The sequence below is a fragment of the Microbulbifer sp. TB1203 genome (assembly GCF_030997045.1).
Taxonomy (GTDB): Bacteria; Pseudomonadota; Gammaproteobacteria; order Pseudomonadales; family Cellvibrionaceae; genus Microbulbifer.
The window spans coordinates 3,749,552-3,806,084 of the sequence record NZ_CP116899.1 but is presented as its reverse complement, the minus strand read 5'-3'; the positions used below and the strand labels follow the sequence as shown (position 1 = coordinate 3,806,084).

General features: G+C 61.0%; 57 protein-coding genes (2 of these 57 cut by a window edge). 19 read left to right on the top strand and 38 right to left on the bottom strand.

Going from position 1 to position 56,533, the window contains the following annotated elements; translation table 11 throughout:
* The 3 genes from PP263_RS16110 to PP263_RS16100 form a co-directional block, all read right to left on the bottom strand.
* Positions 1-599 carry the 5' portion of a DUF938 domain-containing protein gene (locus tag PP263_RS16110; RefSeq protein ID WP_308364720.1) on the bottom strand. The gene continues 22 nt to the left of window position 1, outside the view, so only the first 599 of its 621 coding nucleotides appear in the window; the start codon lies at positions 597-599; its stop codon lies beyond the left edge, outside the window.
* Positions 596-1,381, bottom strand: a complete 786-nt coding sequence (yaaA, locus tag PP263_RS16105; protein ID WP_308364717.1) for a peroxide stress protein YaaA — start codon at positions 1,379-1,381, stop codon at positions 596-598. Before yaaA ends, PP263_RS16110 begins: the two co-directional genes overlap by 4 nt.
* A 114-nt stretch (positions 1,382-1,495) precedes the next feature.
* Positions 1,496-1,975 (bottom strand): DUF4265 domain-containing protein, encoded by a 480-nt coding sequence (locus tag PP263_RS16100; RefSeq protein WP_183460173.1) that lies wholly within the window; start codon positions 1,973-1,975, stop codon positions 1,496-1,498.
* 71 nt (positions 1,976-2,046) lie between these two features.
* On the opposite strand from PP263_RS16100, the gene PP263_RS16095 reads away from it, so the two are divergent.
* The 4 genes from PP263_RS16095 (at position 2,047) to PP263_RS16080 (ending at position 5,411) form a co-directional block, all read left to right on the top strand.
* Positions 2,047-3,321: a M48 family metalloprotease gene (locus PP263_RS16095; RefSeq protein WP_308364715.1), complete on the top strand. Its 1,275-nt coding sequence runs from the start codon at positions 2,047-2,049 to the stop codon at positions 3,319-3,321.
* An 82-nt stretch (positions 3,322-3,403) separates the two neighbouring features.
* Complete coding sequence (locus PP263_RS16090; protein ID WP_183460169.1) at positions 3,404-3,625, top strand: AbrB/MazE/SpoVT family DNA-binding domain-containing protein; 222 nt, start codon at positions 3,404-3,406, stop codon at positions 3,623-3,625.
* Positions 3,622-4,056 carry a type II toxin-antitoxin system VapC family toxin gene (locus tag PP263_RS16085; RefSeq protein WP_308364713.1) on the top strand — a complete coding sequence of 145 codons (435 nt, stop codon included), beginning with the start codon at positions 3,622-3,624 and terminating at the stop codon, positions 4,054-4,056. The genes PP263_RS16090 and PP263_RS16085 overlap by 4 nt, the downstream gene beginning before the upstream one ends.
* Positions 4,057-4,262: 206 nt before the next feature.
* On the top strand, positions 4,263-5,411 hold the full coding sequence (locus tag PP263_RS16080; RefSeq protein WP_308364712.1) for a DUF2235 domain-containing protein: 1,149 nt from the start codon (positions 4,263-4,265) through the stop codon (positions 5,409-5,411).
* Between the two features lie 87 nt (positions 5,412-5,498).
* Here PP263_RS16080 and PP263_RS16075 read toward each other — a convergent pair whose 3' ends face one another.
* From PP263_RS16075 to PP263_RS16050, 6 genes are all read right to left on the bottom strand, one after another.
* Positions 5,499-5,837 carry an antibiotic biosynthesis monooxygenase gene (locus PP263_RS16075; RefSeq protein ID WP_308364710.1) on the bottom strand — a complete coding sequence of 113 codons (339 nt, stop codon included), beginning with the start codon at positions 5,835-5,837 and terminating at the stop codon, positions 5,499-5,501.
* A 71-nt stretch (positions 5,838-5,908) separates the two neighbouring features.
* Positions 5,909-6,622, bottom strand: coding sequence for a phosphate signaling complex protein PhoU (phoU, locus tag PP263_RS16070; protein ID WP_374693724.1), 714 nt, complete (start codon positions 6,620-6,622; stop codon positions 5,909-5,911).
* Between the two features lie 13 nt (positions 6,623-6,635).
* The gene (gene pstB, locus PP263_RS16065) at positions 6,636-7,376 is read right to left on the bottom strand and encodes a phosphate ABC transporter ATP-binding protein PstB (RefSeq protein WP_308368625.1); all 741 of its coding nucleotides are present in this window, start codon (positions 7,374-7,376) and stop codon (positions 6,636-6,638) included.
* 164 nt (positions 7,377-7,540) lie between these two features.
* Positions 7,541-8,827 (bottom strand): phosphate ABC transporter permease PstA, encoded by a 1,287-nt coding sequence (gene pstA / locus PP263_RS16060; RefSeq protein WP_308364707.1) that lies wholly within the window; start codon positions 8,825-8,827, stop codon positions 7,541-7,543.
* Positions 8,820-10,199, bottom strand: a complete 1,380-nt coding sequence (pstC, locus tag PP263_RS16055; protein WP_308364705.1) for a phosphate ABC transporter permease subunit PstC — start codon at positions 10,197-10,199, stop codon at positions 8,820-8,822. Before pstC ends, pstA begins: the two co-directional genes overlap by 8 nt.
* A gap of 207 nt (positions 10,200-10,406) precedes the next feature.
* Positions 10,407-11,477, bottom strand: a complete 1,071-nt coding sequence (locus PP263_RS16050) for a PstS family phosphate ABC transporter substrate-binding protein (RefSeq protein WP_308364703.1) — start codon at positions 11,475-11,477, stop codon at positions 10,407-10,409.
* 186 nt (positions 11,478-11,663) lie between these two features.
* Between PP263_RS16050 and PP263_RS16045 the strand changes: the two genes are divergently transcribed.
* From PP263_RS16045 to PP263_RS16025, 5 genes are all read left to right on the top strand, one after another.
* Positions 11,664-12,233, top strand: a complete 570-nt coding sequence (locus PP263_RS16045) for a TRAP transporter small permease subunit (RefSeq protein ID WP_308364701.1) — start codon at positions 11,664-11,666, stop codon at positions 12,231-12,233.
* The gene (locus PP263_RS16040; RefSeq protein WP_308364700.1) at positions 12,230-13,585 is read left to right on the top strand and encodes a TRAP transporter large permease subunit; all 1,356 of its coding nucleotides are present in this window, start codon (positions 12,230-12,232) and stop codon (positions 13,583-13,585) included. Before PP263_RS16045 ends, PP263_RS16040 begins: the two co-directional genes overlap by 4 nt.
* 75 nt (positions 13,586-13,660) lie before the next feature.
* Positions 13,661-14,245 (top strand): Uma2 family endonuclease, encoded by a 585-nt coding sequence (locus PP263_RS16035; protein ID WP_308364699.1) that lies wholly within the window; start codon positions 13,661-13,663, stop codon positions 14,243-14,245.
* Positions 14,246-14,363: 118 nt separating this feature from the next.
* Positions 14,364-14,753, top strand: a complete 390-nt coding sequence (locus PP263_RS16030) for an acyl-CoA thioesterase (protein ID WP_183460147.1) — start codon at positions 14,364-14,366, stop codon at positions 14,751-14,753.
* A gap of 28 nt (positions 14,754-14,781) precedes the next feature.
* On the top strand, positions 14,782-15,024 hold the full coding sequence (locus PP263_RS16025) for a hypothetical protein (protein WP_308364698.1): 243 nt from the start codon (positions 14,782-14,784) through the stop codon (positions 15,022-15,024).
* A gap of 183 nt (positions 15,025-15,207) precedes the next feature.
* Here the strand turns inward: PP263_RS16025 and PP263_RS16020 are convergent, their stop codons facing one another.
* The 5 genes from PP263_RS16020 to uvrD form a co-directional block, all read right to left on the bottom strand.
* On the bottom strand, positions 15,208-16,146 hold the full coding sequence (locus tag PP263_RS16020) for a hypothetical protein (protein ID WP_308364697.1): 939 nt from the start codon (positions 16,144-16,146) through the stop codon (positions 15,208-15,210).
* A gap of 52 nt (positions 16,147-16,198) precedes the next feature.
* A complete protein-coding gene (locus PP263_RS16015; protein WP_308364696.1) occupies positions 16,199-16,972 on the bottom strand; it encodes a hypothetical protein in 774 nt (257 codons plus the stop codon).
* A 173-nt stretch (positions 16,973-17,145) separates the two neighbouring features.
* A complete protein-coding gene (locus tag PP263_RS16010) occupies positions 17,146-18,285 on the bottom strand; it encodes a TRAP transporter substrate-binding protein (RefSeq protein ID WP_308368624.1) in 1,140 nt (379 codons plus the stop codon).
* A 128-nt stretch (positions 18,286-18,413) separates the two neighbouring features.
* Complete coding sequence (locus tag PP263_RS16005; protein ID WP_308364695.1) at positions 18,414-18,854, bottom strand: GNAT family N-acetyltransferase; 441 nt, start codon at positions 18,852-18,854, stop codon at positions 18,414-18,416.
* A gap of 82 nt (positions 18,855-18,936) precedes the next feature.
* Positions 18,937-21,132 carry a DNA helicase II gene (uvrD, locus tag PP263_RS16000; RefSeq protein ID WP_308364693.1) on the bottom strand — a complete coding sequence of 732 codons (2,196 nt, stop codon included), beginning with the start codon at positions 21,130-21,132 and terminating at the stop codon, positions 18,937-18,939.
* Positions 21,133-21,430: 298 nt separating this feature from the next.
* On the opposite strand from uvrD, the gene hexR reads away from it, so the two are divergent.
* Positions 21,431-22,285, top strand: a complete 855-nt coding sequence (hexR, locus tag PP263_RS15995; protein WP_183460139.1) for a transcriptional regulator HexR — start codon at positions 21,431-21,433, stop codon at positions 22,283-22,285.
* 113 nt (positions 22,286-22,398) lie between these two features.
* Here hexR and PP263_RS15990 read toward each other — a convergent pair whose 3' ends face one another.
* Complete coding sequence (locus tag PP263_RS15990) at positions 22,399-23,295, bottom strand: LysR family transcriptional regulator (RefSeq protein ID WP_308364690.1); 897 nt, start codon at positions 23,293-23,295, stop codon at positions 22,399-22,401.
* 121 nt (positions 23,296-23,416) lie between these two features.
* On the opposite strand from PP263_RS15990, the gene PP263_RS15985 reads away from it, so the two are divergent.
* Together PP263_RS15985 and PP263_RS15980 are read left to right on the top strand one after the other, a co-directional pair.
* The gene (locus PP263_RS15985; RefSeq protein WP_308364689.1) at positions 23,417-24,055 is read left to right on the top strand and encodes an NAD(P)-dependent oxidoreductase; all 639 of its coding nucleotides are present in this window, start codon (positions 23,417-23,419) and stop codon (positions 24,053-24,055) included.
* 258 nt (positions 24,056-24,313) lie between these two features.
* Positions 24,314-25,546: a multidrug effflux MFS transporter gene (locus PP263_RS15980; protein WP_308364687.1), complete on the top strand. Its 1,233-nt coding sequence runs from the start codon at positions 24,314-24,316 to the stop codon at positions 25,544-25,546.
* A gap of 12 nt (positions 25,547-25,558) precedes the next feature.
* On the opposite strand, the gene gstA is transcribed toward PP263_RS15980, so the two are convergent.
* From gstA to PP263_RS15955, 5 genes are all read right to left on the bottom strand, one after another.
* Positions 25,559-26,167: a glutathione transferase GstA gene (gstA, locus tag PP263_RS15975; protein WP_308364685.1), complete on the bottom strand. Its 609-nt coding sequence runs from the start codon at positions 26,165-26,167 to the stop codon at positions 25,559-25,561.
* Between the two features lie 300 nt (positions 26,168-26,467).
* Complete coding sequence (locus tag PP263_RS15970) at positions 26,468-26,887, bottom strand: secondary thiamine-phosphate synthase enzyme YjbQ (protein ID WP_308364683.1); 420 nt, start codon at positions 26,885-26,887, stop codon at positions 26,468-26,470.
* A 65-nt stretch (positions 26,888-26,952) separates the two neighbouring features.
* Positions 26,953-27,924, bottom strand: a complete 972-nt coding sequence (locus PP263_RS15965) for a glutathione S-transferase family protein (protein WP_308364682.1) — start codon at positions 27,922-27,924, stop codon at positions 26,953-26,955.
* Positions 27,925-27,990: 66 nt separating this feature from the next.
* On the bottom strand, positions 27,991-28,392 hold the full coding sequence (locus PP263_RS15960) for a DoxX family protein (protein ID WP_308364681.1): 402 nt from the start codon (positions 28,390-28,392) through the stop codon (positions 27,991-27,993).
* A 116-nt stretch (positions 28,393-28,508) separates the two neighbouring features.
* The gene (locus tag PP263_RS15955; protein ID WP_308364680.1) at positions 28,509-29,396 is read right to left on the bottom strand and encodes a LysR family transcriptional regulator; all 888 of its coding nucleotides are present in this window, start codon (positions 29,394-29,396) and stop codon (positions 28,509-28,511) included.
* A gap of 112 nt (positions 29,397-29,508) precedes the next feature.
* Here PP263_RS15955 and PP263_RS15950 point away from each other — a divergent pair, with 112 nt between their 5' ends.
* The 3 genes from PP263_RS15950 (at position 29,509) to PP263_RS15940 (ending at position 33,681) form a co-directional block, all read left to right on the top strand.
* Complete coding sequence (locus PP263_RS15950; protein WP_308364679.1) at positions 29,509-30,390, top strand: pirin family protein; 882 nt, start codon at positions 29,509-29,511, stop codon at positions 30,388-30,390.
* A 138-nt stretch (positions 30,391-30,528) separates the two neighbouring features.
* On the top strand, positions 30,529-31,821 hold the full coding sequence (locus PP263_RS15945; protein ID WP_308364678.1) for a sodium:proton antiporter: 1,293 nt from the start codon (positions 30,529-30,531) through the stop codon (positions 31,819-31,821).
* A gap of 18 nt (positions 31,822-31,839) precedes the next feature.
* A complete protein-coding gene (locus PP263_RS15940; protein WP_308364677.1) occupies positions 31,840-33,681 on the top strand; it encodes a monovalent cation:proton antiporter-2 (CPA2) family protein in 1,842 nt (613 codons plus the stop codon).
* 1 nt (position 33,682) lies between these two features.
* Here PP263_RS15940 and PP263_RS15935 read toward each other — a convergent pair whose 3' ends face one another.
* Entirely contained in the window at positions 33,683-34,498 is an 816-nt protein-coding gene (locus PP263_RS15935) for a class II aldolase/adducin family protein (protein ID WP_308364676.1), read from the bottom strand.
* A 149-nt stretch (positions 34,499-34,647) separates the two neighbouring features.
* Here PP263_RS15935 and vapB point away from each other — a divergent pair, with 149 nt between their 5' ends.
* Both vapB and vapC read left to right on the top strand, forming a co-directional pair.
* Entirely contained in the window at positions 34,648-34,881 is a 234-nt protein-coding gene (gene vapB, locus PP263_RS15930) for a type II toxin-antitoxin system VapB family antitoxin (RefSeq protein ID WP_374693668.1), read from the top strand.
* Entirely contained in the window at positions 34,881-35,282 is a 402-nt protein-coding gene (gene vapC / locus PP263_RS15925; protein ID WP_308364674.1) for a tRNA(fMet)-specific endonuclease VapC, read from the top strand. Before vapB ends, vapC begins: the two co-directional genes overlap by 1 nt.
* Before the next feature lie 53 nt (positions 35,283-35,335).
* Here the strand turns inward: vapC and PP263_RS15920 are convergent, their stop codons facing one another.
* Together PP263_RS15920 and PP263_RS15915 are read right to left on the bottom strand one after the other, a co-directional pair.
* Positions 35,336-35,863, bottom strand: a complete 528-nt coding sequence (locus tag PP263_RS15920; protein ID WP_308364672.1) for a hypothetical protein — start codon at positions 35,861-35,863, stop codon at positions 35,336-35,338.
* Between the two features lie 33 nt (positions 35,864-35,896).
* Positions 35,897-37,231, bottom strand: a complete 1,335-nt coding sequence (locus PP263_RS15915) for a hypothetical protein (RefSeq protein WP_308364671.1) — start codon at positions 37,229-37,231, stop codon at positions 35,897-35,899.
* Here PP263_RS15915 and PP263_RS15910 point away from each other — a divergent pair.
* Positions 37,226-37,495 (top strand): hypothetical protein, encoded by a 270-nt coding sequence (locus PP263_RS15910; protein WP_308364669.1) that lies wholly within the window; start codon positions 37,226-37,228, stop codon positions 37,493-37,495. The two genes, PP263_RS15915 and PP263_RS15910, sit on opposite strands and share 6 nt — an antisense overlap.
* 515 nt (positions 37,496-38,010) lie before the next feature.
* Here the strand turns inward: PP263_RS15910 and glmS are convergent.
* From glmS to PP263_RS15870, 8 genes are all read right to left on the bottom strand, one after another.
* Complete coding sequence (gene glmS, locus PP263_RS15905) at positions 38,011-39,840, bottom strand: glutamine--fructose-6-phosphate transaminase (isomerizing) (protein ID WP_308364667.1); 1,830 nt, start codon at positions 39,838-39,840, stop codon at positions 38,011-38,013.
* 20 nt (positions 39,841-39,860) lie between these two features.
* Positions 39,861-40,697, bottom strand: a complete 837-nt coding sequence (locus PP263_RS15900; protein ID WP_374693667.1) for a DeoR/GlpR family DNA-binding transcription regulator — start codon at positions 40,695-40,697, stop codon at positions 39,861-39,863.
* A 143-nt stretch (positions 40,698-40,840) separates the two neighbouring features.
* A complete protein-coding gene (locus tag PP263_RS15895) occupies positions 40,841-42,031 on the bottom strand; it encodes a dihydrolipoamide acetyltransferase family protein (protein WP_308364666.1) in 1,191 nt (396 codons plus the stop codon).
* Positions 42,028-43,023, bottom strand: a complete 996-nt coding sequence (locus tag PP263_RS15890; RefSeq protein ID WP_308364664.1) for an alpha-ketoacid dehydrogenase subunit beta — start codon at positions 43,021-43,023, stop codon at positions 42,028-42,030. The genes PP263_RS15895 and PP263_RS15890 overlap by 4 nt, the downstream gene beginning before the upstream one ends.
* Complete coding sequence (gene pdhA / locus PP263_RS15885; protein ID WP_308364663.1) at positions 43,023-44,114, bottom strand: pyruvate dehydrogenase (acetyl-transferring) E1 component subunit alpha; 1,092 nt, start codon at positions 44,112-44,114, stop codon at positions 43,023-43,025. Before pdhA ends, PP263_RS15890 begins: the two co-directional genes overlap by 1 nt.
* A gap of 234 nt (positions 44,115-44,348) precedes the next feature.
* Positions 44,349-45,710 carry a bifunctional UDP-N-acetylglucosamine diphosphorylase/glucosamine-1-phosphate N-acetyltransferase GlmU gene (gene glmU, locus PP263_RS15880; protein WP_308364662.1) on the bottom strand — a complete coding sequence of 454 codons (1,362 nt, stop codon included), beginning with the start codon at positions 45,708-45,710 and terminating at the stop codon, positions 44,349-44,351.
* Positions 45,711-45,867: 157 nt separating this feature from the next.
* Positions 45,868-46,533, bottom strand: coding sequence for a DUF6515 family protein (locus PP263_RS15875; RefSeq protein WP_308364659.1), 666 nt, complete (start codon positions 46,531-46,533; stop codon positions 45,868-45,870).
* 277 nt (positions 46,534-46,810) lie between these two features.
* Positions 46,811-48,025, bottom strand: coding sequence for a permease (locus PP263_RS15870; RefSeq protein ID WP_308364658.1), 1,215 nt, complete (start codon positions 48,023-48,025; stop codon positions 46,811-46,813).
* A 110-nt stretch (positions 48,026-48,135) separates the two neighbouring features.
* On the opposite strand from PP263_RS15870, the gene PP263_RS15865 reads away from it, so the two are divergent.
* Complete coding sequence (locus PP263_RS15865) at positions 48,136-49,026, top strand: cation diffusion facilitator family transporter (RefSeq protein WP_308364656.1); 891 nt, start codon at positions 48,136-48,138, stop codon at positions 49,024-49,026.
* A 6-nt stretch (positions 49,027-49,032) separates the two neighbouring features.
* Here the strand turns inward: PP263_RS15865 and PP263_RS15860 are convergent, their stop codons facing one another.
* The 7 genes from PP263_RS15860 to atpA form a co-directional block, all read right to left on the bottom strand.
* On the bottom strand, positions 49,033-49,830 hold the full coding sequence (locus PP263_RS15860) for a formate/nitrite transporter family protein (protein WP_308364654.1): 798 nt from the start codon (positions 49,828-49,830) through the stop codon (positions 49,033-49,035).
* Positions 49,831-49,977: 147 nt separating this feature from the next.
* Positions 49,978-51,135 (bottom strand): NPP1 family protein, encoded by a 1,158-nt coding sequence (locus PP263_RS15855; protein WP_308364651.1) that lies wholly within the window; start codon positions 51,133-51,135, stop codon positions 49,978-49,980.
* 107 nt (positions 51,136-51,242) lie between these two features.
* Positions 51,243-52,775, bottom strand: coding sequence for a DUF1570 domain-containing protein (locus PP263_RS15850; protein WP_308364650.1), 1,533 nt, complete (start codon positions 52,773-52,775; stop codon positions 51,243-51,245).
* A gap of 151 nt (positions 52,776-52,926) precedes the next feature.
* Entirely contained in the window at positions 52,927-53,346 is a 420-nt protein-coding gene (locus PP263_RS15845) for a F0F1 ATP synthase subunit epsilon (RefSeq protein WP_308364649.1), read from the bottom strand.
* 131 nt (positions 53,347-53,477) lie between these two features.
* Positions 53,478-54,875, bottom strand: coding sequence for a F0F1 ATP synthase subunit beta (gene atpD, locus PP263_RS15840; RefSeq protein ID WP_308364647.1), 1,398 nt, complete (start codon positions 54,873-54,875; stop codon positions 53,478-53,480).
* A 60-nt stretch (positions 54,876-54,935) separates the two neighbouring features.
* Positions 54,936-55,796, bottom strand: coding sequence for a F0F1 ATP synthase subunit gamma (atpG, locus tag PP263_RS15835; protein ID WP_308364646.1), 861 nt, complete (start codon positions 55,794-55,796; stop codon positions 54,936-54,938).
* A 107-nt stretch (positions 55,797-55,903) separates the two neighbouring features.
* Positions 55,904-56,533, bottom strand: the 3' portion of a protein-coding gene (gene atpA, locus PP263_RS15830) for a F0F1 ATP synthase subunit alpha (protein WP_308364645.1). 915 nt of this gene lie beyond the right edge of the window; only the last 630 of its 1,545 coding nucleotides appear in the window; the start codon falls outside the window, past its right edge; the stop codon is at positions 55,904-55,906.

Here is a 56,533-nt window from a genome sequence, read left to right as displayed (position 1 = left end):
ACCAACTGGTTGTTGGCCGGCAGATAGTGATTCTCTACGCGCTGCAGACCCGCATCTTCCGCCAACCGGTCCAGCCATTCCAGGTCGCGGATGCCGCTGTGCGGATCGCGCTGCTTCAGCCAGCGGTCGAAATCGGCATTGCTGGAGCCGACGCCGCCGGGGCCAATGCCAATATAGTCGCCGGCGATTTTCATCGGGCCATAGACTATCAGCGCGCCGCCCGGCTGCAATACCCGGGGCAACGCGCGAAAGAGGGCCCGCACCGAATCCGCGGACATGATATGCAGGCTGTTGGCGGTGAACACGGCGTCCACAGCCAGATCCGGCCACTCGCCGTTCACGTCCAGCTCCAGCGGCGGCGGCATATTGTTCGCGGGCTGCGCCGCCAGCCAGGCGCGGATGCCGGGCAGGTTCTCCGCGAGATCCGAGGTCTGCCAGGTGAGGTGCGGCAGCCGCGGGGCGAAGTAGACCGCATGCTGGCCGGTGCCGCTGCCGATTTCCAGAACCGAGCGGCGGTGCGCCAGCAGTCGCCGCAGCTCGCGAAGTATCGGCTCGCGGTTGCGCGCGCAGGCGGGCGCGTCCGGCAGCTCCGCGCTCATTGCGCCTCGTCTCGGGTGAAAACCCAGTCATTGCCCTTGGACAGCGCCGCATTGTAGCGGTAGCCGTCGCCGTCGAACCCCTTCAGTTCCTCCGCCTTTTTTACCCGCTGGTCGATGGCCCAGCGGCTCATGGCGCCGCGGGCCCGCTTGGCGTAGAAGCTGATCATCTTGTACTGGCCGTTTTTCAGGTCCCTGAACTGCGGTGTGATTATTTCCGCCTGCAGCGCCCGGGGCTGCACCGACTTGAAGTACTCGTTGGAGGCCAGGTTGACCAGCTCCCTGCTCTTCAGACTCTGCAGCTGCTTGTTGAGCGCATCGGTGATCTTCCCGTCCCAGAACTCGTAGAGGTTTTTGCCGCGCGCATTGGTAAATTTGGTGCCCATCTCCAGCCGGTAGGGCTGCATCAGATCCAGCGGGCGAAGCAGGCCGTAGAGGCCGGAGAGTATGCGCAGGTGCTTCTGGGCGTAGTTGAAATCCCGTTTGCCCATGGTCTCCGCCTGCAGCCCGGTGTACACATCGCCCTTGAAAGCGAGCAGGGCGGGGCGGGCGTTCTTCGCGGTGAAGGGGCGCTTCCACTGCTGGAAGCGGTCGTAGTTGAGCGCGCCCAGCTTGTCGGAGATCTTCATCAGGCTGGAGATCTGCTGCGGGCTCAGTTCGCGCAGCTCTTTAATCAGCTCGGAGGAGTCTCCGAGGAAATCCGGTCGGGTAACTTCCAACTCGGGCAACAGGGGAATAGGACTCTCGTAGTCCAGGGTCTTGGCCGGAGAAATAACGATTAACATCGGGTTCCTTGTTTTGCCGGGAGCGCCGAGCCCCAGCTCGGCATACACACTCTTGCGTACACTATTGCCGAGCTGGGGCTCGGCGTTCCCGGGGGGGGTTATTCGGGCTTGAGCCTATTCAGGTTTGAGAATGTCCTGCCACCAGTTCAGCGGCGTCTGCCCGTCCTGGGGGTCGTACACATTGCCGTAGTACCAGACGCTGTTTGCGCCGTCGCACACGCTGTCGAGAATTTTTTCGATAGTGGCGAAGCCGCAGCTCACGTGGATGCTGTATACCAGCAGGCGCGGGCTCTCCAGGTCCAGTTCGCCGCCGAGCTTTTCCAGTTGCGGGGTGAGCCGGTCGGAAACGGCGGCGCTGTCGCCGCGGCAGAAGACGCGGATCGCCAGGTTGCCGGAGCGCTTGACCAGCTCGAACTCCTGTTTCTCCGTGTTCACCTTGATGGTATCGCCGCTGGCAATACCCTTGATAAACGCCGGCGAACGCACCAGCTGGCAGCTGTCGTCCTCATTCACCCGCACCTGCAGGCGTTCCACCACCGGCTCGCCGTCCGGACTGGTGCCGGCGAACAATTCGATTACCTGCAGTGCCGTCATAACCCCGCTCCCCCTGTATCGGGTATTAGTTGTGTAAAATAGCTGGCCAGGCATTATACAGGGAGGAGACGATGATCTCGCGCGCACTGATAACCGCCACCACCGTGGCCATATCTCTACTGGCCGGTTGTGCGGTCAACCCGGTCACCGGTAAGAAAGAACTGTCGCTGATATCCCAGGGCCAGGAGCTGGCCCTGGGCGAGCAGCAGTACCCGATCAACCAGCAGCAACAGGGCGGCCAGTACATCCTGGACAAATCGCTGCAGGACTATGTGAACCGGGTGGGCCAGAAGCTGGCGCGGGTGTCCGACCAGCCGCAGCTGCCCTACGAGTTCGTGGTGCTGAACAACTCGGTGCCCAACGCCTGGGCGCTGCCCGGCGGCAAGATCGCGGTGAACCGCGGGCTGCTGGTGCTGCTGGAGGACGAGGCGGAGCTGGCCGCGGTGCTCGGCCACGAAATCGTGCACGCCGCCGCGCGCCACTCCGCCGCGGCCATGTCCCAACAGCAGGTGCTGGGCGCGGGCCTGGCGGTGCTGGGGGCGGCCACCAAGGAAACCGCCTATGGCGACCTGGTCTCCCTCGGCGGCCAGCTGGGCGGCACCGCCTATATCGCCCGCTACGGCCGCGAGAACGAGCTGGAGTCCGACCGCTACGGCATGAAATACATGGCCGCCGCGGGCTACGACCCCCAGGGCGCGGTGCGCCTGCAACGCAAATTTGTGCAGCTCTCCAAGGGCAAAAAGGCCAGCGGTCTGCAGGCCCTGTTTGCCAGCCACCCGCCGTCCCAGTCGCGGGTCGACGCCAATATCAAGCACGCCGAGGGACTGCCCAAGGGCGCCACCAACCGCGCGCAATACCAGAGGGCCATCGCCCAGCTGAAGCGCGACGCCGATGCCTACCAGAGCTACGACGACGCCCTGGCAGCGATTAACAAAAAGCAGTACGACCGCGCCCTCAGCCTGGTGCGCCAGGCCCAGCGGCAGCAGCCCAAGGAGGCCTCCTTCTACGCCCTGGAGGGAGACCTTCTGGCGCACAAGAAACAGTACCGGAATGCCCACAAAGCCTACGACAGCGCGGTGCAGAAAAATCCCGGACTCTTCTCCAACTGGCTCAAGCGCGGCATGGCCAGCGCCCAGTTGAACAACTACACCGCCGCCGAGCGCGACCTGGAGCGCTCACTGCGCTACCTGGAAACCGCCCACGCCCACTATTACCTGGGGCAGGTCAACGAAAAGCAGGGCAACGTACGGAACGCTTACAGCCACTACCAAACTGCTGCACAGGCGGGCGGGGAGATCGGCAGCAAGGCCCAGGCGCGGATGCAGGCGATTGGCAACAAGGGCTGACATGGCAAAATTCTTTACTGTTTGACATTTGGTAAAGATTGGACCAACCTTTACCAAATAGTGATCCGCAAAGAGAGATCCCATGCCAAAAGTCAGCGCCAAAAGGCAAATCACCCTGCCGATCGAACAGTGCCGCCTGGCGGGCATAGGCCCGGGGGACGAATTCGAAAGCTATGTGGACAACGAGGGCCATATAACCATCGTGAAGAAAAAGGCCGGTGCGGCAAAAGGGATTCTGTCCGGGCGGAAAATCGATTCCCGGATCAGCGACGAGGCCTCCCTGGAGAGCGGCCTCGCCTCGTGATCGCGATAGACACCAATGTATTGCTACGCTACCTGCTCGCCGATAACGAAACCCAGAGCAGGAAGGCCTCCACATTGATCAACGGCTCACAATCGGTGCTGGTAACCGATGTAGTGCTGGCGGAAACCATTTGGACCCTCAAAGGCAAGAAATACAAACTCGACAGGGACGCCATAATCCGGGTAATCAACGCCCTGTTTGAAGAACCCAATATCCATTTCGAAGACGGTCAGACGGTATGGCGCGCCCTGTGCGACTACCGCAAGGCCAGATCGGTAAAAAGTGGCGGCAAAAGAAAGCTGGCGGACTTTCCCGATGCCCTGATTGTCAACAAGGCGCATTCCTATGCGCGGGATTCCGGCGAACGGCTTTCCGGAGTATTTACCTTTGATGCGGCGGCACAAGTACTGCCCGGCACCAGAAAACCCTAAAAGATAAATCTCTCCGTGGTGCTGAATCCCAGAACCGCCAATTTCTTTCTCGCCTTTTAATCCCCAGTTTGTCCGGCCGCAGGAGGCGTCTGTTTTCGGACAGTTCCTGATGCTGGGGATTATTGTTGTCGCTGATGTTGACCGACAACAGAAAAGTGGTTGCGGCTGGAAGCTAAGGAACCTCTGAAAAACCAAAGGAAATAAAAATGACAAGCTACACAAAGGAGTTCAGTAAAAAACCCGCCTCCGCCAGCCCCAAGCATATCCTGATCTTCCTAGACGGCACCTGGAACGATGAGGACGGCAAGGATGGCGACGGAATCACCACCAACATCTACCGGATGTTCCGCTCCATCGCCGGCACGCTGCACGAAGACGACATTCCCCACCGCATCGAGAGCGAAAACCAAGTGGCGTTGTATTTCCGCGGTGTGGGCAACGACGAGGACAACGGCGCCCTGGGTACCTTCTACGAAGGTGCCTTCGGCGCCGGGGAAAAGCGCATCCGCGACCACGCCTATGTACAACTGGTGGATCACTACGCCCCCGGGGATTCCATCAGCATTTTCGGATTCAGCCGCGGCGCCGCCTGCGCGCGGCTATTGGCGGCGAAAATCCACAAATACGGTATTCTTTCCCGGCTTACGGCCACTTTCGAAAAGAACGATAACGACGGGGTTCTGGAGGAATATTTCCTGCGCTACGACGGCGGGGTGCCGGATGACGAAGCGGTGGACGTCCAGTTCCTGGGTATCTTCGACACGGTGGGCGCCTTCGGCGTGCCGGTGAACCTGGGATTTATCAAGCTGCAGAAACTCAACCTGTTCCGCAACCTCCGAGTGGCGGAGAACATCCGGCGGGTGGTGCACTGTGTCAGCCTGGACGAGAGCCGCGAGCCCTTCGTGCCCACCCTGTGCAACCATGATGAAAAGGTGGAGGAAGTCTGGTTCCCCGGCGTGCACTCGGACGTGGGCGGCGGCTACCGGCTGAATGAACTGGGAAAAATCTCCCTGAACTTTATGGTGAAGCGCCTGCGGGAATATTTTCCCGGCAATCCGGTGCAGTTCGACCAGACGGAACTGGATAGGCATACGCAGGTAGACCTGATCAACGACAGGATACATCTGCACTACCACGGCGAGGGGTTCAAGAAGTACCTTCGAGATGTCTACGTTTCCAGGGACGGGGAGAAGTCCGCAATCAAGCCCAGGGTTCACAAGTCCGTGGTGGATCTGAAGGAGTGCGAGAAACTGCATCTGGTGGAGTCCACCAGCACCTTTGTGAAGTTGACGCCTATTTTGTATTTGCCGGATAACCTGGCGGCGTTGAAGGGGAATTATGAGATTGTGGAGTAGCGTTATTTACGAAATCAGAGTGCTGCAACGGGGCGGGCTGATGGCCCGCAAGCCGAGCTGGAGCTCGGCGTTCCCAGGGGTACCCCGTTAACTATCCGCTGATCCCTCCAACTTAGTATCGGGGGGCTCCACTACCCACTCGGGCTCCTCGAATTCGCCCAGTGGGCGGACTTCCACGAAGGGGGCGGCGCTGCGGATAATCTCGTCGATCCCGGGGTTGTGCCGGGCTTCCATGGCATCCCTGTCCGCCTTGCTGTTCCAGCTGGCGATGGCGATCAGGGTATTGGGGTCGCCGATTTTCCGACGCAGCTCGGTGCCCCTGGCGCCGGGGGCGCGCTGGATCAGTTCGGAGGCGCGCACCCAGGCCTCGGCGTATTCCTCGGCGGTGTGACCTTCCTTGATGCGGACTTCGAAGATGTATTTCATTTCACAAACAAGCTCCTGCAGAGGGCGGGCCTGCGGCCCGCTTGCCGAGCTGGGGCTCGGCGCTCCCGGCATCAGGCCTTTTTCAGCTTGTCCTCATGGCCGTGGCGGATGTCGGCGCCCTCCACCAGGTAGACCACCTGCTCGCAGATATTCTTGGCGTGATCGCCGATACGCTCCAGGGAGCGCAGGGTCCAGAGGACGTTGATCACCCGCGAGATACTGCGCGGGTCTTCCATCATGTAGGTGATCAGCTCGCGCACCGCGGTGCGGTAATCCATGTCCACCTGCTCGTCTTCCGCGAGGGTGTCCATCGCGGATTTCACATCGAAGCGGGTATAGGCGTCGAGGGAGTCGTTGAGCATCCTGCGCACGGCGCTGGCGATATGGCGGATCTCGGTGTAACCGCGCGGCGCGGAACCCTCGTCGGTGAGTGCGATGGCCATCTTGGCGATCTTGCTCGCCTCGTCGCCGACCCGCTCCAGGTCGCGGGCGATGCGGATCACCGACATCACCATGCGCAGGTCGGAGGCGGCGGGCTGGCGCTTGGCGATAATCAGCGTGGCGTGCTCGTCCAGGGCCATTTCGCGCTTGTCGATTTCCTCTTCGATGCGCAGCACCTTTTCCGCCAGTTCGCTGTCGGCGTTGGCCAGTGAATCCACCGCGTCAGCCACCTGGCGCGCCACCATGCCGCCCATTTCCAGCATCTCGGTCTTGATGCTTTCCAGGTCCTCGTTAAATTGGCGGGAGATGTGTTGGTCGAAATGCATGTCCATAGTGGTTCTCAGGGAGTTGGTTGCCTCAGCCGAAACGGCCGGTGATATAGGCCTCGGTCAATTCGTGTTGCGGGTTGGTAAACACCGTTTCAGTGTCGTTCACCTCCACCAGGTGCCCCAGGTGAAAATAGGCGGTGCGCTGACTGACCCTCGCGGCCTGCTGCATGGAGTGGGTGACGATGGCGATAGTGTAGTTCTCCCGCAGCTCGTCGATCAGCTCTTCGATGCGCGCGGTGGCGATGGGGTCCAGGGCGGAGCAGGGCTCGTCCATCAGGATCACCTCCGGGCTCACGGCGATGGCGCGGGCGATACACAGGCGCTGCTGCTGGCCGCCGGAAAGGCCGGTGCCGGGCTTGTCCAAACGGTCCTTTACCTCGTTCCACAGGCCGGCGCGGCGCAGGCTGTTCTCGACGATCTCGTCCAGTTCCGCGCGCCGGCTGGCGATACCGTGGATCTTGGGGCCGTAGGCGACGTTGTCGTAGATGGACTTGGGGAAGGGATTCGGCTTCTGAAACACCATGCCCACCCGCGCGCGCAGCGGCACCACGTCGACTTTGGGGCCGTAGATCGGCTCGCCGTCGAGGGTGAGTTCGCCCTCGACGCGACACCCTTCGATGGTGTCGTTCATGCGGTTGAGGCAGCGCAGGAATGTGGACTTGCCGCAGCCGGAGGGTCCGATCATCGCCACCACTTCGTTGCGGCCGATATCCAGGCTCACATTGTGAATCGCCTGGGCCTCGCCGTAGAAGACATTGACGTTGCGCATGCGCAGCTTGGCGTTGTCGCACAGTGGCCGACCGACGGTTTCGGTTACCTTTCTCTGGGTATCCACTGTCTCTCGTTCTACCGTTTTGGGTTTCGCGGCTCCGGCTTGGCCGGCGGCGTCCAGGGTCATTGTAGTCATCGGAAGATAATCCCGTTTGTCGGCCGCTACCAGCGGCGCTCGAGTTTTTTGCGCAGCCAGACCGCGCTGGTGTTCATTGCGATCAGCACGGCGAGCAATACCATGATGGCCGCGGAGGTGCGCTCGACAAAGGCACGCTCGGGGCTGTCCGCCCAGAGGTAGATCTGTACCGGCAGTACCGTGGCCGGATCGGTAATGCCGCCGGGCACGTCGACGATAAACGCCACCATGCCGATCATCAGCAGCGGCGCCGTCTCGCCGAGAGCCTGGGCCATGCCGATAATCGCGCCGGTGAGCATGCCGGGCAGCGCCAGCGGCAGCACATGGTGAAACACCACCTGCATGCGCGACGCACCCATGCCCATGGCCGCCTCGCGGATCGACGGCGGCACCGATTTGAGCGAGGCGCGGCTGGTGATAATGATCGTCGGCAGGGTCATCAGCGTCAGCACCAGACCACCGACCAACGGCGCGGAACGCGGCAGCTCGAAAAAGTTGATAAAGATCGCCAGGCCCAGCAGGCCGAAGACGATGGACGGCACCGCGGCGAGGTTGTTGATATTCACCTCGATCAGGTCGGTCCAGCGGTTTTTCGGCGCGTACTCCTCCAGGTAAATCGCCGCGGACACGCCGATGGGAAAGGACAACAGTAATGTCACCAGCATGGTGAGCAGGGAGCCCACCAGCGCCGCGCGAATGCCCGCCTGTTCCGGCTCGCGGGAATCGCCGTTGGTAAAGAAGGTGGTGTTGAAGCGTTTCTTCAGCTCGCCGCTTTCCATCAACTGCTGGATCCAACCGGCCTTCTGGTCCGAGGTGCGGCCACGGAAGCCATTTTTGGAATCGTCCAGGCTCTTGACGAAGGTATCCACGTCGTCGTCGGCGGCCAGCCACAGGGTTTCGCTCTGCCCCAGCAATTCGGGGTCGGCCTTGAGGCGGTCGCGCAGGGTAAAGGGTGCGCCGGTGGAGACCAACGAGTAGAGCTCGCGTTTTTCCTTGCGCCCGCTCACCTCGGGAAAACGCTGCAGCAACGCCTGGCGAATCACGCCGTCGAAGTTGGCCCAGGCCAGGCTTTCGTCGTCCACCTTGTCGATGCCCAGCACCTGCTCGTCGTAGTGCACGCGCAGCTCGATGGCGCTCTGCACGAAAGCGCCGCTGCCCTTGGAAATAATATCGGTAAACAGCACCACCACCGCGAGCACCCCGAAGGCGATGCTGGCGATGCCCAGGCCGCGGAAGAGTTTTTCCTTGCGGTGGCGGCTGGCGAGGCGCCGCTCGATGCGCTCGCGCACCTGTGCTTGAGTCAGATCAGTCATACTGTTCCCGATATTTTCTCACGACGTGCAGGGCGATGAAGTTCAGTACCAGGGTGGACAAAAACAGCATCAGGCCCAGAGCGAAGGCGGCCAGAGTTTTCGGGCTGTCGAACTCCTGGTCCCCCACCAGCAGGGTGACGATCTGCACCGTCACCGTGGTCACCGACTCCAGCGGATTGGCGGTGAGGTTGGCGGCCAGACCCGCAGCCATCACCACGATCATGGTCTCGCCGATCGCGCGGGACACCGCCAGCAGCACGCCGCCGACGATGCCCGGCAGCGCCGCGGGAATCACCACCTTGCGCACCGTTTCCGAGCGGGTGGAGCCCAGGCCCAGGGCGCCGTCGCGCAGGGACTGGGGCACGGCATTGATCACGTCGTCGGACAGCGAGGAAACGAACGGAATAATCATGATGCCCATCACCAGCCCGGCGGCCAGCGCACTCTCGCTGGAGGCCTGCAGGCCGACGGAGGTGGCCAGGTCGCGAATAAAAGGCGCGACCGTGAGCGCGGCGAAGAAGCCGTACACCACCGTGGGCACGCCGGCGAGGATTTCCAGCAGCGGCTTGGCCAGGGCGCGCACCCGCTTGCTGGCGTACTCGGCGAGATAGATGGCGGACATCAGGCCCACCGGCACCGCCACAAACATGGCGATGGCGGAGACCATCAGGGTACCGGTAAACAGCGGCACAGCGCCGAAAGCGCCGCTGGAGCCCACCTGGTCGGCGCGCAGGGCCATCTGCGGGCTCCAGTGCAGACCGAACAGGAATTCGGTGACCGGCACCGACTGGAAGAAACGCAGGGATTCGAACAGCACCGAGAGCAGAATGCCCACGGTGGTGAAGATGGCGGCACAGGCGCAGGCGAGCAGTACTGCGCGCAATACCTTTTCCACTTTTTCCCGCGCGCGCAGTTCGGGGGAAAAACGCAGCAGGGCGAAGGCCCCCAGGCCCAGCGCCAGTATCAGGGTCAGCGCCGCCTGCAGCATGCTCGCGCCGCTGCGCAAACTGTTCAGGCGATCCCCCGCCGCCTGCAGTTCCGGCGTGGCCTCGCCGAACAGATTGCCGGCGGCGAGGTTCTGGATCTGCGCGTAGAGCAGGTTCTGCCCGGCGGCGGTCTCCGGCCTGTCGGGAATACTGTTCATCACCATCGCGCGGATGATCGCGTTGTCGAAGGCCAGCCAGGCGCCCAACAACAACAGTGCCGGCAGGCCGCACCAGAGCGCGGTGTGCAGGCCGTAATAACTCGGCAGCGAAGCCAGGTTGCGCACGCCGCCTCTGCTGCGCGCGGCCGCCAGCGCGCGGCTGAAACCGGTACCGTAGGCCACCAGGACCAGCAGTAACAACAGGGCGAACAGGGTGGGGGTTTGCATCGATTTACCGTGCTTTCAATTCTTTGCCGGCATTATCCGGGCTTTTTACTACGATTGCATGGCGCCGTCACAAAGAACAAAACGGCAGGACTGCCGTTTTGCACAGCCGAAGGCTGCCCATAGGGTGAGGGCCATGGATAGCCCGAATGAAAAGCCAGGCCCTGGGGCCTGGCTGGCAATTCCGTTTACCGGATTGGAAACAGGAATTCAGTTCTTTGCAGCGAGGTTGGTCAGCGCGTTCAGCTTGCGCACGTCCGCCACTACCTGCTGGCGCTTGGCCGCCGGCAGCGGGATCATGCCCTTGTCGGCCAGGTAGCCGTCGTCGCCCCAGGCGCGCTCGCTGGTGAACTCGGCCAGGAACTGCTTGACTCCCGGTACCACGTTCACGTGCGCTTTCTTCGCATAGATGAACAGCGGGCGGGAGACCGGGTAACTCTGGTCGGCGATGGATTCGAAGGTCGGCTCCCGACCCTCGATCAGGGAACCCTGCACCTTGTCGGCATTCTGGTCGAGGAAACTGAAGCCGAAGATACCCAGGGCGTTGGGGTTGGCCACCAGCTTGTTCACGATCAGGTTGTCGTTCTCGCCGGCCTCCACGTAGGCGCCGTCTTCGCGCACGTTGTGGCAGATGGCCTTGTAGGCATTCTTGTCTTCTTTCTTCTTGGCGGCGATCCAGTCGAAGGACTTGCAGCCACCTTCCATCGCCAGCTCGGCGAAGGCGTCTCGGGTACCGGAAGTGGGGGGCGGGCCCAGCACTTCGATCTTGTGCGCGGGCAGGGCGGGGTTCACGTCTTTCCAGGTTTTGTAGGGGTTGGGCACCAGGGTCTCGGAGCCGTCTGGGTTGGGCACATCCTTGGCCAGGGCCAGGAAGATGTCGCGGCGGCTCAGCTCGAAGGGCTCGGCGCTCTTGGCATTGGCCAGCACGATGCCGTCGTAGCCGATCTGCACCTCCACCACGTCCACGCCGTTTTCGTTGCACATGTCCAGCTCGGACTGCTTGATGCGGCGGGAGGCGCCGGTGATATCCGCGGTGTTCTCACCCACGCCCTGGCAGAACAGCTTCATGCCGCCACCGGTGCCGGTGGATTCCACCACCGGGGTCTTGAACTGGGTGGCGCGGCTGAAGCGCTCGGCCACGGTGGTGGTAAAAGGATATACAGTGGAAGAGCCGACGATGCTGATATGATCGCGGGCCGCCAGGGCCGCCTGGGAGGCGGCAATCGTCAGGGCCGCCAGGGCCGAGGCCACTAATTTCTTACTCGCGGGACGCTTGTTCATAGGGAACTCCAGTGTTCTCGGTTTTGTTTCACGCGGCGATGCTATGAATTTCGGGTGACGATTCTATGAATGAAAAATGACAAAATGGTTACAGACCCTCTCTACCCCTATCCCTGGCGCCAATAGCGTCTACACGGTAGGCTTGAGCCCTCGACAGAACAATAAGATGCGATGAGAAATTCTCCCATGTCCCCGTTGCTTCGCGGTGCCCGCGGCCTGGACCACCTGGCGCGCGCCACCGGCGGCCTGCTCGGCTGGTTCACCCTGGCGATGGTACTGCTGCAGAGTGCGGTGGTACTGCTGCGTTACGGCTTCAACGGCGGTTCAGTGGCCCTGCAGGACTCGGTGGTCTACCTGCACGGCGCCGTCTTTATGCTCGGCCTGGCATACGCCCTCTACACGGGCGCCCACGTGCGGGTGGATGTCTTCTACCGCCGCATGAGTCCGCGTCGCCGGGCCTGGGTGGATGCGGTGGGGACCCTGGTATTCCTGCTGCCACTGTGCGCCTTTATCGCCATCGGCAGCTGGCATTTCGCCGCCGCCAGCTGGGCGGTACGCGAAACCAGCTCCAGCGCCGGCGGCCTGCCCGGGGTATTCCTGCTCAAGAGCCTGATCCCGCTGGCGGCGGCAACACTGGCGCTGCAGGGGCTCGCGGAACTGGCCCGGGCGCTGGCGCAGCTGATGGAGGTGGAAGCGACGCCGACTCCCCGGGCACCGGCGGCTGCACCCTCCGCGGCAGAGGAGATAGGCGTGTGATCGAGCTGGTTCCCCTGCTGATGTTCCTCGCCGTGTGCGGGCTGCTGATGTTCGGTTACCCGGTGGCCTTTACCCTGGGCGGCACCGCGCTGCTGGCGGCGGGCCTGGGTATTGTCTCTGGCGTATTCGACCCGGAGCTGCTGCGCGCCTTCCCCGACCGCCTCTACGGCATCATGCAGAACGGCACCCTGATGGCAGTGCCGCTGTTCGTATTGATGGGCGTGATGCTGGAGCGGGCGCGGATCGCCGAGGAGCTGCTGGTGAATCTGGCCCGGGTGTTTTCCCGGGTGCCCGCGGGCATGGCGGTCTCGGTGGTGGTGGTGGGCGCGCTGCTGGCCGCCAGCACCGGCATCGTCGGCGCCACGGTGGTGACCATGGGGCTGATGTCCCTGCCCACCATGCTCAAACGCGGCTACTCGCCGACCCTGGCCAGCGGCACCATCTGTGCCACCGGCACCCTGGGCCAGATCATCCCGCCGTCCATCGCCCTGGTGCTGCTGGGGGACACACTGTCCAATGCCTACCAGCGGGCGCAGCTGTCCGCGGGCATTTTCAACCCGCAGCCGGTGAGCGTGGGCGACCTGTTCGTGGGGGCGATCATTCCCGGGCTGCTGCTGGTGGCGGCCTATATCATCTACCTGCTGTTTGTGGCCCGCCACCAGCCTGCGGATACCGGCGACGATGGCGAGGTGAACCTCTCGCAGATCCTGATGAGCCTGCTGCCTCCCATTGCGTTGATGCTGTTGGTGCTGGGTTCGATCATCACCGGCATCGCCACCCCCACCGAAGCCGCCGCAGTGGGCGCCCTGGGATCGGGGCTGCTGGCCTACAGCCGCGGCGCGCTCAAGTGGCAGCGGGCCGGGGAGGTGGGACGCAGCACCCTGCAGGTGACCGCGATGGTGTTCGCTATCCTGATCGGCGCCTCGCTCTTCTCGCTGGTGTTCCGCGGCTATGATGGCGAGGAACTGGTCACCAGCTTCTTCACCAACCTGCCCGGCGGCGTGATCGGCGCGACCCTGCTGGTAATGCTGGCGATCTTCCTGCTGGGCTTTATCCTCGACTTTATCGAGATCACTTTCGTGGTGGTGCCCATCGTCGGCCCGGTACTGCTGGCCATGGGCGTGGACCCGGTGTGGCTGGGCATTATGATCGCCATCAACCTGCAGACCTCTTTCCTCACCCCGCCGTTCGGCTTCGCGCTCTTCTACCTGCGCGGAGTGGCGCCGGAATCAGTGGCCACCGCGGCCATCTACCGGGGCGTGATGCCGTTTATCGCCATTCAACTGCTGGTGCTGTGCCTGCTGGCAATTTGGCCGGCGCTGGCGACCTGGCTGCCGGGAGCACTGGGATAGCCACTGTTGGAGGTTGTTGCCAAGGCGGAGGGCGAGGCTTAGGCTTAAAGCTCGCCCGATCGCCTCGGAGGCCCCATGGCACTGCAACAACGGGATTGCCAGCACCACACCTACGCCGACTATCTGACCTGGCCGGAAGATGTGCGCTACGAACTGATCGACGGCACCGCCTACCTAATGTCCCCGGCCCCGTCGCGCCAGCACCAGGAGGTTGCCCTGGAAATGGCCCGGCAAGTAGCCAACACCCTGGAAGGCAAACCTTGCCGGCCTTATATTGCCCCTTTCGATGTGCGCCTGCCGAAAAGTGACGAGGCCGACGACCTGGTCGACACCGTGGTCCAGCCGGACCTGTTGGTGGTGTGCGACGCCACCAAGCTGGACGACCGCGGCCTGCGGGGCGCGCCGGACTGGGTGGTGGAAGTGCTCACCCCGGCCACTGCCGGCCACGACCAGACCCGCAAGCTCGCCGCCTATGAGCGCGCCCGGGTACCCGAAGTCTGGCTGATCCACCCCGCCGATCGGGTTCTCACCATCTACCGACTGCAGGGAGAGGGCTACGGCCGCCCGGACATCCGCGAACTGGAAGGGCAAACACCCGCCGCCGCAGTGCCGGACGTGACCATCGACTGGGAGCCGGTACTGCAACGCCTGGACGAATGACCGCCTCCGCTCACCGCCGGACCCATCCGCCGGGCTGGCTATTTGATAGTCAAATTGTGCTATAATGCGCCACCCGCAAATCGGCGGAATCCAATAAATCTAACAACGTGAGCAGTCGATGTCCGCACTCGATGAAGAGCCGCAACCCACCGGCACCCTGACCCTGCAAACCCAGACCATGCCCCGCGACACCAACCCCCAGGGGGACGTATTCGCCGGCTGGCTGATGTCACAAATGGACCTGGCCGGCGCCATTCTCGCCCAGAGCATCGCCCGCGGCCGGGTCACCACCGTCGCGGTGGGCAGCATGGTGTTCCTGCGCCCGGTGCCCGTGGGCTCCACCGTCAGCTGCTACGCGGAGGCCATCGAAGTGGGCCGCTCCTCGATCCGCACCATGGTGGAAGTCTGGCTGACCCGGGTGCATACCGGCGAGCAGGTAAAGGTCACCGAAGGCGAGTTTGTATTCGTGGCCATCGACGACCGCGGGCATACCAGGCCACTGCCGTAGTAACCATCTTCCGGCGGGTGCTATACCCATGGGGATGGTGCAACAAATCCTGAACCTGGCCGGTGTCCTGCTGATTCCCACCGGGGTGTTACTGATGATTCTCGGCCGCCTGCGCTGGAGCCGCAAAGCGATCCTGTCCGGCCTCGCGTTCCTGGTTCTGGGCGCACTGCTGCTGGTACGGATGCATTTTGTATTGCTCTGGCAGGTGGACGCCTGCCTGGATGCGGGCGGGCGCTACAACTACGAGCCGGGTGCCTGTGATTTTCAGTAACAACCCAGCCCGGGTCCGGACGACTAACCGCAGTTTATACCGTCGACTGTTACCGGGTGCGAGTGTGTCACCGACTACCTGGTAGTCGCTAGATTAAAGCTGGTGCCATAAATCCAGCCTGATCCCATTGACCATAGCTCTTTGTTCCAATTGGGGATTTCCGAGTTATCCCGAGGTGACGATTTATTGCCGGCTACCGCTGGCCGCGCTTGATCTCTGCATCAAGGTGCCGCGGATGATTTTGATATTGCCGCGCAAATCCTTCAGCACCGTGAACTGGTCTGTCTCCTGAATCACGTTTCCACGCAGCATCACCCAGCCGCCGCTCGCAGCAATCTTGTGGGTCGCCTGTTTTTCGTCTTCCCGTGGCAGGGTTCCGCCGAGTGACTGCGCCAGATAGTCCGATGTGTGCGCCATCGCCAGGTTAAGTTCGCCGTAGAAGGCCTCCAGATCACCCGCGAGCCAGTAGGCCAGATTTCCCTGCTTGTCCACGTAACCGGTGCCCGCCGACCAGTATTCAACGGAATTCCGGTACAGCGGCTGCTTGCCTCCAGCGAACAGCTCCGCATTGATATTGAACTTTAGTACGTCCAGCCCGTTGGTCAGCTTGATCGACGGCTGCAACAGCAGCCGCGGTGCTTTCTCGTCGGTAATCGGGCCGTAGCGTAGGGAGCGTGCGGCGGCGAATTCCGAACTCAACAATCCATCCACCACCGCCTCGCGCACATCGCGCTGCAGCGCGCGGCCAGCCAGGCCGTCTATCAGCGGCTGCGCTGGCTGCTGCGCCGCGTTTTGGGCTTGGTCCTTAGCCATTTTGCTGGCGATCAATGTGCCTATCAGGCCGCCCACCGCACCAGCGGCGGCTGCCTGGCCGGGGCTGACGTTGGGCGAAGAGGGCGGCGTGTAGTACTGGTACTGCGCGTTGGCGATCGACTGGTAGCGCCAAGGCTCCGGATGGATCTCCACCGTAAGCGGGCCGTTTTCCAGCGGTGCCACATCCAGGTAGATGCCATCAAGGGATTGAATAGTCTGCATATCGCCGGAAGCGATATGGTATTTGGCGCTGTGGGCGCAGCCCCCGAGCAGCAGACTCGCCAGCGCAAGGATGATTATTTTTTTCATGGGAGTTACGACGGTGACCTCAGCCACCGCCTCAGCTTTTTATTATCGGTTTTTATTGCTGCTCGGTTTCGGTGGCTTCGCCGTCATCCGCCTTCAGGGCCAGCCGGTCTATCTCACCCCGGTTTTTCGCCAGTGCGCCGAGTACGTCCTGCTTGGCCTTGTTCATCACCACGTAGTAGGTGTTGGTCAGGCCGGGAAAACTGGGCGCTTCATCCCACTCGCCAGTGGCGTAGGCGGATTGGGCGATGTTGGCGTACCAGAGCAGTTGATTGGTAGACAGGTCGATCAGCTCGCCGTGCACATTGAACACTGCGCGCGGCGCGTCTGTGGGAACAAAACCGTAGTAGGGGCGGGCCAGACCGGCGCGGGTGGCCGTCAGCTTCAACAGGTAGTCCACCTTGTGCTGCTCCGCCAGGCCGCGGTGGTCTTTCTTAGCGTAGTAGACGGTGTCCCCCGAATCCGGGTCCTTGAATTTCGCCAGCTTGGGTTCCTTTTCCGGCGCTTCCAGGCGCACCGTGGTGAAACCCTCGTTTTCCAAGCCCTGGCTCAGCTCTTCGGACACCGCGAGGAACTCACCGAGATCCTGACTTTCGATATGGCTGCTGAGCGAGCTGGTGGCCGCGGCGATGATCGCGTAGTCCAGCAGGCCGATATTGCCTTCCAGCGCGAGACCCGGAGCCTCGGGCGCTTTCAGCATCAAGCCGACGGTTTTCCCGTCGTTCTGGGCATAGAAAGTTTGATCCAGTGGAACCGGCGGCTGCGGAGTCGCACAACCAACCAGCGCGGCAAGAATGGCTGCAAAAGACAGCCGCACAAATGATTTCATAAATCCCCCTGTATTGTTTTTTTGATCCGGTTCCGGTCTCGAATGTGACCGATTAGACGATTATTCGGATTTATGGGGGTTTGCATAGCTGATTCAGGTAATAACCGGCGAGAAGAGGCGCTGCCCCTCAAAAATGTGACGCGTTTCTCATTTCTTGGTGCACGCCCGCCCTATCAGTCGCTGTCCATCTCCAGCGCCCGCGCCTGATAGTAGGCCTCCTCGCTGATCTGGTGATAGGGAATCACCTCCCGTTCAAACTCCTTGAACGCCTTGTACACCCGGGCGAACTGCGGGTCCTTCGCCGCGGTTTCTTCCATGATCTGGTCGTTGATTTTCTGCAGGTGCGCGATTACATCCGCGGGCAGGCGCTTGAGTTGCACGCCGTGCTTTTCCACCAGCTCTTTCAACGCGCGATTGTTGCGCGCGGTGTATTCGTCGAGCATATCCTGGTTGGCATCTCGGGCGGCGGTGCGAACGATTTCCTGCAGGTCCGGTGGGAGCTTTTCGAATGCGGTCTTGTTGACGATAAATTCCAGGATGGAGCCGGGCTCGTGCCAACCGGGATAGTAGTAGTAATCGGCGATCTGGTGGAAGCCGAAGGCCAGGTCGTTGAAGGGGCCCACCCACTCGGTGGCATCGATAACGCCGGTCTGCAGTGCGGTGTACAGCTCGCCGCCGGGGATGGTGACGGCGGTGCCGCCGGCGCGGTTCAGCACCTCACCGCCGATGCCGGGAATGCGCATCTTGAGGCCCTTGAGATCCTCCACGGAATTGATCTGCTTGTTGAACCAGCCGGCCATCTGCACGCCGGTGGAGCCGCCGGCCATGGGGATCAGGTCGAAGGGCGCGTAGAGTTCTTCCCACAGCTCCAGGCCGCCGCCGTGGTGCAGCCAGCCGTTCATCTCCTGGGCATTGAGACCGAAGGGCACGGCGGTAAAAAATTGTGCGGCCGGGATTTTTCCCTTCCAGTAATAGGCCGCGCCGTGGCCCATCTGCGCGGCGCCATCGGATACCGCGCCGAACACCCCCATCGCCGGCACCAGCTCCCCGGCGCCGTAGACCTTGATCTTCAGGCGCCCGGCGGACATGGCTTCGACTTTTTTCGCGAAGCGCTCCGGTGCACTGCCGAGGCCGGGGAAGTTCTTCGGCCAGGTGGTGACGAGTTTCCACTCGAAGGTTTCGCGACTGCCGTCCTCGGAGAAATGCTGCGTGGGGCCCAGGGAGGCTCGGGAAGCGACCAGGGCGCCGAAGGTGATGACCAGCAGGGCGAGCAGGCCGAGGATGATGGGGGGGTACCAGTTGATTTTTTTCATCGGTTTTTTATTTTTACTGCTCGTATATTTTTTGTGCTTTTTGTAGGAGCGGCCCATGGCCGCGATCAGAGATTTTTCGCGAAGCCCGATCGCGGCCATGGGCCGCTCCTACAGTTACAGAGGAAAACCTAGCCTGTGTAGGTGTAAAAATACCAACTGCTTTTCCCTGTACTCATCGAATCATACAGGCTCTGGGCATGCAGGTTGTCCGACGCGGTCATCCACTGCAATCTCGCTGCACCCCTGTTGGCCGCATAGTGGCGGCAGTGTTCAATCAGTTCGCGCCCAATCCCCCGGTTTTGAAAATCGGGCAGGGTGAACAAATCGTTCAGAACACCCACCTTCGCCGCAATAGTGCTGGTATAGGTGAAATATACCGTGGCGAAAGCGACCAACTTCCCAGCTTGGCGATAGGCGAACTGACAGCCATCCCGGCTTTGTTCACCGAACCGGGAGAAAAACACCCGGTTGCGCATATCGCAAATATCCTCAACCTTGTAAAACTCCTGGTATTGCCGGATCAATGGCAACACGTCTTCCAGGTTTTTGTTGGAAACCGCTTCGATCATTCTCCTCTTCCCTGACACTGTCACTTTTGGTCACTGCGGGCCTGCGGCCCGTTTGCGGAGCTGGAGCTCCGCGGTCCCGGGGTTAGAGCGGTTGGAGTTTGGCCATGGCCACTACCAGCCACTTGCTGCCCGCATCGTCGAAATTGACCTGTACGCGCGCGCGGGGGCCGTTGCCTTCGAACTGTATTACGGTGCCCTCGCCGAATTTGGGGTGCTCCACGCGGCCACCGAGGGCCAGCGGGGGCAGGTCGTCGAAGTCCGGCGCGGGGTCGGACAGGTTGCCGATCTTGCCGTAGTTCGAGTTGAACAAGGGGCGGGAGATTTCGGTTTTCAGGCGCACCTCGTGCACCAGCTCCGGCGGAATTTCGGCGATAAAGCGCGACGGGCTGTTGTAGGTCTCGCTGCCGAACAGGCGGCGGTTTTCCGCGTAGGTGATGTACAGCTTCTGCATCGCTCGGGTGATGCCCACATAGCAGAGGCGGCGCTCCTCCTCCATGCGCCCGGGCTCCTGGGCGGACATCTTGTGCGGGAAGAGGTTTTCCTCCACCCCGGCCATAAACACCAGCGGGAATTCGAGGCCTTTGGCGGAGTGCAGGGTCATCAGCTGTACCGCGTCCTCGAACTCGTCCGCCTGGCCCTCGCCGGCGTCCAGTGCGGCGCTGTCCAGGAACTGGTTGAGCAGCGGCGGCTCCTCTTCGCCTTCGGGCACGTCGATGCCATCGAAGGCGCGGCAGGCGCTGACCAGTTCCTGCAGGTTCTCCACCCGGGTCTGGCCCTTTTCACCCTTTTCCTTGCCGTGGAATTCCAGCAGGCCGCTGCGCTCGATCACATCCTCGGCGATCGCATCCAGCAGTTTGTCTTCGGCATCCGCGGCCAGTTGCTCCACCAGGTTGAGAAAGCTCTGCAACGCATTGCCGGCACGCGCGGACAGTACGCGCTGCTCGATCATCTGCGTCGCGGCTTTCCAGAGGGAACTGCCGTGCTCGCGGGCATAAGACCGCACCGCCTCGACGCTGCGCGCACCTATGCCGCGGGTGGGGGTATTCACCACCCGCTCGAAGGCGGTGTCGTCGTCGCGGCTGGCGATCAGGCGCATATAGGAGAGGGCATTTTTGATTTCCATGCGCTCGTAGAAGCGCTGACCGCCGTAGATGCGGTAGGGTACCTGCTCGCGGAGCAGGGCCTCCTCCAGTACCCGCGACTGGGCATTGGAGCGGTAGAGGATGGCCACGCTGTCGCGGCGGTTGCCGTCGCGCACCCAGTCGTCGATGCGGTCGACGATAAAGCGCGCTTCGTCCTGCTCGTTGTAAGCGGCGTAGACCGCGAGGGGTTCGCCTTCCTCGCCATTGGTCCACAGCTCCTTGCCCAGGCGCCCGGCGTTGTTCGCGATCACCGCGTTGGCGGCGTTGAGGATGGTGGCGGTGGAGCGGTAGTTCTGCTCCAGGCGCACCATCTGCACGTCGTGCATATCCCGAGCGAAGTGCTGGATATTCTCGATTTTGGCCCCGCGCCAGCCGTAGATGGACTGGTCGTCGTCACCCACCGCGGTGATATGGCACTGGTCACCGGCGAGCAGGCGCAGCCAGGCGTATTGGATGGTGTTGGTGTCCTGAAACTCGTCCACCAGGATATGCGGGAAGCGGCGGCGGTAGTGGGCCAGCACGCTGTCGTTGTTCAGCCACAGCTCGTGGGCGCGCAGCAGCAGCTCGCCGAAATCGACGAGACCGCCGCGCTGGCAGGCCTCCTCGTAGGCGAAATAGATGCGCACCATAGTCTGCAGCCAGGGATCGCCGCCGGCATTGATGTAGTGCGGGCGCAGGCCCTCGTCCTTCTGCGAGCCGATCCACCACTGGGTCTCCCGCGGCGACCATTTGGATTCGTCCAGTTGCAGGTCGTTCTGCACCCGCTTGATCAGGCGCAGCTGGTCGTCGGAATCGAGAATCTGGAAGTTCTGCGGCAGGTTGGCCTCTTTCCAGTGGGCCTTGAGCAGCCGGTGGGCCAGGCCGTGGAAGGTGCCCACCCACATGCCGAAGGTGTTTACCCCCAGCAGCTCCTCGATGCGCCCGCGCATCTCGCGGGCGGCCTTGTTGGTAAAGGTGACCGAGAGGATGGAGTAGGGGGAGGCCCCCTCCACCTGCATCAGCCAGGCGATACGATGCACCAGCACGCGGGTCTTGCCGGAGCCGGCGCCGGCCAGTACCAGTTGGTTGCCCGGGGGCGCGGCCACGGCCTCGCGCTGGGCGTCGTTGAGGGGGTCTAGAATCTGCGATACGTCCATGGCGGGGATTGTACCAGAGCCGGGGCCTCTTAAACTGGCTAAATAAACAGGTCCGTGTCTTTGATGGGCACGCTCGCCGGGCCCGTTTTGACTCGCGCCGTCCATGGCGCTCGCCCGCTTCGCGGGCGCCTGCGGCGTCCAAATCGGCGGTCCTGCCGATTTGTGCCCATCTACGCCCTCGAGACCCGGACAGAATGACCGCCCCCGGCAGCACGACCGCCACCGCCTCGGCTAGAACCACTCGCCAGCATCGGGGCTTGCGGCTAAACTGCCAATCCGAATATACAAAGGAAGTCCCGTGAAACCGGCGGAAGTCACGCAGAAAATCAGCGAACAGCTGTCATCCATGCGCAAATCGGAGCGCAAGGTGGCGGAGTATATCCTCGCCAATCCGGACGAGATCATCCATATGCGCATCGTCGACCTGGCCACCGAGGCCCAGGTGAGCGAGCCGACGGTAGTGCGATTCTGCCGCGCGGTGGGCTGTTCCGGCTTCCAGGAGTTCAAGCTGAACCTGGCCCAGCAGTTGGCCTCCAGCCCCAGCTTTGGCCAGATCGCAGTGACCGATACCGACACCATTGCCGAGTACAAGCGCAAGGTGTTCGACTCCACGGTGGACACCTTGCTCAATGTGCGCGACAAGATAGACGCCCGCGCGCTGGAGGCGGCGGTCACCGTTATCGCCGCCGCGAAAAGGGTCGAATTCTTCGGCTTCGGCGCCTCCGGCGCGGTGGCCGCGGACGCCCAGCACAAATTCTTCCGCCTGCAACTGGCCACCGCGGCCCACTCCGATCACCACATGCAGAACATGTCCGCCATGTCCATGGAGCCCGGCGACGTGGTGGTGGCCATCTCCCAGAGCGGGCGCACCAAGGCGCTGCTGCACTCCATGAAAATGGTCAAGGAGCAGGGCGGCACCGTGATCGGCCTGGCGCCGAGCGGTTCGCCGGTGGCCCGGGAGGCAACCATTCCGCTGGAGGTGGATGTAGAAGAGGATATCGAGATCTACACTCCCCTCTCCTCGCGCATCGCCCACCTGGTAGTGATCGACGTGCTCGCCATCGGCGTGGCCCAGCGCAAGGGGCCGCAGTTGCAGGAGCATTTGCTCAAGCTGAAGAAGGGGCTGTACAGCCTGAGGGAAGACAAACCCTGATCGAAAAACAGTTTTTCCCTTATAGGATGGGCAAAGCGAAGCGTGCCCATCAGGGCCGCAGATGATGGGCACGCTTCGCTTTGCCCATCCTACGGGAATCGCCCGGCTCCCGTTCAGCCGGCATAGTGTTTTTTCAGCGCCTCAATAAAGACACTGACCTTCTGCGGGCGCTGTGCCGTAGCGGGAAACACCGCATAGATCCCCCCGCCGGGCAGTTTCCAGTCCGGCAATAGCCGCACCAACCGCCCGGCGGCGATGTCTTCGCCCACCGCGTAATCCGGCAGTACTGCGATGCCCGCGCCCGCCAGCACTGCGGCCTGCACCGCGCCGGTGGTGTTGGCCATGATTGCCGGGTTGAACCGCCGGGTCTCTTCAACACCGTTTGCAGTGAAGGTCCAGTACAGGGGATTGGACAGCACCGATAACCCGACGAAGGGGCACTGCCCCAGTTCCTCGGGCGACTGCGGCAACTCTCCGGAGAACAGCTCCGGCGCCGCCACCAGCCACTCACTGAAATGCGCGATCTGCGCCGCGCGGTGGCTGGAATCCGCCAGCCGGCCGATACGAATGGCCAGGTCTATTCCCTCCGCCACCATATCTATGCGCTGGTCGCTGGAGAGGATCTCCACACGCAGTTCCGGGTATTCCCGGCACAGTTGCGCCGCCAGCGGTGCGACCACCGCGGCCGCGTAGTCCACCGGGCAGGACAGGCGCAGCCTGCCGCGGGGCTGTTGGACGCAACTGCCCACCTGGGAGACGGCCGCTTCCGTATCCCGCAGTATCTTCTCGCAGGCCTCGTAGAACAGGGTCCCGGCCTCGGTCAGGTGCAGCCGGCGGGTGGTGCGCACCAGCAGGTGGGTGCCGATTTCCGCCTCCAGCTTTTGTATATGCGCGCTGACCACCGTCTTCGCCAGCCCCAGGCGCTTCGCCGCCGCAGTGATGGAGCCGGTCTCCACTACCGCCACGAAGACCACCAAGCGGTTGAGATTGATATCCAACAGATTAGCCATTGCCTTTATTGTCCTTCTATACCGAACAAAGATTCCAGATTTAACCATCTTATCAGCACAGTAGTTCGGGACCATACTGCTCTCCGTCGAATCCACAACCCACTTATCGGAGAAAAGACCCATGAAAATTGCACTGATCGGCGCCAGCGGATTTATTGGTTCCAGCCTGCTCACCGAGGCCCTGGAGCGCGACCACCAGGTTACCGCCCTGGTCGCCCACCCGGACAAACTGCAGCCCCGCGACGGCCTGACCGCGGTGGGCATCGACGTGCTCGACACCGGGCGTCTCGCCGATCGGCTGGCCGGCCACGACGCCGTGATCAGCGCCTTCAGCGGCCACGCCCAGGAGGATGTGCGCGGCTATTACGGCCGCGGCATCGAGTCGATCCTCGCAGCAACCAAACGTGCCGGGATAGAACGCCTGCTGGTGGTCGGCGGCGCCGGCAGCCTGGAGGTGGCGCCGGGGGTGCAAATGGTAGACACGCCGGAATTCCCGGCGCAGTGGAAGGAATCCGCGCTGGGCGCGCGCGACACCCTCGAGCGGCTACGCGGTGAAGAGGAACTGGAATGGACCTTCCTGAGCCCGGCGGCGCTGATCGAGCCCGGCGAGCGCACCGGCAATTTCCGCCTCGGCGGCGACCAGTTGCTGGTGGACGGCGAGGGCCAGAGCCGCATCTCGGTACAGGACTACGCCGTGGCAATGATCGACGAACTGGAACAGCCCGCGCACAGCCGCCGGCGGTTTAGCGTGGCTTACTGACCTCCTTTCATACCAGCGGGCCGCTCGGCCCGCTCCGAATGGATGCCGAACTGCGGGACGCATTTGCGGTTATCGTAAATTCGGCAGACGGGGTGCTGTGACCGGAGAACCGGTCGCGATAGACCGGGAAGCCGCCGCTGGCGAAACGCGGGGCGCGCCGCTACCATGGCACCCCCGCAAAGACTTCTCTTCAAAAGTCCGACGCCGCTGCCGGCTCCCCGCCGGAGAACTTTCACCGCTGTACCCGAGCCGATACCTATGCCGCCGATTTCCATGTCCGCCGACAAGACCCCGCCACGCTGGCTGGCGGTGTGGCTGGCGGCGCTGGTGGCACTGACGCCCTTTTCCATCGACAGCTACCTGCCGGCGATCCCGGCCATGGCGGACGCCCTGGGCACCGCCGTTGCGCGGGTACAACACTCGGTATCCAGTTTCCTGCTCGGCTTCGCCATCGGCCAGCTGCTCGGCGGGCCCCTGTCGGATCGCTGGGGCCGGCGTTTGGTCGGCACCATCGGCCTGCTGGTATATATCGCCACCTCGTTGATGGTGCTGTTTGCCAGCCACGTGGATCACCTGATTATCCTGCGTTTTCTGCAGGCAATCGGCGGCGGCTTCGCCACGGTGATCTGCGCGGCAATCGTGCGCGATCTCTATCAGGGACGCGAGGCGGCGAAGATTATTTCCATGATCAGCACCATGATGCTGGTGGCGCCGCTGATCGCGCCGGTGATCGGCTCGCTACTGCTGGTCGCCGCCGGCTGGCAGAGCATCTTTGTTTTCCTGATGCTGTACGGTGCCGCCATGCTGGTACTGGTGCGCTTCCTACTGCCGGAGACGGTTTCGCGCTTTTCCCGCGCGCGGCGCCAGCGTACCTCGAAGAGTTCGCTGGTGCGCAACTACGGCCAGGTGCTGCGCAACCGGCGGGCATTGGGGTTTCTCGCCGCCCAGTCCTGCGTCAGCGGCTCCATGTTTATCTATATCACCACCGCGCCCTTCGTATTCATGGAGTTTTTCGAAGTGCCAGCGAGCCACTTTCCAATTTATTTCGGCATCTGCGTACTGGGATTGATTTGCATGGTGCAGGTGAATATCCGCCTGCTGAATTTTTTTGAGCCGCGCAATATCCTGCTGGTGGGAATTATCTTGCAGGGGTTGGGCTGCGGCCTGCTGCTGCTGGGCACCATGACCGGGGTGAAGGAAATTCTGCTGTGGATGGTACCGCTGGTGCTGGTGATAGCCTGCATCGGCATCACCGGCCCCAACGCCACAGCCTGCTTTCTGGAGTTTTTCCCAAAAATCAGCGGCAGCGCCAACGCCCTTTACGGCGCTACCATTTTCATTACCGGCGGCCTGCTCGGTGGCATAGTGAACGGGTTGCATACCGGCACCCTGGTGCCCATCGCGGGCTCCATGCTGGCCTGCGCCACAGTGGCGCTGCTGGCAGTGGTGTTTGTGGCGCGGGCACGGGAGCCCATCGAGCCGCCCGGGTAACCGGAAGCTGTTTTATTTTTCCTCCAGTAACCCCTCTTCGCGTAGCGCCTGCCGTACCGGTGGGCGCTCGGCCACCCGTTTCTGGTAGGCCTCAAGCTTGGGCCAGCGCAAGGTATCGATGTTGTGCTGATCCAGCCAGTTGGCGATGGTGAACAGATAGGCATCAGCGACGGTGAACTGGTCACCCACCAGGTATTTCCCGTCCAACTCGCTCTCCACATAGTCGAAGCGCTTACTGATACGCTTTTTGGCTTCCTCTTTTTCCTCATCGCTCGCATCCGAAAATAACGGCGCGAAGGCCTTGTGCAGTTCCGTGGAGATAAAATTCAGCCACTCCTGGACGCGATAGCGGTCCAGGCTGCCGCTCTCCGGCAGCAGGCCGGCGTCGGGCTTCTGTTCGGCCATAAACTGCACGATTGTCGGCCCCTCGGTGAGCACTTCACCACCTTCCAGTTGCAGGGTGGGGACATACCCCTTTGGGTTGATCTCGGTGAAGTCGGCGCCGCTTTCCAGCTGGTGGCTCTTCAAGTCCACCTTGCACAGGTCGATATCCAACCCGGCCTCGCGGGCGACGATATGGGGGGAAAGAGAACAGGCGCCAGGGGCGTAATAGAGGTTCATCGCGATACTCCTTTTCAGTGGTGGCTGCGCTTGAGTATAGGCGCTTGCCCAGCGCTAAAAATTGGGGAATCACTGCGGGTAGGAAATCCCGGACCGGAATGGCGGCTGTACTGCTGCGTGTGCTTTTCGCATAGTAACTACTCACCTCGTGGATAACGGGATCGTCAATATCCCTTCCTGTAGGAGCGGCCATGGGCCGCTCCTACAGGAAGGGAGTAGATACTTCGCATATTTATCGGGGAGATTGGATAAAGGTGCGCATGGCGCACCCACAGAGAATCGAGCAGACTATTTTTGCGCTCAATCGCCGATAATTTTTACCAGCACGCGCTTCCTGCGCCTGCCGTCAAACTCGCCGTAAAAGATCTGCTCCCAGGGCCCGAAATCCAACTCGCCGCCGGTGACCGCAACCACAATTTCGCGGCCGAACAGCTGGCGCTTGATGTGGGAGTCGGCGTTGTCCTCGCCGGTGTCGTTGTGGCGGTACTGGTCGATAGGGCCGTAGGGCACCAGCCCGTCGAGGAATTTTTCGAAGTCGCGGTGCAGGCCGGGTTCATCGTCGTTGACAAACACCGAGGCGGAGATGTGCATTGCATTGACCAGGCACAGGCCTTCGCGGATGCCGCTCTCACCCAGGGCCTGCTCTACCTGTGGGGTGATGTTGATAAATTCGGTGCGTTTTTTGGTGTTGAACCAGAGTTCCTTGCGGTGGGATTTCATTCTCATTGCTCCCCTCGGTTGATCGGTGGGCCGGGGCGCTGGCGCGCCCGACCCAGCCTATCGTATCAACCGCGATGGTGGGGAGCCGAATAGTCCAGCTCCGGCCCCTTGGGCACTATGCCGGTGGGATTGATATTGCCGTGGCTGCCGTAGTAGTGGGTTTTGATATGGTGAAAATCCACCGTGCCGGCGACGCCGGGCCACTGGTACAGCTCGCGCAGGTAGCCCCAGAGGTTTTCATAGTCCGCCAGGCGCTGCTTGTTGCACTTGAAGTGGCCGTGGTAGACGGCGTCGAAGCGGATCAGGGTGGTAAACAGGCGCCAGTCCGCCTCGGTGATCCGGTCGCCGGCCAGGTAGCGGTTATTCCCCAGCCGCTGTTCCAGTTGGTCCAGTGTGCTGAACAGCCGTTCGTACGCGTGCTCATAGGCTTCCTGGGTAGTGGCAAAGCCAGCACGATAGACGCCGTTGTTTATATTTTCGTAGACGATGCCGTTGGTTGCATCGATATCACCGCGCAGTTCCCGCGGGTAGTAGTCGTCGTCATTGCCGGTGAGCCCATTAAAGGCACTGTTGAACATGCGGATGATTTCCGACGACTCGTTGCTGACCACGCGCTCGCGCTGTTTGTCCCACAGCAGCGGCACGGTAACCCGGCCGCTGTAATCGCTGCGGTTCCTGGTATACAGCTGGTGCAGGTAGTCGGAGTCGTAGAGGGCATCGCCGCTGCTGCCTTCATCGGTATCGAAGGTCCAGCCGTGCTCAAGCATATAGGGGCTCACCACCGATACGCCGATGATGTCTTCAAGCCCTTTCAGTTTGCGGAAGATCAGCGTGCGGTGCGCCCAGGGACAGGCGAGGGAGACGTAGAGATGGTAGCGATCCTTTTCCGCCGGGAAACCGCCCTCGCCGCTGGGGCCGGCACTGCCATCCGCAGTGATCCAGTTGCGCAGCTGCGCGGCCTCGCGCACAAATTCGCCGTGACTTTTTTCCGTATCGTACCAACGGTCCCGCCACTGGCCTTTCACCAGTAAACCCAAGGTTATCTCCTCGTGAGTGGATTGTTCATGGGAAGTGCGCGGGTTTCCACCCGCGCGCACGGATCGCTATTTATTTTTGCGTCTGAGGATGTGATCCAGGCTGAGCCTGCCGCCACCGACGCAGGCCAGGATAATGAAGCCGCCGGCAATACTGATGTTTTTCATGAAGTTGATCATCTGCATCTGATCGTCGGGCACATAGTGGAACATCGCGGCGGTAGCCAGGGTGAACAGCGCCAACAGCAGGGCCGCCCAGCGGGTGAAGAAGCCGAGCAATACCGCCAGGCCGCCGCCCAGCTCCACCAGAATCACCAGGGGAAGCAGTGCACCCGGGACACCGGCAGATTCCATGTAGGCCTGGGTGTCCCCGTATCCGCCGATCTTTCCCCAGCCGGCGAGGACAAACATTACCGCCATCATTGCGCGGCCGAGCAGTTTGCTCCAATCGCAGAAATTTCCTTCAGTCATTGCTGAATCCTCAGTGAGATCAGTCAATAAGTAATAGCGCAACTGCCGTCAGTCTAGTTCTATTTTTTACTGAAAAAACCGCAAAAATTTGCGGAAAACTTTCGATTTAATAGCGTCTAATCCATCGGCCCCAGGCCCTGCCGCAGCACATCGATCAGGTAGCCGGCGGCGGGGCCGCATTTGTCGGCGTCGGCGTACACCAGATAGACGGTGACACTGCGCTCCCAGGGCTCCTCGGTGGACAGTGGCAGCAGCCGGTCCGCAGACAGAGAATCCCGGATGCGCGTCTCCGGCAGCCAGGCGAAGCCGAGGCCGCGCTCGATCAGATCGATGGAGGTCTGTACGTTGGTGACGGTAATGCGCTGGTCGGAACCCAACCAGCCGGCATCCTGGCGATTTTTAACCGCCGAATCACGGATTACTATCTGCCGGCAACCCTTGAGATCTTTGCGCGCCACCGGGCGGCCCAGGTGGTGCAGGGGATGTTGCGGGTGGGCCACCGGCAGGAAGCGCACCCGGGCCACCGGCTCGCCGACAAATCCCTGGGGCACCCGCGCGGACAGGATAAAGTCCGCCTGTTGCTGGAGCAGCAGCTCCTCGGCGCCGGACAGCACCGTTTCGCGCAGTTCCAGGCGGGTGTGGGGAAACTGTTCGGCGAAGCGCTCCACGGCACCCAGCAGGCACTCGTAATCGAAGATCACGTCCACCGCCAGGGTGAGCACCGCTTCCTCGCCGCCAGCCAGGCTGTCGGCCACCGCCTCCAGCGCCTCCGCCTCGTTGAGCAGGCCGCCGGCGCGGGCCAGCAGGATGCGCCCGGCGTCGGTCAGCTCCGCCTTGCGCCCGCGCACCTCCAGCAGCGCCACCCCCAGGCTCTCCTGCAGCTTGTGCACCGCATGGTTGATGGACGACTGGCTCTTGTGCACCGCCTGCGCGGCCTGGGAGAAGCCGCCGTGCTCCACCACCGACTGGAACATGCGCCACTGTTCGAGGGTTACTTTGGCCATAGGAATTCTCTTTCCATGCTTTATTAACCGATTTATTCGAACATAAGATGCGAGTATTTGCCATTTTTTATCGAATAAGGCGGCATATACTGGCATCAAACCGGAGGTATTTATGCAAGACTTTACGCTCAGACCCGGCGCCCGCCCGCTGCTGCGGGGCGTCGCCAGCCAGGCTTCCGCCGACGGCGCGGGGGTGAAAATCCAGCGCGTGGCCGGCTTCCAGAGCCCGGACTTCAGCCCCTTCCTGATGCTGGACGAGATCCGTTCGGACAACGCCGACGACTATATCGCCGGCTTCCCCCCGCACCCGCACCGGGGTATCGAGACCCTCACCTATATGCTGAATGGGGAGTTCGAGCACCGCGACCACCTGGGTAACCGCGGCGCCGTATCCACCGGCGGCGCCCAGTGGATGCGCGCCGGGCGCGGCATTGTGCACTCGGAGATGCCGGCGGCGGGAGAGGGCGGCATGCACGGGTTCCAGCTGTGGATCAACATGGCCGCGGCGGACAAAATGAATAAACCCACTTGGCGGGATATCCAGGCGGCGGAAATTCCGGAGCTGCCGCTGGACGGGCAGGGTTCACAGATTCGCCTGATCGCCGGCCGGTGGACGATCGATGGCGAGGATAAATCTGCGCCGCTGACGGACGCGGCGGCCGAGGCGGCAGTGGCGGATATCCGTCTGGCGGAGGACGCCGAGGTACAGCTACCGCTCCCGGCAGAGCACAGCGTGCTGGTATTCGTGTACAGCGGTGCGCTTGTCACCGAGCGCGGCGGCATTCCGCGGGGCAATATGTTGTTGTACGGTGCCGGCGAATCATTACAATTGCGCGCCCAAGACCAGGAAAATGGCGAGGGAGCCGGCCTGCTGTGCCTGCACGGCCTGCCCCTGCGCGAACCCATCGCCCATTACGGTCCCTTCGTGATGAACAGCCGCGAGGAAATCGACCAGGCGCTGCGCGACTACAATAACGGCACACTCACCGACTGACCGCCTTCCCCTGTAGGAGCGGGCCATGCCCGCGATCGGTTTTTTGTTAAAACCCCCGCCGATCGCGGGCATGGCCCGCTCCTACAGAGATAGTCCGGCATTCCCAGCAACCCCGAGAAGTGAGCCCGTACGCGCGATATGGAAGTCTATTACACCTTTTGTTTCCTGGCGGCCATCTCGGTGTTCCTGGGCTTCCTCAACCAGTATGTGCTGCGCGCTCAAACCACCATCGCCATCACCGCGGGGGCCCTGGGCCTGTCGCTGGTGGTAATCCTGCTCGGCAAGCTGGACCTGGTGGAGCTGCGCGACTGGGCCGATCAGTTGCTGCCGCTGCTGAACCTGCAGGACCTGTTGCTCAAGGGCATGCTCGGCTTCCTGCTGTTCGCCGGCAGCCTGCATATCGACCTGCTGGAACTGCGCAACCAGAAACTGGAAATCACTCTGCTGGCGATAGTGGGCACGCTGATCTCCACCTTCGCGGTGGGCGTGCTGCTCTACTGGTTCCTGCAGTTTGTAGGCATGCCAGTGGCCTTCGTCTACTGCCTGCTGTTCGGCGCGCTCATCTCCCCCACCGACCCCATCGCCGTGCTGGCGATTATCAAGAGCCTCAAGGCCCCGGAGCAGATCGCCATCCAGGTGGAGGGGGAGTCTCTGTTCAACGACGGCTTCGGACTGGTGGTTTTCACGGTGATCTTCGCGGTGGCGTTCCAGGGCGGCCAGCCGACGTTGCCGGCAGTGGCGGAGCTGTTCGCGGTGGAAGCGCTCGGCGGGGTGGCGCTGGGACTGGCCATCGGCGGTCTGTTCCACTGGCTGATCTGTTCCACCGACGACCACAGCCTGGAATTGCTGCTGACCCTGGTCATCCCTACCGCGGGCTTTTCCCTGTCCAACGTTCTCGGCGTGTCCGGCGCCCTGGCGATGGTGGTGAGCGGCATCATCATAGGCAACTTCACCCGCGAGCAGGGGTTTTCCCGGGTGAGCCAGCACGAGCTGGACAACTTCTGGAGCACCACCGAGGACTTTATGAACGGCCTGCTGTTCCTGCTGGTGGGGCTGTTCCTGATCACCATCGACCTGCGCGCCTTCGACTACCTGCTGATCGCCGCCGCCATCGTCATAGTGCTGCTGGCGCGCACCCTGGCGGTGACCGTACCCTTCACCCTGCTGAAGATGCACCGCCGGTACCATCCCTACAGCGAGCGCATCCTGATCTGGGGCGGCCTGCGCGGCGGCCTGGCGCTGGCCTTGGCGATGTCCATTCCCGCCGGCCATATCACCATCCAGGACCAGGACTTGCGCCACCTGTGGGTAGTGATGACCTACGGCGTGGTACTCTTCTCCATCGTAGTGCAGGGCTCCACCATAGCGCCGCTGATCCGGCGCAGCCGCAACATCGCCGAGCCGGAGCGGGCCGCCGCCACTTCCGAATAACACACAACAACAATCTCTATGGAAAACAGTTTCCTGCTGCAGGCAGCAATTTACCTGGCCGCCGCGGTGGTCGCCGTCCCCCTGTCCAAACGCCTGGGCCTGGGCTCGGTGCTTGGCTACCTGCTCGCCGGTGTGCTGATCGGCCCCTACGCGCTGGGGCTGGTGGGGGACGCCAGCGAGGAGATGCACGTGGCCGAATTCGGCGTGGCGCTGATGCTGTTCCTGATCGGCCTGGAATTGCAGCCGCGCAAGCTGTGGCAGTTGCGCGGCGCCATCCTCGGCATGGGCGGCGCGCAGGTACTGCTTACCGCCGCCGCGGTGGCCGCACTGTTGCTGCTGCTGTTTGCGCAGGACTGGCGCACCGCCGTGGCCATCGGCCTGATCCTGGCGCTGTCTTCCACCGCCATCGTGCTGCAATCCCTGAGCGAGAAAAAACTGCTCAAGACCCAGGGTGGTCGCAGCGCCTTCGCGGTGCTGCTGTTACAGGATATCGCCGTCATCCCGATACTGGCGCTGCTGCCACTGCTGGCGGGAACCGCACCGGAGGCAGAGGCCGGAGGACTCGACGGCTGGCGCTACGCCCTGGCGGTAATCGGCACAATCGCCGCTTTCGCCCTGGCCGGCCGATACTTGCTGGGGCCTTTGCTGCGCCTGGTGGCGGGCAGCGAACTGCGCGAGATGTTTACCGCCAGCGCGCTATTGATCGTGGTGGCATCGGCGGCGGTCATGCTGTGGCTGGGGTTGTCCCCGGCCCTGGGTACTTTCCTCGCCGGAGTGATCCTGGCGGAGAGCGAGTTCCGCCACGAGCTGGAAGCGGATATCCAGCCGTTCAAGGGATTGCTGCTGGGGCTTTTCTTCCTCGCCGTCGGCGCCAACCTGAATCTCCACTTGGTGATGGAGTACCCGCTGCTGTTGCCGGGCCTGGCGCTGCTGCTGGTAGTGGTGAAGTGTGCGGTGCTGTTTGCGTTGGCGCGCGTGGCGGGAATGTCCCGCGGCGAGGACTGGCTGTTTGCGCTGTCCCTGGCGCAGGCGGGGGAGTTCGGGTTCGTGCTGGTGTCCTTCGCCGCCGGGCAGCGGGTGCTGGACGGCACTACCGGCAACCTGTTGGTGGCACTGATCGCCCTGTCCATGGTGCTTACGCCGGTGCTGCTGCTGGTCTACGAGCGCTTTATCCAGCCCCGCTACCTGCGCGGCGGCGAGAGAGAACGGGAGGACGAGGAACCGCCGGTGGATTCCGGCTCGCCGGTGATCATCGTCGGCTACGGCCGCTTCGGGCAGATTGCCGGGCGCCTGCTCAACGCCTGCGGCTTCGACACCACCCTGCTGGAACGCAACGCGGAACAGCTGGACATGGTGCGCCGCTACGGTATCCAGGCCTACTACGGCGACGCCTCGCGGGAGGACCTGCTGCGCGCCGCCGGCGCCCGCAACGCCAGGCTGGTGATCCTCACCCTGAGCGACCAGGCGGCTTCCCTGGAAATCGTCGCCCAGTTGCAGAAACACTTTCCCCACTTGGCCATCCTCGCCCGGGCCCGCAACCGCATGCACCACTATGCGCTGATGGAGGCGGGCGTGCCCTATATCTTCCGCGAGACGGTGGACTCGGCCCTGAGCATCGGCGAGAAGGCGCTGGAGTTGTTGGGCCTGAGCCCGCTGCAGGCCCGGCGCGTGGCTCGCAAGTTCAAGCAGCACGACCAGCGCATGCTGGAATCCCTGTTCCCCTACTGGCGGGACGAATCCCGGCATATCGCCGAGACGCGGATCTACCGCGAACAACTGCTGCAGGCGCTGCGCGAGGACCGGCGGGACAAGGATTTGCACCTGGATCATTACTGGGAGGAGTCCAGGCCCGGGCTCTAGATTATTCAAACATTTCCGGCTGTTCGGCGCAGATCACGTCGTATAGCGGCTGGAAGCTGAAAAGCCCCGCCAGTTCGGTCCCCACTACCGCCCGTGTGCGGATCGCCACCTCCGAATCGATCAATTTCGGCCTGCCGGCGGCCTCGGCGAGCAGTTGCGCCTGGCAGCTGCGTTCCATGGTGATATACCACCAGGCAGCCTCGTCCACCGATTTGCCCACTGTGAGCAGGCCGTGGTTCTGCAGGATCAGCGCCTTCCTGTTGCCCAGCGCCTTCGCCAGCGCCTCGCCTTCGCCCATCTCCAACACCACGCCGGAGAAGGTGTCGAGCAGGCCGTGGTCGCCGTAGAAGGCACAGGCATCCTGGGTGATAGGGTCCAGCAATCGGCCCAGGGTGGACCAGGCCTTGCCGTACAGGGAATGGGCGTGGGCCGCGGCCACCACGTCCGGGCGCATCTTGTGGATATGGGAGTGGATGGTGAAAGCCGCGCCGTTCAGGTAGCCGTCCCCCTCCACCACCTCGCCCTTGTGATTCACCAACAGCAGATCCGACAGTTTCAACAGTTTGAAGGAAACTCCCATGGGATTAACCCAGAAGTGATCCTCGTGTTCCGGATCGCGCACGGTGATATGCCCGGCCACCCCCTCGTCGAAACCGAATTTGCCGAACAGGCGAAAGGCGGCGGTGAGTTTTCGTTTGCGCTCCTCGCGCACCTGCTCCGGCGGCTGGGTCGTCTCCCCCAGCAGCATGTTCATATTGCCGTTCATCAGGATGGGGTTGGAATCTTCCGTGTCCTTATTTTTTTCCACAGTGGTCATAAGCCGGCCCTTTCGTTGAGTTTGGGTACCGCTGGGGAGCCGTTATAGCACGACTTTTCAGCAGCAGACAGGCAAGCTGACTATTTGACGGCTACGACCACCAACTCTAATATATCCAATAGGGATATACCATATTGGAGGAATGGCCTGTGACCACCAAAGCCGGCGTTTTCATGTCGAACAAAACGCAAGCCGTGCGGCTGCCCAAGGATGTGGCGCTGCCCGACAACGTCAAGCAGGTAGAGATTGTCCGCATGGGGCGGGCCCGCCTGATAGTACCGGTTGACGACAGCTGGGACTCCTGGTTTGCCGGCGAGGGCGTCACCGACGATTTTATGGACAGCCGTGACCAACCAGACGCACAGGAAAGGGAAGACCTCTGATGCTGAGATACATGCTGGATACCAACACGGTAATCTATGTGCTGAAGAACCGGCCCGAAAAGGCCCGCCGGGCCTTCAACGCGCACCACGGGCAGATGTGCATATCCACCGTGACTCTGATGGAACTTATGTACGGCGCCTCGGTTTCCAGTGATCCGGACCGCAACACAAGAGAGGTCGAGAGCTTCACTGCACGGCTGGATGTGCTGCCCTATAACGAAGCGGCAGCCGTCCATACCGGTGAGATTCGAGCCGACCTCAAGAGAAGCGGCAGAAAGGACGCCTCGTACGACAGCATGATCGCGGGGCACGCCCGCTCCAGAGGGCTTGTCGTGATGACAAATAATGTGAAGGACTTTAAGCGGTTCGATGGGGTCAGGACTGCCAATTGGCTCAAATAACGGCCGTTCGGGGTAGCCGGTATTTGTGGCCATCAAAATTCAAAGACCTAACTTCACCCTTTCCCTAAATGCTCCTCCCCCCCGAGCGTTAACAACTTATTTCTCCACACCTCTGTCATTTTTAAAACTCTCTGTTCAGGTTCTTCATCTAAACCGAGATCTAAATTTAAATTATTATAGGCTATACAATTGTCCAATAGCGAAAGAAATATAAGTGTTATTTGCGTTGTATTTAGCCATGTCATTTCATTTAGTTTATTTTTAAGAAACTTGTGCCTGTCTTTAGACTTATATTCACTTATAATCTTGTGAACCCGAACTTTAACTTTATCAGTGAAATTACTATCAATTTCATGAGCAATTATTGCGATCTTCCATGATACATTAGATTTCCCATCAATCAAATCCCATAATAAATCAACCACTTTTGTCGCGTTAAAATAATACGCAAGTATTCCACCTACTATTTGATCTCTCCAATTGTTGCTCTTTAACAAAGGTATAATATCTAAAAGAATATCAGGTCCAGAAGTTTGTTTAAATTTTTCTAATTGTGCTCGCAATTCTTCAATCTTATTCAAATGCGAGCACAAAAAATAATCTAACGGTTGCATTTATTGCCTAACGCAATGCCCAGGATAAGGATTATTTACCATCCACGATGGTATGTGTATCAAAACCAACCACTCGTCATCGGGCAGCTCGGGGTGATTATTAGGGCTATTATGGTTATATATATTCTTCTTAGCCATTCCTTCAGGAAGAACAATTTCATAGACCTCTCCATCTGATAGCTCCGCATATGCACCAGCTGTAGCTCTATTGGTTGTTACGCTTATATATGGTGACCCAATGCTTGTCTGCGCATGGTCTGTAGCTAACTCTTCAAACGAAAAATCTTTCAGCAAATCATAAGCAATGTTTTTTGCACTCAATAATGACTCTCCCGCACGAATACTTTCTTCAATAATAGAAGCCCAGAATTCTTTCTTTCCGCTAATATCCCCTCTGTAAAATATTTCGCATTCTGGGAGTTTGGAACTTCCAGATACTGATATTGTAGTCAGAATGAGATTGATCCATCCGAGCGGAAGCCTAGTCACCGTCTCATCGTCGGATTCCCAAATCCAAGGCCCTTCGGCTGTTCCCGTAGATTCAAGTACGACTGCGGTAACACCTTCCTTATGAATAAGAGTCCCAAGTATTCTCTCTAGAATTTCCTCAATAGTTTTCCCAGAAGTTGAAGATGGGTCTATTAGCGTAGAGTTGCTGTCAGAGCTATTTTCAATAGCATCTGTTAACGCTAGAGCGTCCTGATGGAAATTCGTATAATCAAATACGACCTCAATGTCTTCAATATAGGTTCCATACACCTGCCAAAAGCCATAAGTCATATTAAAACGGCAGAGCGATGGAAAGTCTTTGCAATATGCGGGTTTATTATTTATATCTTCTGGATCGTCATTTTCATCCAGATATTTCTTCTCTCCATTAGCATATGCGTAATAAACGTTAATATACCCAATATACCACCAACCAGTAGCTTCCTTTCCCTTGTAACTATACCAGTCGTTTTCTATTGCAGTTTTTTCAAAATAGTCAGGATCTAATTTCCACCCATTTACTTCCTTAAAAAATTGTCTAAATTGAGAATCTACAGCTGTAATAGCACTCGGGGCAGTCCCTACTTCGCCAGAAGCAAACACAAACTGATCAAGTGCACCAGGTATGCTGCTAGTAACTCCTTTTAGGAAGATGTCAACTATCCCATCTATATTGAAATCCCCTGCTTTGATTTCAATATCCGCAAGGGGCCATTTCTGCGCTTGTGACTTTTGGGAAGACGATAATCCTGTAACCAGTGTGAATTCACCACCGGACTTTTGTCGCAACACAAATTCTTCCACTGGTGCTGGCAACACAATTGGCGTGGCGATATCTCCATGCAATATCACTACCTGTGGTTTCTGGCGGACATAGAGATCGGTGAGGCCGTCGCCGTTGAAATCGCCTTTACGGACTTCGTAGTTTTCGTCGAAGCCCTGACCCAGGGACAAGGCTGGAATCAGGAACAGAAGGAAGGGAAGAAGCAGTTTGGTTTTCATGGCAACGGCCTGTCGCTATGCTGCCGCGGTACTCCGTGCGGCAGGGATTATTATTGGTTTGCGTTAATGGGCGGGGCTGCAATACAGCCCTTTCCACAGTTGCGGTAAATCAGTCTCCAAATGCCACAGCTACAATCTGTGGTCTATCGGCAGAGCACCCTCCACCATATATTGCAAGCCTCACCGGTTTCCCTGCTATATAGGCACTTATCAACATTGAGCGCGATATATCTGATGCACTTGCAGGCATATGGTAGCTGGCAGTAGAGGGACACCCTGCGGGATTAGTGAGGCTACTTTGATCGGTTTTAAGGTATATACCGTCACCGGATACCCAGTTTTCCAAAAAAGCTATTTTAACCGGCCCTGTATGTCCGTTAGCAGCGAGTGCACCAGCTGGCACTGCGAGCATAATTGTGAGCACAAGATGGAAGATGGAAGATTTAGACATTTTTTGTTCCTTTTTTCTATATTTTCGCCTGCCAGCAGGCTCCTAGGGTGGTTTTTGGCAAGCTAGCAAGCTGCCTATGTTGTAGTCAAGTGTGTTGGTGTCGACGCAACTGGTCGACCTGCTTTCCCTCTCCCCCAACCCCTCTCCCGCAAGCGGGAGAGGGGAGCGTTGGTTACTCCACCGTCACCGACTTGGCCAGGTTGCGCGGCTGGTCCACGTCGGTGCCTTTGAGCAGGGCCACGTGGTAGCTGAGCAACTGTAGTGGCACCGTGTACAGGATCGGCGCCAGGCTTTCGGGGGCGTCCGGAACCTCCACCACTGTGATGCCCGGCTCGCTGGTGAAGCCGGCCTTGGGGCTGGTGAACACAAACAGCTCGCCGCCGCGGGCGCGCACTTCCTGCAGGTTGGATTTGAGTTTCTCCAGCAACTCGTCGTTGGGGGCGATGGCGATTACCGGCATGTCCGCGTCCACGAGGGCCAGCGGGCCGTGCTTGAGTTCGCCGGCGGGGTAGGCTTCGGCGTGGATATAGGAGATTTCCTTCAGCTTGAGCGCGCCTTCCAGCGCGATGGGGTATTCCACACCGCGGCCGAGGAACAGGGCGTGGTGCTTCTCGGCGAAGGCCTCGGAGGTGGCCCGTACCAGCTTGTCCAGGCCGGTGAACTGCTCCATCAGTTCCGGCAGGCGGTGCAGGGCCCCGACCAGCTCCGCTTCCCGTTCCGCGGGCATACCGTTGGCCCTGGCCAGGGCGATGCAGAACAGCTGTAGCGCCACCAGCTGGGTGGTGAACGCCTTGGTGGAGGCCACGCCGATCTCCGGGCCCGCCAGGGTCATCAGTGACATTTCCGATTCGCGCACCAGGGAGCTGTTGGGCACATTGCAGATGGCCAGGGAGGCGAGGTAGCCCAGTTCCTTCGCCTGGCGCAGCGCGGCCAGGGTGTCGGCGGTCTCACCGGACTGGGAGATGGTGACGAACAGGGTGCCCGGACGAACCGCGGTTTTGCGGTAGCGGATCTCGCTGGCCACCTCCACGGAACAGGGCACACCCGCCCAGTCTTCCAGCCAGTAGCGGGTCACCAGACCGGCGTGGTAGCTGGTGCCGCAGGCGACAATCTGTACCTGCTTCACCTGGGGCAGCAGTTCGTTGGCGCGGGTGCCCAGGGCCTCGGCGAGTACGCTTTTCGCACCGATGCGGCCGGCGAGGGTGGCGGCCGCCACTTCCGGCTGCTCGAAGATTTCCTTCTGCATATAGTGGCGGTAACGGCCCTTGTCTGCGGCGTCGTGGCCGCCGTCCAGTTTGTGCACCGGACGGCTGACTTCCTCGCCGCTCCTGTCGCGGATGGCAATGCCGGCGGCGGTGATCTCTGCCACGTCGCCCTCTTCGAGGAAGATAAAGCGGTCGGTGACCTGGCGCAGGGCCATGGGATCGGAGGCGATAAAGTTCTCCTCGATGCCCACGCCCACCACCAGCGGGCTGCCGGAACGGGCACAGACCAGGGTGCCCGGTTCGTCGGCGCTGATCACCCCCAGGGCGTAGGCGCCGTCGAGCTGCCCGATGGCGGTGGTGACCGCCTCCACCAGGCTGTGGCCCTCGGCCGCCAGTGAGTGGATCAGGTGCACCACCACTTCGGTATCGGTATCCGAGTCGAACTGATAGCCCCGCGCCTGCAGGTCCGCGCGCAGAGGCTGGTGGTTTTCGATAATGCCGTTGTGTACCAGGGCGATATGTTCCGAGCGATGCGGGTGGGCGTTGCCATCCGATGGGGCGCCGTGGGTGGCCCATCGGGTGTGGGCGATGCCCAGGCGGCCGATGGCGGGGTCGGCAACGAGCCGGGACTCCAGGTCCGCCACCTTGCCCTGGCTTTTGCGCAGTTGCAGCTGGCTGTCGCCGTCCAGCAGGCAGACGCCGGCGGAGTCGTAGCCTCGGTACTCCAGGCGGCGGAGCCCCTCCAGCAGGATTTCATTGACGTTGCGCTGGGCCAGCGCGCCTACGATTCCACACATGTTGGTTTACCTCTTTGGGTTCAAGTTCTTTCTGTGGGCGCGGCCGTTGGCCGCGATGCTGAGCTGGAGCCTTCAGCTCTCGAAGAATGGTTCGGCGTTCCCAGGGGGGCGCGGATTACCCGCACGCCTTGGGATTCCAATTTCCTCTGTGCTTCTTCCTCCAGGCCGCTGTCGGTCACCAGGGTGTCCACCTGGTCCCAGGGCAGCTCCAGGTTAGGGATGCGGCGGCCCACCTTGCTGGATTCCGCCAGTACCACCACCTCCCGCGCTACGTCGGCCATCACTCTTGAAAGGCCTATCTGCTCGTTGAAGGTGCAGGTGCCGCGCTCCAGGTCGATGCCGTCGGCGCCGATAAAGGCCCGGTCGAAGTCATAGCCTCGCAACACCTGTTCCGCCACCCGGCCCTGGAAGGCCTCGAAATGGGGGTCCCAGGTGCCGCCGGTCATCAGCAGGGTGGGTTCGTTCTCCAGTTCGCGCAGGGCGTTGGCCACGTGCAGTGAGTTGGTCATCACTACCAGGCCGCGTTTTCGATCCAGCTCGGGGATCATCGCCGCGGTGGTGCGGCCGTAATCGATCACTATGCGGTGGTGGTCGGGAATCAGCGCCGCGGCGGCGCGGCCGATGGCGCGCTTTACCTCAGAGGGAGCCTCCTCTGCCACCATTTCCCGCGGTACCGGAATGGCGCCCCCGTGGCGTCGCAGCAGCAGGCCGGCGCTCTCCATGGCGGTGAGGTCCTTGCGAATCGTAACTTCTGAGGTTTCGAATTGCCGCGCCAGTTGCTCCACACTGGCCTCGCCGGCTTCGTTGAGCTGTTCCAGTATGCGATGTCGGCGTTGAAGGGTGTTGCGTTTGGACATGATCAGTTAAGTTTCGATTTGAAACTTAACGATAGCAAACCGAAAGGGCAATTCCCACAGGAATTTTTGAAGGATATTGGAGTGGAGTTGATTATAGGGTGCAACCTGCGCACCGACATCGCCAGCGGTGCGCAGGTTGCACCCTACGAAGACAGGGATTCCATCAATGATTTCAGGAAGCGCGCCAGTTCGCCGCCGGTAACCGCCCGGTGGTCGGCGCTGATGGAGAGGGGGAGGAGGGGGCGCACCGCCGGTTTGTCATCCACCGCAACCACCCCCTGAAATATGCGCCCGGCACCGACAATCGCCACTGTGGGCGGCAGCACTACCGGTGTGGCGTAGCGGCCGGCCATGCCGCCGAAGTTGGACAGCAGTATGGTGGCGCCCTGCAGGTCCTCCCGGGCGATACCGGTCTCGCGGGCCTGCTCTTTGTAGTCCTCTATCTGTTTCAGCAACTCTTCGTCGGAGCGCGTGGCCACATCCCTGAGTACGGGCACGTAGAGACCGCGGGGAGAATCCACCGCCACGCCGATATTGACGGTTTCGGAGGGGGAGAGGATGTCGTTTTCGTAGAGGGCGTTCAGGTTCGGTTCGGCGGCGCTGGCCTCTTGCACGGCGCGGATCAGGCGCAGGGTGGCGGATTGCTCGCCCCACCAGGTGGAAATGTCCAGCTGGTCGCACAGGGTCATGGGCGCCACCTGGTCGCGGGCCCGGCTCATGGCCAGGGCCATGGCGCGGCGGGCGGGGGAGGCCTGTTTTGCGGGTGCCTTGGCCGGGCGCTTCTCTTCCTTCTCCTTCTCCTTCTCCTTCTCCTTCTCCTTTTCCGGCTTCCGCCCGGCCAACTCGCGTACTTCGTCGGCGGTGAAGCGTTCCCTTTGCGGTTGCCGCTGGCTGAGATCCACTCCCAGGCGGCGGGCGAGGGCGCGGACTGCGGGGGTTGCGGTGCGGTGCAACGGTGCTCGGGGGGCGGTTTCTTCGCCCAGCGTTTGTCCGCTTTGCTGGATTCTGCCCACTACGGTGCCGGCGTCGGAGGGTTTTTCTTCGGAGGGAGATCGATCGCGGCCATGGGCCGCTCCTACAAGGGGGGGGGCCCTGTCCTCTGAATCGGCGAAACCCACCAGCGGCTGGCCGACGTCGATGGTGTCGTCCTTGGCGGCGTAGAGCTTTTCCACGGTGCCGCTCCAGGGGGCGGGCACATCCACCAGGGCCTTGGCGGTCTCCACTGTGACCAGGTTCTGGTTGATGGCGACGGTTTCGCCCTCGGCCACGTGCCATTCGCGGATTACCGCATCCTGCAGGCCCTCGCCCAGGTCCGGCAGCTTGAAGATTTTCATTTCGCCCCCTCACCTGGATAGTCCATCGCGGCGCGGGCCGCAGTGAGCACTTGCTCCGTGTCGGGCAGGTAGCTGTCCTCCAGCTGGTAGTAGGGCATCACCGTGTCGTAGCCGGTGACCCGCTGCACCGGCGCCTTGAGCAGGTCGAAGGCGTATTCGCCGATCTGCGCGGCGATCTCCGCGCCCAGGCCGCCGAAACGCGCCGCCTCGTGTACCACCACGCAGCGGCCGGTCTTTTCCAGCGAGTCGATTACGGTGTGGATATCCAGCGGCTTGAGGGTGGCCGGGTCGATGACTTCCGCCTCTATGCCCTCTTCGGCCAGTTGTTCCGCGGCCTCCAGGGTCTCCTTCAGCGAGGCGCCCCAGGAGATCAGGGTGATATCGGTTCCCTCGCGCAGCACGAAACAGCGGTCCAGGGGCAGGGCCTCGCCGTTGTCCGGCACCTCCTGTTTGGCCGCGCGATAAATGCGCTTGGGCTCCAGGAAGATCACCGGGTCCGGATCGCGGATCGCCGCCAGCAGCAGGCCGTAGGCGCGTGCGGGGGAGGAGGGCACCACCACGCGCAGCCCGGGGATATGGGCGAAGATGGCCTCGGTGCTCTCGGAGTGGTGTTCCGGCGCATGGATGCCACCGCCAAACGGCGCGCGGTAGACAATCGGACAGAATAGGCGCCCGCGGGTGCGGTTCCGGTAGCGCGCGGCGTGGTTGAGGATATGGTCCAGGCCAGGGTAGATGAACCCCATAAACTGGAACTCGGCCACCGGGCGCAGCCCCTGGGCGGCCATGCCCACGGCGATGCCGGCGATCATGGTTTCCGCCAGTGGAGTGTCCAGAACCCGCTCGGGGCCGAAGGTTTTCTGCAGGCCCTCGGTAGCGCGGAAAACGCCGCCGTTGACGCCCACGTCCTGGCCGAATACCACCACCCGGGGGTCCGCTTCCAGTTCGTGGGCCAGGGCCTGGGTGACCGCCTCCAGCAGGGTAATCTGCGCCATCACTGCTCCCCGGCCAATTGGTCGTACTGTTCCAGGAAGGCCTCCGGCAACCGGGCATAGAGGTGGTCGAACATCGCCGTGGGTTTGTCTTTGGGGCGCTCGGCGTGGGCGCGCAATGCTTTCTCCATCACCTCCGCCAGCTCCCGCTGCAGTTCATCCTCCTGTTCGTCGCTCCAAAGGTCCTCGTTGCGCAGGTAGCGGCCGAGACGGATCAGGGGCTCGCGCTTCCAGGCCTCGCGCACCTCCTCCTCGGGCTGGTAGCGGCTGGCGTCGTCGGCGGTGGTGTGGTCGCAGAGTCGGTAGCTGGTGGCTTCGATCAGGGTGGGGCCCTCGCCGTTGCGCGCGCGCTCGATGGCATCCCCCACCGCGGAGCGCACCGCGATCACGTCGTTGCCATCCACCTGCAGGCCGGGGATACCGGCGGCGATGGCCTTCTGGGCGATGGTTTTCGACGCGCTCTGGGCGCTGCGGGGTACCGAGATGGCCCATTGGTTGTTGTTGATCACGAACACTGCCGGCAGCTTCCAGACACCGATCAGGTTCAGGGCCTCGTGGAAATCGCCCTTGGAGGTGGCGCCGTCACCGGCGCTGGCCACCGCCACCCGGGATGGTTCGTCCAGTTGTTCACGCTTGTACTTGAGGGCGAAGGCCACGCCGGCGGCGTGCAGCAGTTGGGTGGCGATGGGCACGCAGAGGGGCAGATCCTCGCGGGCGTGGCGGAAGTCCTGCCCGCGCTCGTCGCCGCCCCAGATGGCGAGGATCTCTTCGATCTTTACGCCCCGCTCCAGCAGGGCGCCGCTCTCCCGGTAGTAGGGACAGTAGACGTCGTTTTTCTCCAGCGCGCTGCCGGTGCCCACGCCGATGGCCTCCTGGCCCAGGCTGGAGGGGTAGGTGCCCAACTGCCCGGTGCGCTGCAGCTTTACCGCGCGGTCATCCAACAGCCGCGCCAGGGCCATTTGCCGGTAGAAGGCGAGCAGGGTATCGGGAGTGGCGAAGTCCGGGAGTTCCTGGGTGGCCCGGCCAGCCTCATCCAGGTACTGCAGGTGCGCAATATCGAAGGAGGCGAGCAGGTGCATTCTGGGTTTGTGCATCGGGCAATTCCTTATGTTCCCGAAGCGAAAGTGTAACGGATGGGGGCCGGCTACCGGTCGGCAGAGGAGGGGATTCCCGCCGGATTTCCATCACTGGCTGTAGGAGCGAATCTTGTGTTCACCCCTACAGCACGCTTTCGTCGTTCCGGCGCAAGCCGGAACCCAGTTGCCACTAAACTGGATACCGGCCTGCGCCGGTATGACGAGATTGATTCAAAATAGAGTGTTTACAGGTCAGCTTTCCTTGGAAGGCCGCTGCCAGCCGGTGATGTTCCGCTGCCGGCCGCGAGCCACCGCCAGTTCCTCCTCCCCCACCTCCCGGGTGATGGTGGAGCCGGCGCCCACCGTCGCCCCGGCGCCCACGGTCACCGGGGCAACCAGTGCGGTGTTGGAGCCGATAAAGGCGCCGTCGCCGATCTCGGTGCGGAATTTGTTTACGCCGTCGTAGTTGCAGGTGATGGTGCCGGCGCCGATATTGACCCCCTCTCCCACAATGGCATCGCCCACGTAAGAGAGGTGATTGACCTTGCTGCCGCGGCCGATCTGCGCCTTCTTGGTCTCGACGAAGTTGCCCACCTTGGCGCCCTCGGCCAGCTCGGTGCCAGGGCGCAGGCGCGCGAAGGGACCGACGGTGCAGGCTTGGCCCACCCGGGCGTCCTCGATCACGGAGTTGGCCTCCACACGCACGCCGTCGGCGAGTACGCAGTTCTTCAGCAGGCAGTTGGGACCGATTTCCACGCCGTTGCCGAGGGTGACTTCACCCTCGAATACGCAGTTGATATCGATACAGACATCGGTGCCGCAGTTCAGCCTGCCGCGAATATCGAGGCGCATCGGGTCCAGCAGGGTGACGCCGGCGGCCATCAATGCCCCGGCCTGGCGGCGCTGCAGGGCGCGCTCCAGTTCCGCCTGCTGGGCGCGGCTGTTGATTCCCGCCACTTCCAGCGGATCGCTGGCGCGCACGCCAGTGACCGCGATGCCCTCGGCTACCGAGCGGGCCACCACGTCGGTGAGGTAGTACTCCTTCTGCGCATTGTCGTTGGACAGTTCTGGCAACCACTCCGCCAGCAGTTCCGCCGGCGCGGCGAGGATGCCGGTATTGATCTCGCGGATCGCCAGGGTGTCGGCATCGGCGTCTTTTTCCTCAACGATCTCCAACACGCGCCCGGCGTCGTCCCGCACTATGCGTCCGTAGCCGGCGGGGTTCGCCACCTCCACCGACAGCAGCGCCGGCCCCTTGTCGGAAGCGGAGAGTAGGGATTGCAAAGTGCCGCTCCTTACCAGCGGCACGTCGCCGTAGAGCACCAGCACGGTCGAGCCTTTGCGGAAGTTGGGGATCGCCTGGGCCACCGCGTGGCCGGTGCCCAGCTGTTCCGCCTGCTCGACAAACTGTACTCCGCTGTCGGCAAATCGCTCCCGCACCAGGTCCGCGCCGTGGCCCACCACCACGGTAATGGAAACCTCGCCCAGCAGCCGGGCGGCGTCGATCACCCGTGCCAACATGGGTACGCCGCCAATAGGGTGCAGCACCTTGGGCAGGTCGGAGTGCATACGGGTGCCTTTGCCGGCGGCGAGGATAACGATATCGATGGTCATGATTGGGAAATAACATTACTGATGAGGGCGCTCATTGTGCAGACTGGGCCGGCGGGGGACAAGTCGGGCTCCAACTGGTCCTGGTGATGCGGGGTTTTCACATAGCGCTAGTCCAAGCGAATTCGAATCGGAATTTAATCCCGCCGCCCCCGCCTTTCTATTGGGAAAGCCGCAGGCAGCGTTCATATTCATCCCAGTAGCCACCCGGCTGGCGGCGGTAGGGACCAACCATGGCGCGGCGCGACTGGTCGCTGGCTATACGGCGACAGGCCGATTTGAGATCGCGATAGCTGCCAAAAGGGCCGCCGTCGCGATAGCGGTAGCGGCCGTAGTTGGGGTAAAGATTGTCACGGTCCGCGCCGTAGTTGGGATAGGACGGGTAGGCCGGGGGTACTTCCTGGGGTTCCGGAGCCGGGGCTTGTGGAGCCGGAGGCTGTGGAGCTGAACGCTTCGGAGCCGGAAGTGCATAGAGTTCCGTCGGCGCAGTGTAGTCGCGCCAGCCAGGGGGCGGGGTGACCACCGTATAGTCGCCGCCACGTGGGTCGTACAGGAAAAAGGTGCCGTCGGAGGTAATAGAGTAGCGGTCGCCGCTGATGGTGATATTGCTGGCGCCGCCGGGAACCGAAGGTACCCGCGCACCAAGCGGCGGCTCAACCCGTCGGTAACCGCCATTTTCCGGGCGATAGAAAGAACCGTCCCAATAGTAATAGGTCTCGCCGCGCACCAACAGCTGCGAGGCGCCGGAGGGGACCTCTGGCGCCCCGCCCTGGGGCCAGGCGAGCGCGGCAGTGAGACAGTACAGAAGTGCAATGGCGTAGCGCATAGCGGCATTCCCGCGGTTGCATACTGTTCAAAGTTTATGCTGCGGCAGTGCCAATCCCCAGAATGGAAGAAAGAACCAAACCGGCGACAGGTCGGCTCTGCAGAAATCCCCCCGGAGTTTCCGCCGCCTTCCGAGGACGGCACGGCCTGATCGCGGTAGGCCGTTCCCCAGGGGATTCTATACGGGAGCGGGAAAGAGTTCCGCGAAGTACATGAATATCAGGCTGAATACCGTGACGATATCGACCGATGGCGACAAGTTTCAGCTCTGCCAGCGATCAAATTCCTTCGATCACCAAGGGCAAACTGATTCCACCGATCAACCAAATAATAGCGATGCTTGCCAGCCCCAACAGTATCTTGTCATTCAGGCGATCCGTCTTAAATCCCGGCAGGCCGCGATCCCGCCAGCGCCAAACCAGAAAAAACAGGCTCAGCCCGATAAATGCCAGATCCAGAAACAGGGTGTAATCGACCGAAAAATACTCCCTGTCGGTGAGACTTCTGGCCGCATCGGCCTCCGGCAGCATCCCCAGGGCGGCAAAGCCGTAGTGCATGGCAATCGCGCTGGTGATCAGAATAACCAGAAATACACCGAGGATATAAAGCGCCATCTTCCAACCGTAGTACTGCGCCTGGATGCGCAATACCGGCAGCACCACCAGGTCGCTGAAAATAAACGCCATGATGCCGGCGAAGCTGACACCATTTCCAAGCAGTACCGCGGCCAGCGGGATATTGCCCATGGAGCCGATAAAGGTAAAAAACGCCGCCACCGGCCCCACCAGGCTCTGCAGCAATACTTCCCAGAATGCCGGATCGCCGCTGCCGGCGCCGACGAAGAGCGTCTGGAAGAATTCGCGCGGCACAAATGTGGCGATAATGCCGGCGACGGTAAAACCGATGGTGACATCCCGCCACACCATATGCCATTCCATCACGTAGCGATCGGCCACCCGCCGCCAGCCCTCGCGGCTGCGGATCAGCTTTTTCCAGTCGGGTATTTTCTCTTCATCACCGTTACCCTCCGCTTCGCGAGCCTGCTCGCGCGCCCTATCGATCAGCTTTTTCGGCGCGGTGAGGGAAACCACCAGCCACATCAGCAGGATCAGCAACAGGCCCCCCAGATATTCCCCGACCACGAACTGCCAGCCGAGAAACAGTGCAATCACGATACCCAGTTCGACCACCAGGTTGGTAGACGCCAGCAGGAAGGCGAGAGAGGGAACAAACCCCGCGCCTTTAGAGAAAAGCGCACGGGTGGTCGCCAGGGCGGCGAAGGAACAGGAACTGGAGATAAAGCCGAAAAAGCCCGCCAGCGCGATATCCCGCCCCCCGGCTTTTCCCATAGTCTGTCGCATGCGCCGCCGGGATACGAAGACCTGGATCATACTGCTGATCAGGTAGCCCAGGCCAAATGCCCAGAACGCCATCCAGAACAATCCCAGGGTAGTGGTTGCCGCCTGGTGCCAATTGGCGAGTAGACTCTGCATAGGCAGGATGCTTTTGATTGCCGTGGAATCAATCTGTGAGTGTAGCCATGTCACCAGTCCAGGCCCCCGATATGCCCGGATTGGTAACGTCTTACTAAAGGAGCGAACTGGTGGAAAGGAAGGGCTTGTGGTTGTCGGTACTGGGCTGCCTGGGCATGGCGGCGCTGGGGTTTACCTTCGCACACCTGGCGGACTCTGACGCAATTTTTCTCGACGGCGTCTTCTCGCTGGTGAACTTTGTAATGTCGCTGGTGATGGTCCGCGTGGCGCAGCTGATCAAACGCAGGGCCGACCAGCACTTTCCATTCGGCTACGCCAGTTTCGAGCCGGCGTTCAATGTACTGCAGAGCATGGTGATCCTGGGCGTGATGCTCATGGCATTTTCATCGGCGGTGATGACGCTGTATGGAAGAGGGCGCTCATTGGAGGCGGGCATTGCTACCTTCTACGCGGCCATCGCGGCCATTGGCTGCCTGGCGATCTACCTGATATTGCGCCGCATCGGCAGGGCCAGCGGTTCCTCGCTGCTCCAGGTGGACTCCTTTGCCTGGCTGGTGGACACAGTCCTCAGTGTAGTGGTGCTCTGCGCCTTTACCTTTGTATGGCTGTTCGGGGATCTGCTGGGCGGCTGGCTGCCCTATGCGGACGCCTGGTTGGTTATCGTCATGGTGGCTGTGATGCTGCCGATACCTGCGGGTATTCTGTACAAAAACCTGATGGAGGTTTTGCTGTCCGCCCCCTCCGGCAGGATGCAGCAGAAGATCCACAAGGCCTTCTCCGCGGCCATGGCCGGAATTCCCGGTAGGCGCTGGGGGCTGAGCATGACCAAGACGGGCCGTTCCCTGTACCTGCACGCGCGGATCCTGCTTGAGGAAGACCAATACCACGTGCCGGTGGAACAGGCGGACGCGTGGCGCGAACTGCTGACTGAGCGCATGAACAAATTTGTTGCCGAGCGGGAGTTCGACGTGGTCTTCACCACCGACCCCGACTACCTCTGACACAGCTCACCGCTGTTTGGCAGTAGCGATATAGCCGTATTTCAGCAGGCCAACGAAGATCGAGCCGCCGACGATATTGCCGAGAGTCGCAAGGCCCAGGAACCGGAGAATGCCGACAATACCAACACCGCCTTCGGTGCCGAACCAGGCACTGAAAATGGCCACCGCGCCGGCTATGCAGTGCGCAAGCCCGCCAAAGCCGATTAGAAAGGTGATTACGCTGATCACCACTATGCGGCCGATGGTATCGGAGGAGGAGGTGACAACCCAGCCCAGCAACCCCATCAGCCACCCCGCAAAAATCGCGCCGAGAAACATACCGGAGTCGCTGTCGAGGACCAATTTGGCTTCGTAGTAATCGAAAACACCGCCGTCGATATGTTGGCTGAGCGCCACAAAACGCACGAAAATCAGGCTGAAAATCATCGCCCCCAGCATATTGCCGGCGTAGATCACCGACCAGATACGCCCCAGGCTGCGCCATCGCTGCTGGCCATCCAGCACCGGGAGAATCGCGAGGGTGGTGTGCTCGGTAAAGAGATCGGAACGGCCGATAATCACCATCACAAAGCCGATGGGATAGCTGAGCGAGGTGATAAAGTACAGCATCTCTCCACCCACCTGGGTGTGAAAGTGCGTGTAGAAAGCCGCCATCAGAAAGAAACTGAACCCTATCTCCAGCCCCGCAGCAATGGACGATAGAAACAACGAGCGGTTGTTCCGCTCGTACTCGTGCAGACTGGCCTCCATCTGCTCCTGTAGGATTTCCCGGTCTTTCTTCGGCTTATCGGATTCGCTGGACATGGTTGCCACCCGGCTCCAAAGACAGCCGGCGGAAGAACCGCCGGTTTATCAAAGGTTAGTTCCGTGGGGAGGCAATGGGGTAAAAGCCGATAGCAGCCTTTCCATAAGGCGCGGAATTTATTGCGCAGGTCAAGTTTCCCGGCGGGATCAGAGGACCATCGTCCAGCGTTGATTGCTGCCACCCCAATCCGACCAGGTGCCGACGTTGTCACCGGGATAAGTTCCGTAGCCGTCAACCACCTGTTTTGCCGCGGCGCGCGCGGCGATAGAGCCGTTGTCATACAGTGTGAAACGCTGGTGATCATTGCCGTTGCAGGCCCAGATAATCAGGTTGGCGCCATTTTCAAAAACACCGCCGTTGTAGAGGCAGTAATCCGAGTCGTGCTTGCTGCGGATCTCTCCGGTGTCAGCATCGTAGCTCCATTTCTGCCAATTGCTGCCACTGCAGTGCCACTGATGGACATTGGTGCCGGAGGCCACGACGCCATCGGTAATATCCAGGCACAGATCGGAAGCATTGTTCATCAGTTGGACATATTCGTTAAATTCTGGATATCCCGATGGCCTGTATCGGTTTATATCCCTGAGGAAAGAGCTGTTTCTCATCGGGAGGTTGGCCGATCCATAATCGAATCCGTTCAAGCGGTTGCGCATCTCCCTGTTATCCAGGCCATCGCCGTAAAACTGGTACCAGCTGACAATCTCGGGGGTCACAAAAGCGCCGTAGGGGTTTTCCGCATATTCGTTGTCCTTGGCGAAGCGAAAGGCGTGGGTGCCAATTCCGTCTTTGTGGTAGACGATTTTCAGATGGCCGTTTTCAAATGGCAGCTGGGAGGCGGGAGCAGTGGTCAATTCTCCGTGTGCACTGTAGCTTCCATGGGTAACCACGCCATTGGTGGTCCAGACTGCGGCGTACTCCCAGTCGTGGCGGTGGCCGCTGTTGATGCCATCGAGTATCTGGTCTTTTTCGAAATACAGCGCATAGAAGTGGCCACAGTAAGTGGCGCCGCCGCTTTCCGTACAGACATAACGATGGACGGTGTTGGAGATATCGAGAAAATTGCCTGACCGACAGTCCCCAGTGATACTTCCCGTCGGCTTTAGACCACCATTCTTTTCCCCGTTACGACTGATCCCAGTGCCCGGGAGACACCCATCGGTGTCAAAGTCAAATACCGGGGCAATGGATTCGGCATTGACCTCTGCGGGCAAGGCTTTGTCCAGTTTTGCAAAGTCGCTGGCGTGGGTCGATACAGAGACGGCCGTGCCGAAAAGCAGCGCAGAAAAAGTCCTGTTGAAACTCATAAATTTCCCTCCCTATGAATAAGCTTGAGCGATAGACAAGCTTTTTTCGGTCATCGCAGACCATAATGTAACAGGGGCGGCAAGCGAAGGCAGAGTAACAGCAGCCCTTAACCGGACTTCTTCTCTCCGGCCTTTTCCTCGGAATCGTAGGGTGAGGCTTCGGCTTCAAGGGAGTCCAGAATTTTCTTCGCTCTAGAGCGTTGTTTTCCGGAATGGCTCCAGGCCACTACATTTTCCAGGAAAGGCCTGGCCAGATCGGCTCTGTCGATAGATTCCAGGTAAAAGCCGAGTTTGGTATTGATAAATAGGTTGCCCGGCTCACGCTGATAGGCGGCCATCATGGTTTTGAATGCCTCCAAGCGCTCACCGTTCAACTGCTGTGCTATCCAGAGAGCGCGATAACCGGGCAGGTGCGCGGGGTTCATCTCAATCGCGGCCTTTGCGTTCTGCACAGCCCCTCGATAGAGGGCTTCATCCCACTCATCGGCCTTTTTCGTCGCATGCAGCCTTCCCGCGTAGTAAAGCGCCAGATTAGCTGCTGTGCGGTAGTCTTCAATCTTGGCCGATTCGGTTATATCCGCCATTCGTGCGGCGGCCGGCTCGTCTCCGGTACGGAGTTTGATTTCTGCCAACAGGGCGTAGTTTTCCTGCCAGCCAGCGGATTTCTTATCGGCTTTATTCAGGTATTCCTCCGCCAGTTCACCATCGTCCAGGGTCCACGCCTTTTCCCCCAGTAGAAAATTCCGTTCGTTGTTGGTCAGCTTGCGCGTTTGAATATCCCCTTCGTACTCGGGGATAGTCACCTTGCGGCTGCGCAACTGGCCCCGCGCATACCGGTTCAGCTCCGCCTGCATTTCATCCAAGGATTTACCGTAGTGTTCTTCAAAAGCTTTCAATGGATCTTCGCCATTTTTAAGGGCATGGAAGTAATTGCTGGTTTCCTTATCGTAGGATTTTCCTGCGTAACCCGCTCCGAACTGCAGATAGTGGGTGAGGAGCCAGGCTCCCGCGTAGTAGCTGTTGGCGTAGAGGGGGCTGTAATTTTCAGTATCCGGTTTCAGTATTTCCCGAAGGGGCAGCGGCCTTGATCCGGCTCCCTTGCCACTGAAGGCATACAATCTCCACTTGGGCACTTCCCCTATCCACACGCCATCTTTCGTAAGCCTGGCACTGGCGAGAAACTCGGCAAACCCCTCTGAATACCACTTGGGGTAGATGGACTGACCGCGTTCGCGCATAAGGTGGTGCACATATTCATGAAAGGCCACTCCACCATCTGAAAACCCCCCGGCATTGGCCCTTGCGAAAATCAGCGGCCCATCCCAGGTATCCGTATAAAAGCCTGCAATATTGTCTTTTCTGGTAAATTTTTTGAATTGCCTGGAGCTTTTGAAATAGAATACCTGCAAGCGCTGGTTTTCCAGCGTGTTTTCCTGTCTGGTGACAAAAAGAATCGCCTGTCGAAACCTCTCCATATCTCGAAGCAGATTACTCACCCGCTTCTCAGAAGCATCAGAATAAACAGTAAAGTAGTCAGACCGATATTCGCGCCAGTCCCCGGCCGTGGCGAGGGGAGAAAAGACGGCCGAAAACAATATAAGGGAAGTGAGGAGACTTCTGAGAGAACTTTTGCAGCTCATGGACGGACCTATTCTTTTTATTGAAACTCAGCGGGTTGCTATTTGGGCCCATGCCCAGCGCCCACTCAAATAAAGGTGTACTTCAGGTACAAAAAAAGCAGCCGAAGCTGCTTTTAATCGCCTGCCGGAGCTGGAGCTCCACAGTCCCGGGTTACTTGCCGGCGGCCTTGCGAATTGCCTGCAAGGTACGCAGGCGGGCTTCGGCTTCGGCCAGTTGGGCTGAGATGCGTGCGTAGTCGATTTCCGAGGGGGCTTTGTGCAGGGCGTGGGCCGCTTCTTCGCGGGCCTTTTGGGCGGCATCCTCGTCGATTTCGCGCTCGGCGATATCCGCGAGGATGGTGACGGTGCCCGGCTGTACCTCGGCGTAGCCACCGCTGACAAACAGCACTTCCTCGTCACCACCCTTCTTGATGATGCGCACCGGTCCCGGTTTGAGCGCGGTGAGCAGTTGCGCGTGGCCGTAGGAGATACCCAGCTCTCCTTCGATACCGCTGACAACCACCATCTCCACCAGGCCGGAGAAGAGGGATTGCTCGGCGCTTACTATGTCGCAATGTATAGTCATAGCCATCAGGCTACCTCATTCTCTGGTTTTAGGCTCTGAACAAATTCGATCGCGGCCATGGGCCGCTCCTACATTCCCCCTCCCGTGCCCGGAAGAGGGTGTCCAGAGTTCCTCACAGTTCGCCTGCAAGCAGGCTCCTACTTCTTGTTGGCTTTTTCCACCGCTTCGTCGATGGTGCCGACCATGTAGAAGGCCTGTTCCGGCAGGTGGTCGTAGTCGCCGTTGAGAATGCCCTGGAAGCCGCGGATGGTCTCCTTGAGGGATACGTATTTGCCCGGCGCACCGGTGAATACTTCCGCCACGTGGAACGGCTGGGACAGGAAGCGCTCGATCTTACGGGCGCGGGCCACTGTCTGCTTGTCGTCCTCGGACAGTTCGTCCATACCCAGGATGGCGATGATGTCCTTCAGTTCCTTGTAGCGCTGCAGTACGGACTGCACGCCGCGGGCCACTTCGTAGTGCTCCTGGCCGATCACCAGCGGGTCCAGCTGGCGGGAGGTTGAATCCAGCGGGTCAACGGCCGGGTAGATACCCTTGGCGGCGATGTCGCGGCTCAGTACCACGGTGGAGTCCAGGTGGGCAAAGGTGGTGGCCGGCGACGGGTCGGTGAGGTCGTCCGCCGGTACGTAAACCGCCTGGATGGAGGTGATGGAGCCGGTCTTGGTGGAGGTGATGCGCTCCTGCAGAACGCCCATCTCCTCCGCCAGGGTCGGCTGGTAACCCACCGCAGACGGCATACGGCCGAGCAGGGCGGATACTTCGGTACCGGCCAGGGTGTAGCGGTAGATGTTGTCGACGAACAGCAGTACGTCGCGGCCTTCGTCGCGGAATTTCTCCGCCATGGTCAGACCGGTCAGGGCGACGCGCAGGCGGTTGCCGGGCGGCTCATTCATCTGGCCGTAGACCATCGCCACTTTGGACTTGCTGAACTCCTCGACGTTGACGACGCCGGCTTCCTGCATCTCGTGGTAGAAGTCGTTACCCTCGCGGGTGCGCTCGCCCACGCCGGCGAACACGGACAGGCCGGAGTGCTCGGTGGCGATATTGTTGATCAGTTCCATCATGTTCACGGTCTTGCCCACGCCGGCGCCGCCGAACAGGCCCACTTTGCCGCCTTTGGCAAACGGACAGACCAGGTCGATCACCTTGATGCCGGTTTCCAGCAGTTCGGTGGAGCTGGACTGCTCTTCGTAGGTGGGGGCTGCTCGGTGGATGGACATTCTTTCCTTTTCACCGATGGGGCCGCACTCGTCGATGGGGTTGCCGAGTACGTCCATGATGCGCCCCAGGGTCTCGTGGCCTACCGGCACGGAAACCGGCGCGCCGGTGTTCTTCACTGTCAGTCCGCGGCGCACGCCCTCGGAAGAGCCCATGGCGATGGCGCGAACCACGCCGTCGCCCAACTGCTGCTGCACTTCCATGGTGAGATTCTTGTCTTCCACCATCAGTGCGTCGTAAACGTTCGGCACGGAGTCACGTGGAAATTCCACGTCGATTACCGCTCCGATAACTTGCACAATTTGCCCGTTACTCATTTCCGGATCCTCAACTTTAAATTCTGTCTTCGGCAGCCCATTCGCCTGCGAATATCAGGGTCAGACCGCTGCGGCGCCGCCCACAATCTCGGACAGCTCCTGGGTGATGGCCGCCTGGCGCGCCTTGTTGTACACCAGTTGCAGCGCGTCGATCAGCTCGCCGGCGTTGTCGGTGGCGCTCTTCATTGCGATCATGCGCGCGGCCTGCTCGCAGGCCTTGTTCTCCACCACTGCCTGGTACACCTGGGACTCGATATAACGCGCCAGCAATCCGTCCAGCAGTTCTTTCGGGTCCGGCTCGTAGAGGTAGTCCCACTCGTGCTTGAGCTCTTCGTCCTCGGCCTTGGGCAGGGGCAGCAACTGCCGTACCCGCGGCTTCTGCGACATGGTGTTGACGAACTCGTTGGACACGAGGAAGAGGCGGTCGATATCGCCCGACCCGAAGCGATCCAGCATTACCTTGACCGAGCCCACCAGTTTGTTGGCCTGGGGCTCATCGCCCAGGTCGCGCAGGGCGGCGACCACGGTGCCGCCGATGGCGTTGAAGAAAGCGGCCGCCTTGTTGCCCACCGCGCAGATTTCCACTTCGGCGCCTTTTTCCGACCAGGCCTGCATATCGCGAATGGCCGCCTTGAACATGTTGATATTCAGGCCGCCGCATAGCCCGCGGTCTGTGGATACCAGGATGTAACCGACCCGCACAGTCTCGCGCTCCTGCAGGTAGATATGCTGGTATTCCGCCGAGGCATTGGCGACATGGCCGATCACCGCGCGTATGCGCTGGGCGTAAGGACGCCCCAGTGCCATGCGATCCTGAGCCTTGCGCATCTTACTCGCCGCAACCATTTCCATCGCGGAGGTAATTTTCTGCGTGCTCTTGATGCTGGCAATTTTTGTGCGTACTTCTTTTCCGCCTGCCATAGTCTCTTACCTTGTTCGCTGGAACTTGTGTTCTGTAGGAGCGGCCGCTGGCCGCGAAAGATCGATCGCGGCCAGCGGCCGCTCCTACAAGTTTTCCAGGGAGTTCTCTACCAGCTGCCGGTGGCGACGAATTTCTCAATCGCCGCCTTGAAGCCGCTTTCGATTTCGTCGTTGTAGTCGCCGCTGCTGTTCACTTTCTCCATCAGCTCTGCGTGTTCGCTATTCATGTAGGAGAGCAGGGCGGATTCGAAGTCGAGCACCTTGGCCACTTCAACGTCTTTCAGGTAACCCTTGTCGGCGGCGTAAACAGACACGGCCATCTCGGCGATGGACATGGGGCTGTACTGCTTCTGCTTCATCAGCTCGGTAACCCGCGCACCGTGATCCAACTGGGCCTTAGTGGCCTCATCCAGGTCGGACGCAAACTGGGAGAAGGCCGCCAGTTCGCGGTACTGGGCCAGCGCGGTACGGATGCCGCCGGACAGCTTCTTGATCACCTTGGTCTGCGCAGCACCACCTACTCGGGATACGGAGATACCCGGGTTGATGGCCGGGCGCACACCGGCGTTGAACAGATCCGTCTCGAGGAAGATCTGGCCGTCGGTAATGGAAATCACGTTGGTGGGTACGAACGCGGAAACGTCGCCGGCCTGGGTCTCGATGATCGGCAGCGCGGTCAGGGAGCCGGTCTTGCCTTTCACTTCACCGTTGGTGAACTTCTCCACGTAGTCGGCGTT

Coding starts and splice junctions, on each gene's coding strand:
- PP263_RS16010 (WP_308368624.1), bottom strand. CDS start 18,285: ATGAAAAAAATCAACTGGTACCCCCCCATCATCCTCGGCCTGCTCGCC.
- PP263_RS16090 (WP_183460169.1), top strand. CDS start 3,404: ATGCCAAAAGTCAGCGCCAAAAGGCAAATCACCCTGCCGATCGAACAG.
- yaaA (WP_308364717.1), bottom strand. CDS start 1,381: ATGTTAATCGTTATTTCTCCGGCCAAGACCCTGGACTACGAGAGTCCT.
- pdhA (WP_308364663.1), bottom strand. CDS start 44,114: ATGCACAAACCCAGAATGCACCTGCTCGCCTCCTTCGATATTGCGCAC.
- PP263_RS15955 (WP_308364680.1), bottom strand. CDS start 29,396: ATGGCCAAAGTAACCCTCGAACAGTGGCGCATGTTCCAGTCGGTGGTG.
- PP263_RS15895 (WP_308364666.1), bottom strand. CDS start 42,031: ATGAAAATCTTCAAGCTGCCGGACCTGGGCGAGGGCCTGCAGGATGCG.
- PP263_RS15860 (WP_308364654.1), bottom strand. CDS start 49,830: ATGTCCAGCGAATCCGATAAGCCGAAGAAAGACCGGGAAATCCTACAG.
- glmU (WP_308364662.1), bottom strand. CDS start 45,710: ATGACCATCGATATCGTTATCCTCGCCGCCGGCAAAGGCACCCGTATG.
- PP263_RS15980 (WP_308364687.1), top strand. CDS start 24,314: ATGCCGCCGATTTCCATGTCCGCCGACAAGACCCCGCCACGCTGGCTG.
- PP263_RS15890 (WP_308364664.1), bottom strand. CDS start 43,023: ATGGCGCAGATTACCCTGCTGGAGGCGGTCACCCAGGCCCTGGCCCAC.
- PP263_RS15935 (WP_308364676.1), bottom strand. CDS start 34,498: ATGACCACTGTGGAAAAAAATAAGGACACGGAAGATTCCAACCCCATC.
- pstA (WP_308364707.1), bottom strand. CDS start 8,827: ATGACTGATCTGACTCAAGCACAGGTGCGCGAGCGCATCGAGCGGCGC.
- PP263_RS15850 (WP_308364650.1), bottom strand. CDS start 52,775: ATGAGCTGCAAAAGTTCTCTCAGAAGTCTCCTCACTTCCCTTATATTG.
- PP263_RS15960 (WP_308364681.1), bottom strand. CDS start 28,392: ATGACTGAAGGAAATTTCTGCGATTGGAGCAAACTGCTCGGCCGCGCA.
- vapC (WP_308364674.1), top strand. CDS start 34,881: ATGCTGAGATACATGCTGGATACCAACACGGTAATCTATGTGCTGAAG.
- gstA (WP_308364685.1), bottom strand. CDS start 26,167: ATGAACCTCTATTACGCCCCTGGCGCCTGTTCTCTTTCCCCCCATATC.
- PP263_RS15990 (WP_308364690.1), bottom strand. CDS start 23,295: ATGGCTAATCTGTTGGATATCAATCTCAACCGCTTGGTGGTCTTCGTG.
- PP263_RS15985 (WP_308364689.1), top strand. CDS start 23,417: ATGAAAATTGCACTGATCGGCGCCAGCGGATTTATTGGTTCCAGCCTG.
- PP263_RS16015 (WP_308364696.1), bottom strand. CDS start 16,972: ATGAAATCATTTGTGCGGCTGTCTTTTGCAGCCATTCTTGCCGCGCTG.
- pstC (WP_308364705.1), bottom strand. CDS start 10,199: ATGCAAACCCCCACCCTGTTCGCCCTGTTGTTACTGCTGGTCCTGGTG.
- glmS (WP_308364667.1), bottom strand. CDS start 39,840: ATGTGTGGAATCGTAGGCGCGCTGGCCCAGCGCAACGTCAATGAAATC.
- PP263_RS15855 (WP_308364651.1), bottom strand. CDS start 51,135: ATGAGTTTCAACAGGACTTTTTCTGCGCTGCTTTTCGGCACGGCCGTC.
- atpD (WP_308364647.1), bottom strand. CDS start 54,875: ATGAGTAACGGGCAAATTGTGCAAGTTATCGGAGCGGTAATCGACGTG.
- PP263_RS15945 (WP_308364678.1), top strand. CDS start 30,529: ATGGAAGTCTATTACACCTTTTGTTTCCTGGCGGCCATCTCGGTGTTC.
- PP263_RS15970 (WP_308364683.1), bottom strand. CDS start 26,887: ATGAAATCCCACCGCAAGGAACTCTGGTTCAACACCAAAAAACGCACC.
- PP263_RS16050 (WP_308364703.1), bottom strand. CDS start 11,477: ATGAACAAGCGTCCCGCGAGTAAGAAATTAGTGGCCTCGGCCCTGGCG.
- PP263_RS16075 (WP_308364710.1), bottom strand. CDS start 5,837: ATGAAATACATCTTCGAAGTCCGCATCAAGGAAGGTCACACCGCCGAG.
- atpG (WP_308364646.1), bottom strand. CDS start 55,796: ATGGCAGGCGGAAAAGAAGTACGCACAAAAATTGCCAGCATCAAGAGC.
- PP263_RS16025 (WP_308364698.1), top strand. CDS start 14,782: ATGGGGATGGTGCAACAAATCCTGAACCTGGCCGGTGTCCTGCTGATT.
- PP263_RS15870 (WP_308364658.1), bottom strand. CDS start 48,025: ATGCAGAGTCTACTCGCCAATTGGCACCAGGCGGCAACCACTACCCTG.
- PP263_RS16035 (WP_308364699.1), top strand. CDS start 13,661: ATGGCACTGCAACAACGGGATTGCCAGCACCACACCTACGCCGACTAT.
- uvrD (WP_308364693.1), bottom strand. CDS start 21,132: ATGGACGTATCGCAGATTCTAGACCCCCTCAACGACGCCCAGCGCGAG.
- PP263_RS16095 (WP_308364715.1), top strand. CDS start 2,047: ATGATCTCGCGCGCACTGATAACCGCCACCACCGTGGCCATATCTCTA.
- PP263_RS15845 (WP_308364649.1), bottom strand. CDS start 53,346: ATGGCTATGACTATACATTGCGACATAGTAAGCGCCGAGCAATCCCTC.
- PP263_RS15910 (WP_308364669.1), top strand. CDS start 37,226: ATGCAATATCACTACCTGTGGTTTCTGGCGGACATAGAGATCGGTGAG.
- pstB (WP_308368625.1), bottom strand. CDS start 7,376: ATGCGCAACGTCAATGTCTTCTACGGCGAGGCCCAGGCGATTCACAAT.
- PP263_RS16005 (WP_308364695.1), bottom strand. CDS start 18,854: ATGATCGAAGCGGTTTCCAACAAAAACCTGGAAGACGTGTTGCCATTG.
- PP263_RS15950 (WP_308364679.1), top strand. CDS start 29,509: ATGCAAGACTTTACGCTCAGACCCGGCGCCCGCCCGCTGCTGCGGGGC.
- PP263_RS16045 (WP_308364701.1), top strand. CDS start 11,664: ATGTCCCCGTTGCTTCGCGGTGCCCGCGGCCTGGACCACCTGGCGCGC.
- PP263_RS15940 (WP_308364677.1), top strand. CDS start 31,840: ATGGAAAACAGTTTCCTGCTGCAGGCAGCAATTTACCTGGCCGCCGCG.
- PP263_RS16080 (WP_308364712.1), top strand. CDS start 4,263: ATGACAAGCTACACAAAGGAGTTCAGTAAAAAACCCGCCTCCGCCAGC.
- PP263_RS15900 (WP_374693667.1), bottom strand. CDS start 40,697: ATGTCCAAACGCAACACCCTTCAACGCCGACATCGCATACTGGAACAG.
- PP263_RS16030 (WP_183460147.1), top strand. CDS start 14,364: ATGTCCGCACTCGATGAAGAGCCGCAACCCACCGGCACCCTGACCCTG.
- PP263_RS16020 (WP_308364697.1), bottom strand. CDS start 16,146: ATGAAAAAAATAATCATCCTTGCGCTGGCGAGTCTGCTGCTCGGGGGC.
- PP263_RS15875 (WP_308364659.1), bottom strand. CDS start 46,533: ATGCGCTACGCCATTGCACTTCTGTACTGTCTCACTGCCGCGCTCGCC.
- PP263_RS16100 (WP_183460173.1), bottom strand. CDS start 1,975: ATGACGGCACTGCAGGTAATCGAATTGTTCGCCGGCACCAGTCCGGAC.